This is a genomic window from Methylophaga sp. UBA3192 (genome assembly GCA_002363955.1).
Taxonomy (GTDB): Bacteria; Pseudomonadota; Gammaproteobacteria; order Nitrosococcales; family Methylophagaceae; genus Methylophaga.
This window is the reverse complement of sequence record DEXE01000006.1, coordinates 230,544-288,214: the sequence shown is the minus strand read 5'-3', so window position 1 is coordinate 288,214 and position 57,671 is coordinate 230,544. Positions and strand designations below refer to the sequence as shown.

Genomic DNA, 57,671 nt, shown 5'->3' with positions numbered 1-57,671 from the left:
GGGGTCTGAAACTGCATATCTCAGCTCTGTATTTAGCCAGCAAGGACCCGGCAGTACCTGAAATGGCGAAATGGTTGGGAATTGCTGTAGTAGCGTATGCATTAAGCCCTGTTGATCTTATTCCGGATTTTATTCCTGTCATCGGTTATTTGGATGAACTGCTTATTCTGCCGTTGGGTATTTATCTGACCGTAAAACTGATACCGGAGGAGGTATGGGCTGACTGTCTGACAAAAGCTGCAATGAAGCCAATTCAATTACCGGAAAATCGTTATGCTGCCGTAGCGATAATCTGTTGTTGGTTACTCTTTTCAGCTGTGCTTACGTATGCTGTTTGGTCACTGTTTTATCAATGAATATCCCAAAGCATTTGTGACACCCATTTTATGTATCTTTCAATTCATCCCCAGATGATGAACGCTCAACAGGCCCCAACATCTTTTCTGCCTGGATAAGTTCATCAAACGCTTTTGCACTGATATAACCAGAGCGTATCGCCTCCTCCCGTAATGTGGTTCCATTAGCGTGCGCCTGTTGAACGATAAAACTGGCGTTATCGTAACCGATCACGGGAGATAAGACCGTAACCAGCATCAGCGAATGGTTTAATAAGGCGTCGATGCGTAGTCGATCAGGTTCCAGCCCAATCAGGCAATACTCCGTAAAGCTGTTTACGGTATGCACCAGCAATCGTATCGACTGCAGCAGGTTATGAATGATTACCGGCTTAAACGTATTCAACTCTAATTGTCCCTGAGCCCCGGCGAAGGTTATCGTCATATGGTTGCCCATTACCTGGGCACAGACCATCATCATTGCTTCACATTGAGTGGGATTGACCTTACCCGGCATGATGGATGAACCGGGTTCATTTTCAGGTAACTTTAATTCCCCTATACCGCAACGCGGTCCGGATCCTAATAGACGAATATCGGCAGCGATTTTATTCAGACTGACCGCCAGAGTATTTAATCCCCCCGACACATTGACCAGCCCATCGTGAGCAGCCTGCAAAGAGAGTTTGTTTTGACTGGCGGTGAAAGGTAAACCGGTAAACTCAGTTAAATATTCAGCAAACTTTTCGGCGAAACCGACGGTACTGTTTAGCCCTGTTCCTACAGCCGTTCCGCCTTGAGGGACCGAATATAATTCACCCGTGACTTGTCTCAGCCATCTGATATTAGCGTTAATTTGCGAGGCATAAGCCGAAAACTGCTGGCCCAGAGTCAGGGGCGTGGCATCCTGCAGATGGGTACGGCCAGTTTTGATAATGGCTTGCCATTGGTCTGCATGCTGCTCCAGTAGCTGTTGCATATTTTCCAATGCAGGCAACAGTTGATGATGAATTTGTTCAACCGTCGCAATATGCATTGCAGTCGAAAAGCTGTCATTAGTGGATTGACCGATATTGCAGTGATCATTGGGATGAATTTGACTGGCAGAATCTAATCGCTGTGTGGCAAGGTTGGCAATGACCTCATTCATATTCATATGGGTTTGTGTACCGGAACCGGATTGCCAGATGCTTAATGGAAACTGCTGATCATGTTCGCCGTTTATGACTTCAAGGCTCACCTCAGAAATGGCCCGGCCGAATTGAAAATCTAGTTGGCGAATATCCATATTGGCCTGGGCAGCACAACGTTTTACGATAGCTAATGCACGAATAAATTCCCGGGGAAAGGTTTCTTCACCGATAGAAAAATGTCTGAGGGCAAGCTGTGTTTGCTTACCCCAACGTCTTTCACTGGACATAAAAACGATTCAGGGTTAAACCATCAAACATGTTTCTGTAAAGAAACATTACTGGCGTAATTGAACATTAAGCTGATCAACCACTTCTGCCCAGTCCGAGTCTGAAGCCAGACATTCTTTAATAAACGCTGCCTGGGATGCTGACCAGAAGCTGGCATCTTCCAGTTTTTCATCTTCCTGCAATGTATGATCCGCCATAAAGTCTTCAATGGCCTCCTCATTGCTCTCCAACCCCAGCTGCATAAACAGATTTTCCATATTGTGCTGCGACATATCCATAGCCAATATCCTCGAATTCACAAGCGTTGAAACATCATAACTGAACTTACATTACGCTTAATCGGCTGCTTTTCAAAGAGTAGACTGGAATTTCAAATTTGCAGGAAAATCATTGTTTCTGGCGTGTTAATCTCCACGGTGATTTTCGAACTGATTAAGCAACCGTGACCAGCCAGTCCTGATAACTTGGCTTGGCTTGGGCGTGTAAACCGGCAGAACTAAATGCACTTTCACTATCAATTAATTCACCGTTATGTTCAAACACATTATGGTCTGCGTAATGTCTGACCCAAGTCTCTAGATCCTGCATTTCCGTATTCATTCTCATCATCTCAATCCCAATAGTTATAGAAAAAACTGTTAATTGAAGCTGTTATCACTCAATTAATACGTTTTCATTTTATTAAGATGATGTGTAATTCATGTGAAGAATCAATGCTTTGTCGTCGACATGTGAGCTGATTCACATTTATATCGGCCCGTTATGATTTGCATTATTTTTCGTTTAACGGCGCTAACCACTGCACGCCACCAAGCCTGCGTTGCTGCTGTAAATTCCATTCAGCACGTTTATGCAGATGCTGCGCTGGCCTCGCTGGATTGTAATTTAATGGGCTGGGTAATGAAGACGCGAGTAAAGCCGCCTGCATGGGGGTCAGATTCGCTGCCGGAAGTCTGAAGTGATATTGGCTGGCGGCCTCGATGCCAAATACCCCAGGCCCCCACTCAGCGATATTCAGATAAACCTCAAGAATACGTTGCTTACTCCATGAGAGTTCGATCAGTAAGGTAAACCATACTTCCAAGCCCTTTCTGAACCAGCTGCGTCCAGTCCAGAGATACATATTCTTCGCCACTTGCTGACTGATAGTGCTGGCACCACGCAAGCCTCCCCTACGCTCTCGCTCTTTCAGCGCCTGCTGAATCGCCTTTAGGTCAAACCCACTGTGTAAGGGAAATTTCTGATCCTCAGAAGTGACCACCGCTAACGCCGCGTGTTTAGGAATCGCTTCCCAGCTTAACCAGGATTGTCGTAATTCAAAGTCTTCCGTTGAATGAATCCATCTATCAGCCATCACCATGGTGATCGGTGGATTCACCCAGCGAAATGGCAACACCAGCAATAAACTCAACAGAACAAACGCCAATATCGCTTGCAGTAATCCCCGTAAAATAAACCGATAAACTCGACGCACAGCCATTCCTAAACAAAACAGGCATCTTCAAAGATGCAAACCCGCACATAATGGGGCGTTTATTTTTGCCATGCAACATTCATTAATACAGTCAATGCGGATAACGTTATTCCGGGCATCGTTATTCCAGTCTTCTGAGTAACAACATGGGTGACACGGTCAATACCGGCGTTAATTGCCAGCGTCCTAATAACGCCAGTATAAAAGCACTGATAAACGGCAAGTTGACCACTACCGGCCAATGCCAGCGAAACTCGCCATCAAACATACGGCTTTGCAAAGCCCAAACCGCTATTTCTGCAGCAAATACCCCTAGAATACCGGCTAGAAAGCCAATCAATGCAAACTCGATCATCGTGGCTCTTACCAGTAATTGTTGTTGACCGCCTAAGGTACGTAATAATGCCCCCTCACGTTGTCGTTCAGACATCGTCGCGCTGACAACGGCTACCATCACCGCAATGGCAGCCAGCAGAATCATTAATAATATTGCTTCAACAGCCTGCGTGACCTGGCGGATGATTTGCTGAATACGTTCGATAATATGATCAATTTCCAGTACTGAAATCGTTGGGAACTGTCGCACAAAATCATTCAACAGTGCTTTATCCTGCTCTGCCAGATAAAAGCTGGTAAGCGACGTACTGGGCAATCCATCTATCGCACCATTGGGTGGAAAGATAATAAAGAAATTCGGCCGCATACTGTCCCATTGCACACTGCGAATACTGGTGATTTTAGCCGTCACTTTTTCAGCACCCACTGTAAAACCCAGTTCATCGCCAACCTTTACTCCAAGCGATTCAGCTAATGACTGCTCAATTGATAAGCCCTTGGTATCTCCCGCCTTAAACCATTGTCCGGCCACAATTTCATTATCATCCGGATAACTATCTGAAATCGTCAGGTTTAATTCCCGCCGCAGTTCATCGTCATCTTTGTTTAACGCGACTTCCTGAGCCGGCTGTGCATTTATCTCGGTCAGTCTGCCTCGGATAATCGGGTATAGCGGGCTTCTGTTTAGATCATGCTCAGTAAAAAAAGCTTCAACTTCATTAACAGATTCCGGTGCAATATTAAGCAAAAAGTGATTTGGCGCATCTTCAGGCAACTGTGCCTGCCAGTCAGCTAACAAGGAAGAACGCACCAGAACCAAGGTAGCGGCCAGCATAATCGTCATGGCAAACACTGACATTTGTGACAAGGTGGCGTTGCGATGTCGGTACAAAGCGATGACCGCTAACCGCCAACTACCCTGTCCTGCCGTAAATTTGCGTAACAGCCAGATTAGTCCGGCACCTACGATAGCCAGAGTGACGACTAGAGTGATAATGGCGCCCAGTAAGGCTATTACCAATTTAAGATCGCTGACATAGATCCACAACAGACCCAATATTACCGCAACAGCCAACAACAAATCTTTGGCTAAAGCACCTTTATCATTGGTTGGCAGGCTGCGAAACACACGCATTGCCGGGGTATTCCGTAATCGATCTATTGGCGGATAGGCAAAGGCAAACAACGCGACCAAAGCCGTTAATATAGCTGGCCACAGTTGCCAGAAATCCAATTCAAACTGTAACGGTTGTTCCATCAATTGAGCTGTCATCGAGGCCATTAACCAGGCTGCCGGTATCGCTAACAATAAGCCAATCACTGTCGATATCAGTCCCCAGATGACGAGTCGGGATAAATACAACTTGCGAATACGTTTACCGGTCAGACCCATAGTTTTTAATAAGGCCACCCGATCCCGCTGACTAAGTGCATATTGGCGGCTGGCAACGGCAATGGCCACTACAGCCAGTAACACGGCCAGACTGCCGCCCAGCAATAAAAATCCTTCTGCTTTATCCAGAGATTCCCCCAGGGTTTCTCCCTGACGAACATCTACCCAGCGGTAATTATCGGTTAACTGTGGTTCCAACCAGGTTTCAAAATCCGCCAGATTGGTGGAACCTCCGGCAAACAGACCACGATGACGCACCCGGCTACCCTCTTGTATAACCCCGGTAGACGCTACATCGTCAATATGCATCATAACCCGTGGCGCCAGATTGGAAAGTCGAAAGCCGCCATCTGGCTCACGCATGATCACCCCAGTCACTTCAAGTGATGTAGCCCCGACTTCCAGAGCATCCCCCGGACGTAATTCCAATAAGCGCATTAAACGTGGATTCAACCAGACTTCACCAGGCTTGGGCCCTGATGTAATAATTTGCCGTGCCGCCTCCAGATCGGCCTGCCATTCAAGTTCACCTCGCAACGGGTAAGTATTATCAATCGCCTTAACCGCAACCAGTTGAAATTGGCTTTCATTAGACACCATGGTGCCAAACTCAATCATTCGACCAATTTCTAAACCAAAATTTTCTGCTTCTGCATACCACGCCTCTGGAATCGGTGCATTGGTTCGGCTGTTTAATTGACGATCTGCTGTCAAAAAAGCACTGGCAGACGTCATTAACGTACGTTGCAGATGATCAGCAAAGGCATTAATGGTGGCTACCGTAGCAACCGCAATAATCATAGCCAGCAACATGACTTTAACGTTTCGTTCGCGTAAATCCTGACTAAACGAAATGACTTTACCTGTCACACTCATGCAGATATAACCTCTGCATCAGCGGCGTGATGTTCATGTAATACACCCGCATCAATTACAAAATGTCGCTGACAACGATCGGCAAGTTGCTGATCATGTGTCACCATCACCAGCGTGGTGCCCTGTTCACGATTCAGTGCCATTAATAAATCCGTAATAGCTTCACCGGTACGCGTGTCCAGATTGCCAGTGGGTTCGTCCGCAAATAACACTTTCGGTTCAACGGCAAAGGCTCTGGCAATAGCCACCCGTTGTTGCTCACCTCCCGATAATTGCCGTGGTGTGTGCTGCATACGCTCGCCAAGACCGACACGCTCAAGCAGGTTTTCAGCTTGTGTTTTAGCATTAGACAGTCCTGCTAACTCTATGGGAAGCATGACATTTTCGATTGCAGATAACGTCGGTAATAATTGAAAAGACTGAAATACAAAGCCAACACGCTGCGAACGGAGACTGGCACGTTCATCTTCCGATAATGCACTGATAATATGTCCATCAAGCTTAACCGTTCCACTGGAGGGTAAATCCAGTCCTGCCAGTAACCCCAGTAAGGTGGTTTTACCTGAGCCGGACCGGCCGACGATAGCGGCCGATTCACCTTTACGGATATCCAGATTCACATGCTGCAAAATCGATAACTTATCAGTGCCTAAATCGACAGAGTGCGACAGATTTTGTACCTGTATCATGAAGTCGTTTGAAAGATCCGGTTGTCTATCAGTGGACATGCTTTCCTCACATAATTAATGGGTGGTTATGAAAACCTTATTATCGTCACAAAAATTGTTTATCTGGTTGTTTTTAGTACTGATCAGTTTTCAGTCACAAGCTGCTGAACCACAGCGAAAAAACCTGTTAATTGTTGGTGACAGCCTCAGCGCTGCCTATGGTATCGACAGTGATGCCGCCTGGGTTGAGCTGCTCAAAAATCGTCTGGAAGATAAGACACCTGGCACCTGGCATGTGGCCAATGCCAGTATCAGTGGTGAAACAACCGACGGTGGTCTACGCAGACTACCCGATTTACTGGACAAACATGGGCCCACCATTGTCGTTATAGAATTAGGTGGTAACGACGGCTTAAGAGGTTTTCCACCTGACGTTATTCGAAATAATTTAGCCAAAATGATCCAGTTATCCCAACAGCACGAGGCAAAAGTTTTATTGGTCGGCATCGAAATTCCACCGAACTATGGTCCCCGTTACACAACAGCATTTGCCAATGTTTATTCCAGTCTGGCAAAAGAGTATAACGTGGCTTTTTTACCATTCTTTCTGGCCGATGTTTATGATGGTGAAGCAATGATGCAGGCAGATGGGATTCATCCGACGGCAAAAGCACAACCGCAACTACTTGATAATATCTGGTCTGAGTTACTTGCATTACTCGAACAGTAGATTAACTTAATTAAACCTTGTATCTGACCTGATTAATCGCTGAAATGTTGCCGAATGTTTAAACTAAATATGCTTCATTTGAAGCCAAACTGCCATCATCATGGAAATCGTTATGATTAAAGCCGTTATTTTTGATATGGATGGCGTACTGATTGATTCCGAGCAGATTTGGGATGATGCTGAAAAAACTGTTTTTTCCAGTTACGGAATTTCAATTACTGAAGCCGATCAATTATTGACCCGCAATATGAACATGCAGGAAGTCTCGGAATTCTGGTCGGCAAAAGCACTTACATCCTTTTCGCTTCAAGCTGCCGAGCAACGTGTCATTGAAGAGGTTTGCCTGCAGATTCAAAAAAGCCCCCGTGCTATGCAAGGCGCGCTCAACTTACTTGATACGCTTTTTAAGCCCGGTCAATTACCTATTGGTTTAGCGACGAATGCACCACGTCCAGTTTGCAACACCGTGCTGCAATGCCTGAACATCGAACGCTACTTTGACTCCGTACATACCGCTGATGATGTTGAAAATACCAAACCGCATCCGGAAATATATCTTAAAAGTGCTGAAGTCCTGCAGGTAGATCCCCAACACTGTCTGGTATTCGAGGATTCACCAACCGGCGTCAGGGCAGCGCATGCAGCTGGAATGCAGGTAATTTATGTTAATCCAATCCGGGCTGCAGATTATGTAATCAATACTATGACCAGAACCACTTTTCAATCGCTCATGCAATTTAATATTGATGACATTGAGTCTTTATCATTGTGCCAATAAATACGATTTATCGGTCTGGTGATCTTAGGCCATGGAGACAATGGTTTTGCGAAAACGGCTCAACGATATACCGAACAAAGCCGCCCCAAGCAGTATCAAGGCAAGGAACTGTGGCCAAACGTCACTGAAACCTGCCCCGCGATACAGAATCGATTGGGCCAGCATGACAAAGTGAGTATTAGGCGCTATCAACATGATGTGCTGAATAATCTCCGGCATGCTCTCACGCGGGGTGCTGCCGCCGGATAACACTTGCAGAGGTAACAGAATCAGCACCATCAACAAACCAAATTGAGGCATTGATCTGGCTATCGTGCCCAGAAAAATGCCTAATGAAGTGGTTGCAAATAAATGCAGCAAGGTGCCCAGCAGAAACAACCATACGGATCCATGGATCGGCACTGATAGCCATGTCTGAACCACCAGCCACAATGATAAAGCTGTGGCGACTAATACCACTAATGCCATCGACCAGACTTTGCTGGCCATGATCTCAAACGGTGTGACTGGCATCACCAGTAAATGCTCGACCGTGCCATGCTCACGCTCCCGGATAAGCGCAGCCCCAGTGAGAATAATTGACAGCATCGTAATGTTGTTAATCAACTGCATTACCGCGCCAAACCATTGGCTATTGAGTTCGGCATTAAATTTTGCCCGCAGTACCAGATCTGCTGGCGTCGTGCTGATTTGACGATGCCGTTCAACAAAGGCTGTTATTTCTCCACTGACAATGGACTGTACATAACTATTTCCGGTAAACGCCTGCCCCATTCGGGTAGCATCAATATTTAACTGAATAACGGGTTGATGACCAGCCAGTAAATCACGTTGAAAATTAGACGGAATATGCAAAGCAAAGGTATCAATTCCCATATCCATACGAGCATCTATTTCATGCTGTTCAACCAGTACAGGAGGCATAAAATACGGTGGATAGAAAGCATCTACAATACGCATAGATAAGGGTGAACGATCATCATCAACAATGGCTATCGGTGCATTATTCAAGGAATCAATCATCGCTGTCGCAGCGGTATAAATTGATAAACTGAATGCGTAAACAATGAAAATCATCAATACCGGATCACGCGCCAGACTTCGTAATTCTTTGATGCCTAAATGCAGCAGATTGGCGACACCCATCTCAGCGCTCCTGCTTTTTCAGTAACATCACGCCCATAAATAATAAGGCTGGAGCCGCAATAAACAAAGCGATAAAGGCAGATTGTAAATCGGTGTAAGACAGCCCTTTGGAAAACACACCACGAGAAATGGTGAGAAAATGCGTCGCCGGATAAATCTCACCAATCCATCTGCCGGCACCTTGCATCGAAGACACCGGATCAATCATGCCGGAAAATTGTACCGCGGGTACCAGCGTTAGTAATGCTGTGCCAAATAATGCCGCAATCTGGCTGCGGGTAAAGGCCGATATCAACAACCCTAACGAGGTTGCACAAAATACATAGAATAGTGCTGCAAACGACAAGGTAAGAAAACTGCCGGTAAAGGGCACTTGAAAGATAAAGACAGCAAATAACACCAGTAAAAAATAATTCAGCATGCCCAACGCCATGTAAGGTAGTTGTTTACCCAACAGAAATTCCAGACGACTGACCGGGGTGACATACAGATTTACAATCGACCCCAACTCTTTCTCACGAACCACCGAAAGCGCCGTCAACATGGATGGAATCAACATCAATAGCAAAGGAATCATCGCGGGTACCATTGCCACCAAACTTTTCACATCGGGATTATAACGAAAGCGGGTTTCAATCGTCGCCGGCTGAGCGAATATCGCCGAGCCCAGTATTTCTCTTGATTTAGTGGTGAGCCAATGGGCGTGCATCCCTTGCACGTATCCACGAACATTTTCACCGCGGGTTGGCATTGAACCATCAATCCAGGCAGCAATTTCTACAGATTGACCACGTGCCAGATCCCGGCCGAAACCATAGGGAATCTCGATCGCCAGACTCAATTCACCTGACTGCATGCGCTTTTCTATTTCAGCATGGCTATATAGCGCAGGCTGCTCAATAAAATAACGTGAACCGGATAAATTCAATGTGTAATCACGACTGGTAGCAGATTGATCAGCATCCAGCACAGCAAATTTGAGATCTTCAACATCCAGACTAATGCCATAGCCGACTACAAACATCAGTAATAAAGTCCCCACCATCGCCAGCGTTAAACGCACAGGGTCACGGAGCAATTCGAGTGTTTCACGTCGGCTGTAACTATATAAACGTCGCAGGCTGAATCGGTTATCCGTATTCGTAGCAACAGCTGTTTTAATGAGTGTTGGCAGAGTGTTTTCAGCAGTTTGTTCGGCAACCGCTTGCTTTTTCTCGTGTCGATCGACTTCTTCCTGCAGATAATCGACAAAGGCATCTTCAAGTGATGTGGTTTTCTTGAAGGCTTTTAAGTTATCGGGAGTATCTGTCACTAATACCCGTCCGGCATGCATCAATGAAATCCGGTCACAGCGCTCCGCTTCATTCATAAAATGTGTGGAGATAAAGATAGTCACCCCATCATGCCGCGCCAAATCCGCCATGATTTGCCAGAACGCATCGCGGGCAATCGGATCAACACCTGATGTCGGTTCATCCAGAATCAGCATTTCCGGACCATGAATCATCGCTACCGCCAGCGATAATCGTTGTCTTTGTCCTAACGGTAACGACTCCGGCAAACTATCCATCACCGTTTCAAGTTCAAAACGTTTTGCCATTTCGCTGATTCGACTCGCAATATTCTGCGATGGCAGTTTGAATAAACGTGCATGCAGATCCAGGTTTTGCCTGACTGTGAGTTCGCCATACAAAGAGAAGGATTGCGTCATATAGCCCACGCGTTGTCGGGTTGTCAGATCATGAGGATCAATGGTGTTGCCAAACAACCTGGCCTGGCCTTCAGTGGCGGCCAATAAGCCAGTGAGCATTTTCATCGTGGTGGTTTTGCCACAACCATTGGAGCCGAGAAAGCCGAAAATCTCACCACGCGGTATACGAAAACTCACCCTATCGACCGCTGTAAAATCACCAAAGCGCATAGTGAGATTATCCGCTTCGATCGCAAAACCATCCTGAATAGATTCATTACGCGGCGGAATCACAACTGCTTGGTGGCGACCACGTTGTATCGCCGGTAGTAAGGCAATAAAAGCCGATTCCAGTGAGGTGGTAGAAGTTTGCTCAAGTAGCTGCTGCGGGGTTCCGGTAGCCAATACCTGACCCTGATTGATAGCGACCAACCAATCAAAATCTGCGGCCTCTTCCATATAGGCGGTGGCCACTAAAACACTCATTAGAGGATTGTCTTGCCGGATGCGATTAATCAAGGTCCAGAACTGGCGTCTGGATAACGGATCCACACCCGTTGTTGGTTCATCCAGAATCAATAAGTCCGGATCATGAATCAGCGCACAGCATAATCCTAATTTCTGCTTCATACCGCCGGATAGTTTGCCTGCTGGACGATTAGCAAAAGCACTCAGTCCGGTGGCTTGCAATAATTGTGTGATGCGTTGTTCACGCTCAGCCCGATCCTGGCCAAATAAACGAGCAAAGAAGTCGACATTTTCGAATACAGATAACGTGTGATAGAGGTTTTTACCCAGACCTTGTGGCATATAGGCGATCCGTGGGCAAACCGATTGACGATGCTTTTTTTGCTGCATATCACCGCCAAGCACCTCTACCTCACCATGCTGAATGGCATGTGCACCAGATATCAGCGAAAACAAGCTGGATTTACCGACGCCATCAGGACCGATGACGCCAACCATCACCCCTGCTGGAATATCGAGATTCAGATTTTTCAATGCCTGTGTTTTGCCATAGTCGAGACGAACATTTTTCAGCACTACAACTGGGCGCTTGCTGTTAACCTCCGTCAGTGGCGACCAGGTCATTAAGGAATCCTCACCGCCATATGTTCTGGCCACTCTCCTTGTGCATTTTCAAGAATAAACGCCATGCCTGGCAAACCGGTTTTTACACGAAGAATATTCGCATCCAGCAAATCCTGAGGAATTTGGGCACGCACCCGAAACATCAGTTTTTCCCGTTCACTGGCAGTCTCGACTGACTTAGGTGTGAACTGGGCGACATCGGCGACAAAAGATACTTTGGCTGGAAAAACATAATTCGGTGCTGCATCGATAATAATTCTGACCTCTGTACCTAATGCCAGACGTCCGGCACTGCTGGTCGGTAAAAAGAAGGTCATATATACATCTCGCAGATCCACCAGATTCAATACGCGTCCACCAGCAGCAATGACTTCTCCAGGTTGGGCAATACGATACTGGACTCGACCATCACGGACAGCTTTAAGCTCACTATCAGAAATATCTGCCTGAATACGATCAATACTGGCCTGAGCACCTAATAAAGCCGATTCGGCTCCAGCCATTTGAGCTCTGGCTGTGACAATGGCAGCATCGGAAGCGGCTACTTGTGCCTTTGAAGCACTGACCGCGGCTATGGCACTTTGCTGACGAGCAAAATCATCATCTGCTTCCTGTTGGGATGTTGCGCCACGTCCTGCTAACGACGAAGACCGCTCATAACGCTTACGAGCTACATTTAATTCGGCCTCGCGCTGAGCAACCAAAGCTAATGCCGCTTGTTTTTCTGCTTCGCGCTGTACCAATTGACTATTGGCAATAGCCACGGAGCTCTCGGCTTGATGAAACAACGCCTGGGCCTCACGTAACTGGGCCATCAGGTTTTCAGTATCCATTCTGGCCACTACCTGACCTGCTGTGACAAAGTCACCTTCCCGAACCAGGATATCCTGAATACGCCCAGCCATTTTGGCTGCCACATCAATTTCTGTCGCTTCAATCCGGCCATTTCCATACACCAGACCGGCATTTGGATCAGGGGCCAGATACCAGCGCCACAAGAAAAATATCGACAATGCGATGAAAACTAACAATATGGCTGCGCGAAGTAGTTTGGAATTTCGGTTAGGTGGCATCCATTGCAGTCCTTATTAAAAAATCAAACCTGCCGGCAGCTGAAAAATAACGATTAATACGCCGGATTATTGGTGATCAGAAGCCCCATTGCCATACCGTTTATCGGTGAGGGATGTATTGAAGGTTTGGTCAATAACAAGCCATAAATATACGCATTAATATTTTACACCGTGGTAGTCAGTGTACGACAAAAATGCCTGGTTAAACCGAAAGTATAAGTTTATCTGCTGTGTGTTTGATTCAGATCAAGGGTCACACCACCCGCATCAGTGCTGGTGCTGTTCGCAGCCCTTAAATACTTGCTGTTCAACGGCTTCTTCCGGTAAGTCATCGGGAAAGGTATAAGCCAGGTTAATCGCCAGATCGACCACCCGTAAAAATTCGTCGTTTGCAAACTCAGGACGCATGGTCTGCTCTACGTCCTGTTTCGATTTACCGGATTGCTTGTGGTGATAGTAATCTCCGGTCAGATTGGCGATCAGTTCACACTGTTTATTGTTTTCCATTTCATCTGCAAAAAGCGGGAGACTTAAAAAACCAAGCAAGGGTAAAACCAAAATAGTAGATGTTTTCATCAGTTGCTCTGCGAGTGTTGTGTTAAAAGATAAACTTACGACTCGCCATTAAACAGTAAAAATCCAGCAGCTTATAAATAATTATTCTTTGGTCTGTTTATCTTTTATCGCCGTCTAAGGTGTGACTGAAAACATGCCAATCAATCCACGATGAATAAGATGTTTGTGACAATAAAAAAACGGTCTGTTAAGACCGCTTTTTTATTTGAATTGATTGTTTATCTAACTCTATGGCTGTGGGGTATTGAATATTTTTACTACCAGACCATTTTTTATAACAACATGAGTTTCCTGATTATCTACGATGCGATATAGCCATTTTTCGAAATGGTCGTTTACCTGATCTGAGTCAGCAACCTTCCTTAATACGGGGCGAGTATGTGAACTGATAAACGCTGGCTCCCAAAACTGACCGCATATTGTTTTTATGTCATCAGTGCTCATACCAATGGTGATGCTGTTACTTCCACAGGCCATACTTTCTTCGTGTGAAGAGGCATTCCCTGCAAATGCAGGGCCAGAGAGCAGGAGTGTCGCCATTGACACTGAAATAAGGTTAGATAAAAACATGATTTTTCTCACTATTCAGCCGCGGGCATCTGTAAAAACTCGTGACAATATGCGACTTTAAATAGCCTTTAGTCAACCGGTAAACCTGACTTATATCCAAAAAATATCTACTCTTTCACGAATTGCTCCGTGTATCTGGTTCATAAAGTCCGTGGTGACCCGGAAATTTAGATTTGAATCTTGACTGTGACTGATGTTTATATTGATGCTGAATCACCATTAACCGGATCGTTAATCAAATGTCGCTTAAACCAATATATATTCCTTACGCTGGCCCGACCCTCCTGGCAACATCACTTCTTAATAAAGGTACTGCATTCAGCGAAGCCGAGCGACAGCAGTTCAATCTCAGAGGCTTGATTCCGCAACGTTTTGAAACCATAAAACAACAGGCTGAACGGGCCTATCAGCAATATTCCAGTTTTATTGAACCGATTAACAAGCACATTTATCTGCGGACGATTCAGGATAATAATGAAACGCTGTTTTATTACCTGCTGGAACAGCATCTGCAGGAAATGATGCCGATCATTTACACCCCCACTGTGGGTGATGCGTGTGAGCGTTTTTCGCAAATCTATCGACGGGCAAGAGGCTTGTTTATTTCCTATCCGGATCGTCACAACATAGATGAAATACTGCTCAATGCCACTAAACGCAAAGTCAAAGTCATTGTCGTGACGGATGGCAGTCGTATTCTCGGTCTGGGGGATCAAGGCGTCGGTGGTATGGGTATCCCGATTGGCAAGCTTTCCCTATATACCGTCTGCGGTGGTATCAGCCCGGCGTATACCCTGCCCATCATGCTTGACGTTGGCACGGACAATGCTGAATTACTGAATAATCCCCAATATATTGGTTGGCAACATCCACGTATTGATGCTCAGCAATACGATGAGTTTATGGACTTGTTTATTAGCGCCATCAAAAAACGCTGGCCCAAGGTATTGTTACAGTTTGAGGACTTTGAACAACGCAAAGCCCTGCCGTTACTCAATCGTTATCGCGATGAATTGTGTTGTTTTAATGATGATATTCAGGGAACAGCAGCTGTCACCGTTGGTTCATTACTGGCCGCCTGTCGTGCCAAACAACAAACACTCTCGGAACAGACCATTGTATTTGTCGGTGCAGGCTCTGCTGGATGTGGCATCGCCGAGCAAATCGTGGCACAAATGATGACTGAAGGTACCAGTGAAGTTGATGCCCGCAAACACATTTTTATGATTGACCGACCGGGACTACTGACCCAATCGTTACCCGGGCTACCGGATTTTCAACAAAAACTAGCTCAACTCGATCTGGTTTGTGCTACCTGGAATATGTCGGGTATCAATGCCAACTTGGCCGAAGTGATTGAAAATGTAAAACCAACCGTGTTGATTGGGGTTTCAGGACAGGCAGGAATCTTTACCGAGGCAATAATCAAATCCATGTATTTGCATTGTCCAAAACCAATTATTTTCCCGTTAAGCAATCCATCCAAACAGATTGAAGCTCATCCTCAACAACTTATCGAATGGACAGATGGCAATGCACTTATAGCAACTGGTAGCCCTTTCACGCCGGTCGTTTATGATGGAAATTTTTACCCTATCGCTCAATGCAATAACAGTTACATTTTCCCGGGGCTGGGTCTCGCTGTGGTGGCAGCGGGTATCGAACGAATTACCGATGATATGTTAATAATCGCCAGTGAAGTGCTGGCGGCTGCATCGCCAATGGCGACCAGTGGTCACCAGGAACTTCTCCCCCCACTGACTGAAACGGCAGAACTCAGTAAAAAAATTGCTTTTGCAGTGGCCAAACTGGCTCAGCAAAAACGACTCGCCCCTGAAATGACTGAAAATACTTTATTACAGGCCATTGAAGATAACTTCTGGCTGCCACGTTATCGTGATTATCAACGGGTGAATGTTTAAAAAGCGAACATAAAAAAACGGCTTGCAAAGTTGTATCTGCAAGCCGTTTTTTTAAACTGATATTGCTTAGTTTAGAAGTCCATTGTGGCGCTTACCATTACGGTGCGAGGTGCACCAAGCGCCAAATAGCCTCTTCCCGGGAAACCACCCACCGAAGCCCAGTAGTTACGGTCAAACAAGTTGTGTACACGTGCCCTCAGCGTCACATCCTGATTTCCAACAGCCATAATATAACGGGCGCCAATATCAACCGTGGTCCAGTCATCGACTTTCAGCGTATTGGCGTCATCAGCATAACGTGAACCGGTATAAGTCACCCGGGTATCCAGCGCCAGACCATCCAAGTGCGGGACTTCCCATTCTGCACCGAGATTGCCCTGCCACTCAGCTACACCAATTACTTCATTGCCATCAATTAAGGCATCCCCGGTGTCTTTCTGTTCTGTATCCAGCCAGGTCACGCCACCCAAAACTTTGACATTGTCAGAAGCTTTGCCGTAAACGGTCAGTTCGATACCTTTATGTTCATCTTCTCCTGACTCTTGAAAGATATTATTTTCAATGACCGCTCTGGGTTTTGACGTTGTGAAATAGGCCAAGCCCAGACCTAACTGCCCCGTCTCATATTTGACGCCCACTTCTTTTTGTTCCGAAACATAGGGAGATAATGACTCTCCGACATTAATCACACCGGTGCTCGGTGCCGTCTCGCCTTGCGCTAAACTCTCAATATAGTTGGCATAGAGTGACACTTGATCAGTGACCCTGAACACGGCGCCGACTGCCGGGGTGATCTCACTGTCCTCATAAGAAGTCCGCACCCCTGCTGTCTCAAATTCTGAGTCACTACTATAGTTATCCACCCTGATTGACTGATGCCGGGCGCCCAGCGTCAATAACAAACGCTCATCCATAAAAGAGAGCGTGTCACCAATGGCAAAGCTATTCAGTTTTGTTCTGCCAGTTAACCCAGGCGAGTCGAGGTCATTGCCAAAGAATGTTCCGGTGGCAGCGCCACTACCAAATCCGGGTCTGTTGTAATAAACCGGATTGTATAAATTACTGTCCAGACGGCGCTCACCAAACTCACCAAGGAAGGCATTCTTTGTTTCCAATTGGAAATACGAATATGACACCACCCATTCATGCCCGACGGCGCCGGTATCAAAATTGCCTCTGAAGCCGATTTCCCCGGTATCAACCCGATCTTCGCGGGTATTATCAAATCTGCCCATAACACCCGCTCCGGAACGGGCATCCTGAAGCGTAAAATTAGCCAGCGAATTATCCTCATCAGTCCGACGCAGACCATACGCTGCCCAGGCAGTCACATTGTCATTGAGATCATATTCTGCCCGGAAGGTGCCAAACACATCCTCTTCATTGGAATAGCTCCAGGGCTGTGCCCAATTCTTGCTCGCATCTGGCGCTTTCGGTACGACATCCGTTAAACCGTTAATCGCTACATTGGTTCGGGTTTCATCTAATTGATGATTTTGATACCCCATATCCGCCGATAAACGCAGTCGATCACCCCGATAATCCAAACCGACGCTGAACAGGCTCAGCTCCGCATTTTCATCGTCAATCGAGGTACCACCATTGTGATGGGCAGCATTGACTCGAATACCAAACTCTTGATTTTCACCGAAACGACGTGCCACATCCGCAGCGACATTGCGTTGATCATTGTGAGATGCACCGACAGTGATTCGGTTCAAATCATAGTTTGGAGCTCGTTTAGGGAGTAAATTAATCACACCTCCGATACCGTTCCCACCCGGAGCGGCACCTGTCAGAAATGCTGAGGCACCACGCAATACTTCAACGCGTTCAAATAACTCTGTCGCAATATATTGACGGGGTAACAACGAATACAGACCATTATAGGCAACATCATCTGAATAAAGAAGAAAACCCCGAATGAAGTAGGTTTCCTGAAAGTTACCAAAGCCGCGAGCAACCCTGACACCGGGATCGGCTTGCAGGACGTCTCCGACGCTCTGCGCCTGACGGTCCTGAATAAATTCGTTGGTATAGCTGGTAATACTAAAAGGGGTATCCAGATTATCTTTAGTCCCCAGAATACCTGCACGTCCCCCCTCAGCAACTTGACCACCTGCAAAGGCTGGAGATAGACCTTCAGCAGAAGCATCGGCACTGGCTGTAACAGTAATGGCATCTAACACTGCAGAATCATTATCACTTTCTGCAGCCATTAAAGTCTGTGTTGCCAATAAAGCTAAACCAATGGATATCGCTAAAGGCGATAATTTTGTTTGCATCGGGGGTCTCCGGGGTAGATTTCAAAGGAATATATGCTACGCCCGAGACACGCTAATGTAAACACTAATCATTTTCATTTAGATAGACAAGAACACCTGTGCAGCAGGTTAAACTGATACATTTAGGATTTAAAGAGTCAGGTTTGCTATTATTTGCCGGTCAAATACTGACATGTTGCCGTGTGATAGGACATGGACGACAGTAAAAGCAATTGGTTTGTCGCATGACAACCAGGATCATACTTTTTATATATCAGGATTTTTATGCCAGAGATTATTATTGAAAAAAACCCCAGTGAAGCTCGTTTACAAGAACTGGGTGTGTCAGGTTGGGAAATTTGGGATTGCCCGGTCACTGAATTCCGTTTGGATTTTGATGAAACCGAAAAAGCCTACATTCTGGAAGGTGAAATTGTCGTTACACCAGACGGCGGCGAGCCAGTCACTATCGTTCCTGGTGATTATGCAATTTTCCCAACAGGTTTGAAAAGCATGTGGCAAGTCACTAAACAGCTGAAAAAACATTACAGCTACGATTAGTCAGTAATACATAAAGGCATCCTCGGATGCCTTTTTTACTTTTGCAATATGAACAACTTTTCGACAGGCTACCTGTCACAAAACTGAGTTTCAATTAATGGAGATTTTATGAAAGTCATCGCTTTTGCAGCCAGCAGTAGTAAACAATCCATCAATAAGCAGTTAGTCACTTATGCGGCAAGTCTGGTAGACAAGGCAGAGGTAGAAGTACTTGATCTGAATGATTATGAGCTGCCTTTATTCAGTGTTGATATAGAAAAAGAACTGGGACAACCTGCTTTGGCACAAGCTTTTATTGCTAAATTGGGCAGTGCTGATGCATTGGTTATTTCGTTTGCAGAACACAATGGAAACTATTCAGCGGCATGGAAAAACCTGTTTGACTGGTGTTCTCGCATCGAACAAAAAATCTTTCAGAAAAAACCCACTATTCTTCTCTCAACATCTCCTGGTGAACGCGGTGGTGCAACAGTCATGGATATTGCGCTGAACGCCCTTCCTCGTTTTGCTGCAGAAATAAAAGGCAGTATGTCATTACCCTCTTTTTATGAAAATTTCGATCCAGACAGTGGGCGGGTTATTCATACTGACTATGATAAACAGTTGCACGAAACCATGAATAAACTGGCCTAAGGTCTGTTTGTCACATTTTTGAAATACAGTTGCAGTAATGTCGAAAAATTAAGTGTTTTAGATCATTTATTCATTATTTTGGGGATCCAGCATGAACGACTCAGCAGTTTTATTGGAATTAAAGAAAAAAGCCCAAAAACAACTTCGTAAAATCAGTGAAAAAAACTCCGTAAATAGTGAAAGAGCAAAGGCTTTATTATTACTTTCAGAAGGTGCCACTCAAACTGAGACGGCAGATCAAACTACATTAAGTCTTGGGCAGGTTCGATATTGGCTGGGACGTTACCGCACAAATGGAATTGACTGCTTTCCCGAGCCAGTTAAGACCAAACTGGACACAGACAACAAAGACAAAACTAAAAAAGACAAAAAATCTGCAAAAAAATTAAAAGCCAAAGTCAACAAATCCAAAAAAGCCGATAAGAATAAAAAGAAAGCCAACAAAAAAACAAAGTCCAAATAAACTGGAATGCTAACGACTGCAAGTGAAACGGTTCTATCGTTTCTGAACCTTTAAAGATAAGCTATCAAACCTGCCATAGCGAAAAAATCCTCTCACACAGGCTCTTGTTCCTGTAGAGCTTGGCGACATCTTTTTTTCAGCAAACCCATTTTTCCTCTAAATCAACAATGTGACTTATGTGTCATTAATTCAGGTTTTTTCTAAAGGTTTTCCTTAGATTGTCGACAACATTGCTGTACATAAGTCCTTCTGCAAGGAACTACATGTATAAGCTGGTAATTACACGATTTTGCGGTCTCTAAGGACATTGATATGAACATCCACAGCATTCGAACCAAAAGCTCATTACCGGTATTGGTCATGGGGTTAACCATTATTATCGTCATCTCGATGTTCTGGTGGATGATGTCATTACAAAACAATCTTATTGAAATTCAGTCTCGAAGCTTTATGCCAGCAAGTGAGGTTATTCTGAATGCTGATCGTGATCTTTACCAAGCCAAGCTAGCGCAATTAAATATTCTTTCCGGACAATCTGATGCCGAACAACAGGAAGCAGACCGGCAGGAAAATATCCAGCAAGTTGCAGCACGTTATGCTGATTACAGAGCGTACCTGAAAGACTTTCCGGAAATTGCAGGTGATCCGGCAGTATTTGATCAGGCTTATCAGGAGTGGGTAAGATCATCCAACGCTTTAATTGAAGCTTTTAATAACAAGCTTTCATTAAATCGCCTTGGACAGGTTGAAGATCAGGAGTTTGCCGAATTGAGGGATATTCTTGATAAATCAGGTGAAGCAGTTATTACCGGTTTTGAGGTCATCGAAAAAGAATTGGCTGCTGCTATCCGTACCAAAATGACGTTTACTTTTATTGCTGTTGGTATTGTCTTGCTGATTGCCTTAACGTTCAGTTATCTGATTCCTAAAAAGCTGACAGATGATATTAACTACCTGGTGAAACGTATCAATGAAATCGCTTCAGGTGATGGTGATCTCACCGCAAGAATAGACGTGTCTTCCAAAGATGAATTTGGCAATCTGGCCCAAGCCTTTAACGTATTTGTTTCCAACCTGCAGGATCTGATAAAAAACATCCTGTCACAAGTCGGCAACCTGGGAAGTCTGACTGCCAGTCTCTCAGATGCCTCAGAACATACTAAAAGCATTAACCATAAGTTAAATTTATCAACTGAATCCATTGTAAGCGCCGTTCATGAAATGACTCTGGCCAATAAGGAAATGGCACAGGTTGCTACGAACTCAGCATCAGAAGCCGATAAAACTGCTGGTTTAGCGGATCGGGGTATGGCCGTTGTCAGAACATCGAATGAAAAAATTTCGGCCCTGATCCGTAATATGGATTTGGTCTTGAATTCGTCTCAGGAACTGGAAACCAACTCAAATAATATAGTGACGGTATTGGATGTTATTCGTGGTGTTGCCGAACAAACCAATTTACTGGCGTTGAATGCAGCCATTGAAGCCGCTCGTGCTGGCGAACATGGCCGTGGCTTTGCCGTTGTAGCAGATGAGGTCCGCACCCTGGCGACCCGAACTCAGCAAAGTACTAATGACATAGATAAAATCATTCAGCAATTACAGCTTTCCGTCAGTGCATCTTCCAAGGCTATCTCTGAAGGTAAAGTGAATGCGGATGAAACCGCGAGTACTTTTGTCGAAGCCGATGTGGTCTTCCATGAAATCCAGGAATCTTCTAACCGTGTTAACGACATGGCAACTCAAACTGCTCAGGCAACTGAGGAACAAACCTGTGTTGCCGAAGAGATCAGTAAAAATCTGCATGGCCTGAATGAACAGACAGAATCGGCCAGTGAAGTCGCTGAAACCGGTGAAGAGCTCTCCCAGGAAATCAGACGCTTTTCAGATGCTATGAAACAAATGATGAGTCGCTTTAAGGTTTAGATATTAATCGGGAGTGGGCCGAAGACCACATTGTTCCAGCAAATCCTGCCAGGCTTCAGTGTGCGCTTTAACTTGTTGCTGATACTTCCCCCAAAGCCCTTTATCATTATCCCAACGTAAACTTTGATCGTAATAGGGCCGAAAAGAGTCCGGCATGACATGCTGTTGGATGTCAGCCAGTTCGGCTAATGGTTTGAATAACTGTTCGGCTCCACGATTCACGCTGGACAGATATGGCTGAACGTTAGCGATGTAGACATTGAAGAACACCGACTCTACAGTTTTTGCCTTATTATTGGGTTGACCTTGTGGACATAAGGGTTTTTGATGAATTCGCTGTTTCAGGATTTGTGTTGCATCATCAAGCCTGCTGGCCAGTAATCTCACACTATTGTGCAACTGACCTGCCCTGCTACCATATTGCCAGCGCTGTTGAATATCACCCACGTAATTCAGATCATCTGCATAATCACCAGCTTGGAGCTTTCTGACAACCGAATTTAAATAGTTAATATCATTAGAATATGTCGATATTTCATGCTGGCTCTGTTCGGGCTGATACAGCCCATTGGACAGGCTCATCAATCTGGCTATTTCATCAGTTCCCCAGGTAGCATTCCAGATAATTAGTGGTAAAGACTGCTGTTTTGTTTCAATCGCTTCTGAAACTTTTTGTCGCAAGTTGTCGTTATCAATCTCTGCTAAACATACCCTGGCCGCTTCAATAAAACGTAATTCATAACGCAGATTATTCAACGGCTGCATGACTCGGCCCATAATCGAGTTTTTCTCACCGACAACAAATTGCAATTCACAACCATACAACGCCAAAAAGTCGAGCATATTTATCTCGGTTTCCGGGATTGATAACTTGCGCTCCCGAGGTCTGGGTATTCTTTCAATATAAATTAAATCAGAGTATTTCGGCTCAACATCCAGTACATGGCCTAACCTTTTTACATACTCATCCATCATGGTTTCAGGTTTAGCGAACGGGTCGCAGCCAATCAACCCGAACAGGCAAGTTAACAGGAATGTAATTCGATACGGAACAGACATTAATAATGCGTTTTTAACCAAAAACCGGGAACCTATTTTTCAGACACTTTAAATAGGTTAAAGACTCGTTTTAAATTTATTGTATGCTTTTGATTAGGTGTAAAAACAAAGGATCAACTCCTTGACCAATAAATTGAATATGTCTCATCCGATTGTAAGCGATGATTATTTTCAGCAATGGCAGGATCTGATTGATTTGTTAGCTGAGTTTATGGAAGCACCAGCGGCTTTGTTGACGTGTATTAACAGCTATGATCAACTTGTTGTAAAAGTAAAAAATCGAGCACCTGAAAACCCTTATCAAATCAATAAACAATTTCAATTGACCGGTTCAGGAAGGTACTGCGAATTTGTTATTGATCATCAGCAAACCCTGTTTGTCGCCAATGCCAATGAGGACGATAACTGGAAAGATAAGTATGATTCCAGATTAGGCATGATCAATTATCTGGGCGTCCCCGTCAGCTGGCCTAATGGTGATCCGTTTGGTTCATTGTGTGTTCTGGATACAAAAACGCATTATTACAGTGAATTGCAACGCAAAATGCTGGTGCAGTTACGTAATATTTTTGAAGCCCACCTGGATATTCTGGAAAAGAACTTTGAACTGGAAGAAGTCGCAACAACATTAGAATATCTTGCCAATACGGATGATTTAACTGGGATCTGGAATCGCAGGGCATTTATTGCTCAAGCAGAAACCGAATTGCAACGTACCTCCCGTCATAATCGAACATTATGTTTATTGATGTTTGATATCGATGACTTTAAACGTATAAATGATCTGCATGGCCATAACACCGGCGATGAGGCCATAAAGTTATTCAGCGAATGCATTATGAGTTCAAAGCGTTCGTACGATATTTTTGGTCGTATTGGTGGTGAAGAGTTTGCCATGGTTTTACCGGAAACCGATCTGGCTTCAGCGCTGACGCTAGCAGAACGGATGCGTGAGTGTGTAGAGCAATTAAGTCTGCCGTTAGTCAGTGGCGAAAAAGTAACCTTTACCGTCAGCATTGGTCTGACCGAGTATTGTGAACAGGATGATGGTATTTTTGCCCTGCTCAGCCGAGCAGATCGCAATCTTTATGCTGCGAAGCATCAAGGAAAAAACTGTGTTGTGTCGTGATTTTTTTAGTAATTCTGCTATTCTCAAATAGCATTAATTCCTGTTTATATAGCCTATGTTAAGTCTGCGTTAATTCTCGAACGTTATACTCATCAGCATTTTCTACAGCAGGAGCGATGTATGGCGAAGGCCAAAAACCGACTGCAGGCACTTGATGCATTGCGAGGAATTGCAGCGTTAGGCGTAGTTCTTTTTCATTATTTTCCTTATTACAACGAATTGTACGGTCATGCATTCACTCCGCCCGATGTGCTGGAATTTGGTCGTTATGGCGTTCATTTATTTTTCATGCTTAGTGGTTTTGTCATTTTCATGACTCTGGAGAGAACACAACATGCAGGCAAATTTGGTTTAGCCCGCGCTTTTCGATTATTACCCGCTTTATGGGTTGGCATTATTCTGACTTTCATGGCTGTTCATCTACTTGGCCCTCCTGATCGAACTGTTCCGTTGAGTTCAGCCCTGATGAACTTCACGCTGCTTCACAGTTATTTTAATCATGCCCATGTAGATGGAGCCTACTGGAGCCTGGTGATTGAGGTCACATTTTATGTCTGGATGGCGTTACTGTTTTATACCTTGAAAAGCTGGCAATTGTTACGCATCGTTTTATTCGGTTGGATCATAATCAGTTATCTCGCTGTGATGAATATGGAAAATTTATCTCACACAATGCTGTTCATTACTCACGAATTACTGTTTGTCTTGTATGCACCTTTGTTTATCAGTGGGATTTTATTGTACAACTGGCATAAATCAGGCAGTTTGCCTGCAATAGACGTTTTTTTTCTTGCGCTGGCAATGAGTCATGCTCTGATTGCCTATCCTGCACCGTTCAATATTTTTGTATTAGCGTGCTATGGCGTGTTTGTTATGGCCATAAGCGGTTATTTGAATTTTATTGTTAACACCATCACCCTCTGGTTAGGTAGCCTGTCATATTCGCTGTATTTGATACACCAGAACATTGGTTATGGAATCATCGATCAGAGCTACGCAATGGGTTTATCAGGGTTAACAGGCGTAACAATGGCTGTTGTTGTATCGTTTCTTCTGGCAACACTTATCCATTATTACGTCGAGAAACCGTGCCTGACATGGTTTCGTCAAAGGCGACAAAAGCGCACACCTGTACCAGTAATGAATTAGCATTGTGACTTGAAGCCGAGAACAGTGTTTACTCAAGCCCCATACTATTTCGTTTTTTACAAAAATATGTTTTGACCTTTACAAATAATCTCTATATAGTCAATTGTGCTTGCAAGTACGACAGATATTTGTTTTCAAGTTCGATGTTTCCGCTTTAATGTTAGATCCAAAGAGTACTCGTCCTGTTTTCAAAATACCCGCTCCACTTACAGCAAACCCGCCCGCATGGGCATTTTTAGATTTACAAAAAATAGGATGATTTATGTCTTCAACTGGAACAGTTAAATGGTTTAACGAAGCTAAAGGCTTTGGTTTTATCGAACAAGAAAACGGCCCTGACGTTTTCGCACATTTCCGTCAAATCCAAGGTGACGGTTTCAAAACATTGACTGAAGGCCAACGTGTAACATTTGATGTTACTCAAGGTCAAAAAGGTCCACAAGCTGAAAACATCGTTCCTGCTTAATTGCACACGATATAACAGTTTGTCTTTCACCTCTGGGTGAAACGAAAAGCCCCTTAACCGGGGCTTTTTTGTATCTGGGTGTTATTCAACACTGTCAGCTTCCACAACATTACGGGCAAAACTCTGATATTGCATCCACATGTCCTGTGCCATAGTATCTGGAAACACATGAAATTGCCCCGCTTTAAGGCCATCAATAATTGCTTTTGCAACGGTATCAGCAGTTTCTGCAATATCATTAAACCCGGCCTCTTTTGCCATATCGGTTGCTATTGGCCCGGGATGCACACTCATTACTCTGGTACCTTGTTCAGCAAGCTGCTCCTGTAAGGCCTGAGTTAATGGATAAGCTGCGGCTTTAGAGGCTGCATAGCTTGAAAAGGCCGGGAAAGATCTTAATGAAGCAATTGAATTAAGCTGAACAAAGGCCCCCCCACCATTTGATTTCAATACAGGCGCAAAGGCCTGAGCCATATAGAGCAAACCGTTTACATTAACTGCCATCTGCGTTTGTAAGGCTTCAACCACACGATCATCTAACGGCATTGCCATTAGCAAAATACCTGCATTATTTACGACCAGATCAACATCATTGGCTTTTTTGGCAGCAGCAAATATGGTTTCTGGCTTTGCTAAATCTACCGCAATGGCAACAAGCTGTTCGGGATATTGCGCTAATAATGCATCAGCTGATGCGACATCACGAACGGCCAAATAAATTTTGCTGACACCTGCGTGGATAAAAGCCTCGACAATCGCTTTACCAATACCCCGGTTAGCCCCTGTCACTAAGGCTGTTTTACCTGTTATGTCATAGGTTACATTCATCTAACTCCCTCCCGCTTTTCACTATAAATCAGCTATTGTATTTAAAAGTCCTATTCAGACCCGCTTGATTCGACGCTTGTGCTCACCTACATTAGCAGTCTTTTAGCACAACATACGGAATGGTCATGGATATCCAGCAAATTGAAACCCTCTTTTTTCAATCACTGAGCATTGCCATGGACTGGGCAAGTAGTCCGAAATTTTATTCCCAAATCGGGTTGATTGTTTTAGCCAGCCTGCTGGCATATTCCATTGCCAGTTTTTTAAAAAACCGCTCACCGCTATTAAGACAACTTCCAGCGTCAGGTCCTTTACTCAAATTTCGTAACAGCATTTATCGCAGCCGCGATTTGATCCTGCCGTTAATGTTGATCATGGCGTTTTCAGTTGCTGCTGATATCAGCCATTTATGGATCGGCCAAAGCTGGTTAATTCAGGTTTGTATGAGCTGGGCAGTCATTTTTATGCTCTATAAGCTGATCGATCGACTCGTACATAAAGCCCTATTCAAGAAACTGGCGCTTTGGGTTATTTTACCTATTGCAATTCTGCATCTGTTTGGCTGGCTTGACACGGTCATTGCTTATCTCGAATCCATGTCGTTTCAGGTTGGCAATATCAACATTTCCGCTTATGGGATTGTCCGGGTATTGATATTCGGCTCGATTTTGTTCTGGTTAGGCCGTATTTCAAGCAATGCCGGACAACAAATTATCCGCAGTCAGGAAGATTTGGATATTGGTACCCGTGAGGTATTTGCCAAACTGTTTCAAATTGCCCTGTTTTTCATCGTATTTATTCTGCTATTACAGATTATGGGTATTAACCTCACCGCTCTCGCAGTATTCGGTGGTGCGTTAGGTGTGGGGTTGGGGTTTGGTTTACAGTCTATTGCTTCCAATTTTATCTCCGGCATTATTCTGCTACTTGAACGTTCTTTAAGTGTTGGCGATTACATCGAAATGGAAGACGGACGTAAAGGTATTATCCGCGAACTCAATATGCGTTCAACCACACTGGAAACCTTTGATGGCAAAGATATTATGGTGCCTAATGAACAGTTTATAACGACCAGTTTTACCAACTGGACGCACAAAAATATCAAGCAACGTTACGATATTGAATTCCAGGTCTCTTACAAAACTGATTTGCACTTTCTATTTGAATTATTACGTGAAGTCGTGGCCAGTCATCCAAGGGTTATTAGTGGTGATGATATTCCAATTGAAGAACGCCCTGATGCTGAAATTGCAGGCTTTGGTGACTCAGGGGTCGATATCCTGATCGAGTTCTGGATGGAAGGCATAGATGATGGGGAAAATCGAGTCGGTGCGGATCTGTTACTGATGATTTGGGATGCTTTAAAGGAACACAATATCGAAATTCCTTATCCACAGCGTGAAGTTAAAATTCTTAATGCAGATGAAAGACGGTTTAAGGATTCAGGAAAATCCTGAGTATCATTGAGCTAATTACTGATAAAAATAGTTTTCCTCAAGCGTATCATTTAATTCGTAACAAGAAATCATTTCTTAAAAATTTGGAGAAATCGACATGTGGACTAAACCAGAATACTCAGATATGCGTTTTGGCTTTGAAGTTACTATGTACATCTGCAACCGTTAATCTGCAGACAAGCTAAACATCAAAAAGCCCCGACATTGTTCGGGGCTTTTTTTTTGCCTGCCATTTTTACGTTATGCTAGGGTCTGTTGATCTTTCATAGCCGCCTCTGTTGTGACTGAAAATGCACCAATCAAGGCGCGGGAATGTCGTTTGTGAGATACATCCGTGTATCTCACCCCTTCGGGGCTGACGCTCAAAAACGTTTATCTCCATGGATGGAGTGTATGCAAAAGCAATGTCTGGAACATTGCTTGTCCCGACGTTTTTGTAGTCGTTCTAAATAAATGACGAGTAACGCAGAGTGGTGGATTTTCAGCCACAACCCGAAGGGCTGGGACTATTTTTCCGCCCCACGGTGTTGGACGAAAAAATAGCCTCCAGCAGTGGTGGCTATGAAAGATCAACAGACCCTAGTCCTGACCAGTTATTGGAGAGGCATCATGACTCAACATACTGATTTACAGCAGGAGATTGTTGATAGCGCAGTCAAACTGGCTTCTGCCACATCATGGGAATCCCTTCGTTTAGTCGAAATTGCAGCTGATTTGAATATTTCACTGGCTGATATGTATGGTTGTTTCGCTGAAAAAGAACAAATCAGCGATGCCTGGTTTGATCGGGCCGACCTGAATATGCTCAACTCAATCCAGTCATCCATATTTCCAACACTAAACAATCAGCAGAAATTTCATCATTTGTTAATGGCCTGGCTGGAACCCCTGGCATTAAATCAGCGTGTTACCCGACAAATGATCGTGAATAAACTGGAACCCGGGCATCTGCATATCCAGGTACCCGCTTTGCTGCGGATCAGCCGAACAGTTCAGTGGTTACGGGAAGCTTCAGCACAACATTCCACATTGCCATGGCGGGCCGTTGATGAAACGGTGCTGACCGGTATCTATCTGCTTACATTCTGCAGTTGGCTTACCGATAATAGTCCACAATTTAATCGAACCAGACGCATTCTTGATAAACAATTGATGATGGCGAAAACATTACGATTCCTTAAATAACTAAGGTTACGTTCGGGTAAGTTTCGTTATCAATCGCCAGGCAACAAACAAAAAGCCAATCGGCAAAATCAGCATAATTAATACAAACTCAGCTAATAAATAAATGGCAGCATTAATGCCCTGCTCGGCTTTTTGTTGAATATCCTGCAATCTGGCTTTTACATCCAGGTTATCTTTAAATCCTTGATACCATGTGCGTGACGGTTCCTCGGGATCAGGATGCAGTGCAGCCACTTGCTGCCGGGTGGTTTGTAAAACGGCTATCGCGTCTTGTCTATCGTGTTCCAGCCAAACCTGCACCTGATTGGATGCCATGATCGTCAATGGAATAGCCAACCTCAGTAAGGTAATTACCAGCACCAGATTGAACAATCTTGCAGACCAGCGTTCAGGTAATTTTTGCCAAAGTACCAGCACCAAGACAATGGCTGCAAAGCCAGCTAGTAGCCAACGGAATATGGCAATATCTCCCATGGATAACAGGATCTTCTGGATACCCAATGATGCGGAGGCCATTAAGAGCACCGTAGAAAACTGTTCAATCAAATCATTCAGCGGGTCCAGTATTTGTCCCGGGGTAAGCGTCAGGCCAACCCCCATTGGTTCGATGGACAATTCCGTACCCTGAGCAACTGAAATGACGGCATTCAGTCCACGTGCAATGGCATACACCGTCAGAGTGACTTTAAGCATCTCACTTAGTTGGTTTCCCGCATTTGACTCAAATGGAATGAATGCCAATAGCACGCAACTGAACATAGTCAGTGCAGCAATACTCTGGCTGCGATGTAATGCTGTTTTCAACAATAACTCCCGTTTGTATATTGGTATTTGTTCATACCCGGACCGACGTGGCAAAACCTATTCCAGTAGATTGTTACATTTGATTGTTATTGTTAAAAGAAATTAAACATGCTTGATGCGCGATACATCTTCACTAAAGTTATCCGGTAAGTCATATTAATCATAGGGCTCATAATTTTTATCAGGTTTATCATCGCGAATCGAGGGTTGTTTTGAATCATGAATCCCCAGAAAATAGAAAACCAACAATAACAGATAAAAAAACAGTAACCCATCATCAGACACAATACTCAGAATGGCCCAGGCTGGAACAATATAAAACACCAGATTCAACATCACCGTTAACACTTTTCCCAGTCGGCGTTTTCCCAAATCGTATAAATATCCGGCAAACAACCCAGTCATATATCCGCCAACTACTGCAAGAATCAGCAACAGAATCACGCCTATGGTTGAAAACTTATCCATTGATACCCTTATTTAAGATGGCTCCATACAGATAATGACCTGATAAAAACAATTTGTCATTGCCTGTTGATCAGCAATTAATATGACCATCAAAGGTTGGTGTTTGAGCTCAAAAGCAGGCAATATTGTTCCAACGAATATTGCCGTGGAGTTTGCCAATGCGACATCAGCTTTTCATCCTCAGCCTGGTCGGCTGTTTGCTGGGTTGTAATGAACAAACAGACAAGGTTGAGCAGGATAAAATTGATCCTGTTCTGCAATTAACTCACTGGTGTTTTGAGCACTGGAAAGATCAGCAATGGACTATGGGTGAGTCGGATTTGCTGGCCGTGGATAACCTCGCGTTCAGTGAAGGTATTCGTAAAGTTTGCCGGGCAAGGGCAGAACTTTATGCAGAGGGTTATGAAATTTATCCCTTCATAACCGATACCATGCAACGAGAAATTTATGCTTTGGTATTTTCAGCTGATATTGAAGACATCAAATCACATTTAAAACAGCATCTGCCAAAACTCAAACGCATTTGAGCTACAGGTTTAATTGCTGATGCAGGCCTTGTCGATAGGCACTGATTGCCGGAATCAGCGCCACCAGAAAACTCGCGATAAGTACTATTGGCAACATAAACAGAAACTCATTAATGATGGATAATCGCGTCAGCAAAATCCCATACTCCTGCAACAACCAGTCTTTCAGTACATACATACTTAATTGCAAACTGATAAAGGCTGAGATTGCCGCGGCCAGACTGATTAATAACGCCTCAATCTGAAGTAAGGCAAACAAAAAGCCAGGCCGATAACCTAAAGCCCGAAGCACTGACAACTCATGTCTACGCTCACGCATTGAAACCAGAAGCATATTGGCCATGCCAATCAAAGCACCTAACAACACAAGTGAGGCAATCAGTAATAATATCTGCTCTACGCTGCTCAGCATCGACCATAAGGACATCAGTGTCGCACCTGGCAGAATTGCCTGTAATGGTTCTTGCCGATATTCATTGATTTGGCGTTGCAGATTAAAGGTCTGTATCCGCGAATTAAGTCCCAGCATAAATGCCGTAATGGTTTCTGGCTGTAAATCTTCTAACTCGGGCGTGGCTGTGTCCGGCATTCGCACCCCGCCCTGCCAGTTGAAATGAATGGCTTCAATGCCTTGTAAACTCACATACACAGATTGATCGACCGGTGTGCCAGTCGGGGCCAGAATACCGGTAATTTTAAACGGATGATCGTCATGTTTACTAAAGCTGGTACTGGCAATACCATGTGCCAGCACAATGGCATCATCTACTTGATAACCCAGTTGTTTGGCGACTTCTGAGCCAATCACCGCATCAAAATGTTCATTAAACGCTTTGCCATGCTGAAAGGTGAGCGTTTGTTTATTCCCAAAGCGGAAAAATTCAAAAAAGTCAGTACTGGTTCCCACCACCCGATAACCTCGATGTGAATCCCCGAGAGAAATTGGAATACTCCATGCTACAGATGGATTAGTCGCAAATTCCTGATAACTCTGCCAGGAAACATTATTGGTCGGCACACCAATGTGGAATACCGAATACAACAGGAGATTCACCTGACCGGTACGAGCGCCGACAATCAAATCGACACCCGAAACCGTTTTAGTAAAACTGTCCTTGGCCTGATAACGAATCGTTTCCACGCTCAATAAAACAAAAATACTCACAGTCATCATCAAAATAGTAAGTAACACGCTGACTCGCCGGGCCAACAAACTTTTCCAGGCCAGTTTAAACAGCATGATTTTCTCCTGCGTCTACAAATGACTGAATATCCAACTGTCTGGAAAAATGCCGTGCCAGACTGCGATCGTGACTGACAAAGAGTAGTGTTGCCTGTGCCGCTTTGATCTGATCCAGTAACAAATCAACAAAACTGTCACGTGCATCACTGTCCAGAGCTGATGTGGGCTCGTCGACAATTAGTAATTCAGGTTCATTGATAAGGGCACGGACAATGGCCACTCGTTGCTGCTGGCCTACACTCAGTTGAGATGCAGGCCGCATCAGTATTTCAGGATCAAGTTGCAACGCATTCAACAACCCGTCTCTGCGTTGTTGCAGATACTGTTTATCCCTCAAGGAAAAATGACTGGCCAGTTTGATATTGTCTGCAACGGTTAAATACGGGATCAGGTTAAACCGCTGAAACACCATGCCAATATGCCGGGCACGAAACGCATCACGTTTTCGATGACTGAGCCGGTTGACGATCACATTATCAAGACTGATATTGCCCTGCTGGGGTAACAAGATGCCTGCCAACAGATTCAATAAGGTCGATTTACCTGACCCGGATGGCCCATAAACAAACACCGTTTCACCTTTTTCCACCCGCAAGTGAGCAATTTGCAATAAGGCCTTGTCTGAGTCAGGGTGATAACGAAATTGACAATTTTCTATTTGGATAGCGGGACACTGGGTCATACGTTTACCGAATTGAATGATGGATAATTTATGTCAGTCACTTTATTGTTATAACATACCATTTTCGTTCGAATTTTAACTTCCCGGATACATCATGACCGCACTGAAATATGCAAAGTTCTGGCTTGTTTTTTCCGTCATAGCTGGCCTGACAATAGCTCAACCTCTGTTCGCAAACGACAAATACCAGGCCATCGATTGGGTCGACCTGATGCCAGAAGACGACCTTGAAGCATTAATGAATCCACCGGAATATCTCAGTGAAATCGAAGATGGTTCATTTGAAGATCAAATCAGCAGTCAATTGGTCGGTGCCCTCGAAAGTTCTGCCGATGATCGCTATCAACAGGCCTTAACGTCTGCCAAGGTCAAACCTGAATATGATCAGCGGCAGATTCGTCTACCCGGTTTTATGGTCCCAGTCGAAATGAACGAAAAGCAACTGGTGACCGAATTTTTTCTGGTGCCGTTTTTCGGTGCCTGCATCCATTATCCCCCGCCCCCGCCCAATCAGATTATTTATGTCACATCCAAAGAAGGTGTCGCTCAACAGAATCTGTACGATCCTTATTGGGTTGAGGGCACTCTGACAACCACCATCACCGAAAATGAAGTGGCCGTATCAGCCTATTCGATGACAGCCGACAATATTGAGTTATACGAGGAATAATCCGCTAACACTTTATTGCAGCAAACCGCTGAGGTTGATCCGCAAGCAGATCCTCCTGCACCCCATAATTAGATAATTTCATCGAATAAAAACGATCGAAGTAGTCTTTCACTGTCGATTCAATCTGCCGATCAAAATGTGGTTTAACGGTCATGGTTTGCCCAAACTGGCGATGTACAAACTCACCTTTTTCGATAATCAACTGACCGTTTTTGAAGACCCATTGGGCTTTTCTGAACATCGCCGCTTTATCATCCTGCTCCCGATAAACCGCAATATCAGCCAATGCGCCAGGTTGCAGATGTCCACGGTCATTCAACCCAAGTAATTTTGCCGGGGCCGCCCGCGTCATAATGGCAATATCATATAAGCTGAATTCCTGTTTCAGATCTTTGAGCAAGGTCAGCTCCATGATCTCAGGGTCAAGTTCGGCCAGACAGGCCATGCGAAAATCATAATCCATCAATAGATGCAATAAATCCGGGTAACGGGTAAACGGTGCACCATTGGGGTGATCGGTGGTGAAAAACAAACGCCAGGGATCGCCGGATAACAGGAAAATCTCCAGACCAATAGCCCACTGCAAACCATTTACAAAACTGGCTTTTTTGTATTGATAAGGCACGATGCCACCACTGCCCTCATCTTCGGCATGCCACATTACCCATTTATGCGGACTGGCATCACCACGACGGGAAAATTGAGCGATGATATCGCCAGACATAGTCACGGTCTGACCAAATAACACCTGCCCGACATCCATAGTGATATTGGGATGGCGATTAAACGCTTCCATTAGCTGTGCCGCGGCTGAAGAAAAACCACGAGTGCCTTCGGCTCCATAGCCATAAAATTGCACATGTGCCAGATGCATCGGCAAGCCTTGAGCGGCTTCCATGGTATCAATGGCGGTTTGTACATTGCCGGGCACACCAAGGTTATTACAATGCACATGTACCGGATGCGGAATACCCAGCTGATGCACAGCGGTCTGTAATGAAGTCAGTAAGCGCCGGGAACTGATGCCATAATCCGGTACTTCATCATCCAGACCAAACTGTTCAACACCGGCTTTAAACGCCTGTGAACCACCGGCATTAATCACTTTCAATCCTAATGCCTGGGTGGTATTAATCGTCCAGCTGACATAGTCATTAATCTGATCCTGCGAAGCACCACTTCGCAACATGGATACCAGCAAATCATCACTACCCAGAATCGCCAGCGCAGCCGTATCGATGATCGGAATATCCGCCATTTCACGGTGAACCTGCGGCGCATTGACCGGCAACATCGCCGGTTCAACCACCATGCTGTAGCCCATTTCTGTATAGCGATAACCGGTTTCAAAACTAGACCAGCGGGCATTATAGAATGGCAGATTTTCCTGTCGTTGCAGATGATTACGATGTTGATCCGGCAGTAATAAACGGGCTGTATTCACATTACCCCCTGCAATATGGCTGTGAATATCCACACCGCCCGCCATGGTAATAGCCCCATTTAAATCATAGGTAATAGCCGAATCCTTATCACTTATATTTTTCGGATCAACGATTCGATCATCACGGATCCACAGATCCATGAGTTCACCATTTAACTTTTGTACCGGGTCGTATACGCGAGCGTTTTTAAGACGGGTTAACATGCTTTATCCCACATATCTGTAATAGTTGGTTTTCCATTTTTTTTGCATCAAGTGGCATATCGGTAATGAACTCAATACGGCTTTCTGCTGCCTGAGCGGGCAGTTTTCCAATGGTTAAATTGTCATCAGCTTGATTGATTGCAACAAAACCCTCTCTGGTTCGAAAAACAGCTTTAAAACGCACCTGTTTAAATTGCTCCAGCCATGACATCAGCGGTTGGTAATCAAAACTGAATGTTGATTTGAACCGCCAGCCATAGCTATACCAGCCACTTAACTTTTGTGTGACCACCAGGTAGCCGCAATCTGGAATAAGTTGTTCTTCATTATCAACATTAAACTCCGCTGGCTGTTCCTTCCAGACAGCCTGATTAAATTTAGCTTTTGGTTTTAGCCATTCAGGATTAATTTTGGCTTCTTGCGTGATCTGTAAAGGCAATTCCTGAAGATGCAGCTCATTGATGTATCGTTTTAAAGCATCAACTTCGCTCTGGTCATACATATCGGCCTTATTCGCTACCAACAGATCAGCAATCTGCAATTGCTGCTGAAACGTCTCATGTTCACGATATTTCGCTTCAGCCATATGACGAGCATCCACCAAGGTCAGCGTGGAACGTAAATCAATAATTGATTGATAAAATTCACCTGACAGCACGGCGATCACTTCTTCCGGGTGCCCCAGACCACTGGGTTCAATCAATAACCTGTCGGGTTTGGCTTTTCCAATAAGCTGATTGAGTGCCACCTTCATTGGTAAACCGGCAGCACAGCACATACAGCCACCGGGCACTTCACGAATGGTGATTTCGCCTTCAGCAGAATCATCAGTCTTTAACAACTGACTATCTATGCCCACTTTGCCAAATTCATTAATTAATACCGCCCAGCGCTCACCTGCCGGTTTGGTCTGTAAAAGGTGCTGGATCGCTGTGGTTTTACCAACCCCAAGAAAACCGGTAATCACATTGGTCGGTATCGCCTTTTGAAAAAGCTTAAATTGGACGGTTGGTTCAGCCACGATTACGCCGAGTTTGTAGCATAATCAAGCCGACAAAAAACAGGCCGATCAAAACTAAATTAATTAAGCTTTTTAACGTATAGCTTTGCATTACCGGCTGATATTCAAATACAGGAATATTAGCGAAATCGGCTTCCGTAAACGACTTGTCAAAAAAATAGAAATCAAAGAAGTAATCGCGCAATTGCTGGTGATAATCACCAATCTGATCCAGAAATGTCTGACTTGCCAACATATCGGTATCGGCGAAACGATTCATACTGTATTGCAAACGCATCACCGGTGATAACCAGGCAACTTGATTGCCAATCTGGTGGGAATGCACACGACTCTCACGAAACTGCGCGACCGCCTCTGCCACAATCACATCGCTCATATGCTGCATAGCATAATACCAGCGCCAGTCGAAAGGCTTTTGCAACGTCGGTTCAGTAGTTTGCCACTGAGGATAATCCTGCAAATAAACATCGAAATCCGCTTGCTGATCCCTGTCCCAGCTGTCATGCATAAACTCTCGTTGATCAAAGATCATGGAAACATGTTCAGCGGGTTGCTGTTGTTGTGTTTGATACAGATATGCTAATCCGGGCAGCACAAAAGCAAACACAATCCACAGGCTGATAAATAACAAACTGTTAAAAATAGCTGTGCGTTGCAAGCTGATAATCCAGCCAGTGATTAAAAACCAGCAGAGTTGATAAGCCAATAAAACCGCAGCAACCTGCAACCATATTGAATCAAAATCAATATCTGTCATGACCACTGCTGCAAGCAGAATCAGTAAATTCACCACTGCCAGCAATCCTGCTGCAATCAACATCTTTTTAGTCAGTAACATGCCACTATTTGCTACCTGCGATGCCAGTAATGACCAGCGGCCACTGGCTTTTTCCTCGGCCAGCAAATTTAAACTGAGTGCCGCAATTAATAACGGCATCAGGTAAATCCAGATAAAACTCAAGTCCAGCTTACCAATAGGCATGGCAGCAATATTACCGGTCGCGGTATTGCTTAACTGGCCTTGCAAGCCTAATAAACGCACACGTGTATGCGTGGCTGCTTCACTGCGTTCACCGTGAATCAACGCTGACCAGGCAGAAGGTGTCTGCCAGACTGGATGAAACTGGTAATATCCCAGATAACCCGCTGCATAAGGATCCAAGGGAGCATCATCACGATATTCTGCCAGTTCTGTCTGGTAATTCGCTTCACTGATAGTCCGCTGTTGATATTCACGTTGCAGACTCATCTGACCCCAGATAATGGCCAATAAAACTGCCAGAACATACCCCAGCATCAGCCATTTAAACAAACGGTTTTGCCATAACAGACGTAATTCAAATTGAATAAATCTCACCTTAATCGACCTCATTACGGCTGCGTGCGAGTAACACTAATCCGATAATTAACCACAATAGCAACATCAACAATGACGGATAAATTCGATCGTTCGCGTCTTGCAACATGGGACCGTGATAATCGAATTGACCCAATTTTGACCAGTGGTCATGTGAGACTTTCTGTTCACGATCATTTTCCAAATCAATTTCTTCGGCATGTAACTGATTCAGTTGTGTAATAAAATTAAACCGATATTGCTCAGCTGCGTTTTCGTAATGCAAAAAACTGTCTGCATTAGTCGCTGCAACAATAGATGACAAATTGTTTGCTAATAAATAAGGCGAGAACAACGCGACCTGTCTGACCAGTTCATTCTGTTGCTCAGCGATTTGCATCAAGTTTTCATATTGCTGGGTAAATACTTCGCTGGTAATGCGCTCGCCTTCCTGCATCACGACACCGCGCCAGTTCACCGGAAGATCTTCAACACGTGAGACGCCATATTCTGCTAACACTTTTTCACGAAACTCGGTGAAATGGGGGTCGTCAGGGTTATGTGAGTCACCTACTTTGGCAATTTCCTGCGCCGTCTGAATATCAAACACCGCACGATCCGGCATCGGATATTGCATCTCTGCCACACTGTTAGCCATTTTAGGCATCACAATAACCGTCAATAACCAGAATAGTAACAATGCGGAAAGGCTTTGCTGATTGGTGCGACACCAGTTAGAAAACAGCACCACCGTGATGGTCCATAACAGGCAATAAAACAGATATAAAACAAACATCAAGCCCATGCGTAACACATCGCTGCCATGCACATGCGATAACAGCATAAAGCCAATAGCAATACTGAAAATCACTAACAGAAAAATCAGTGAGATCAGACTGTAAGCCAGCGTTTTGCCGAATAAAAGCTGCCTGACACTGATGCCTTGCGAGACCAGTTGACGTAATGTGCCATGACCACGTTCACCACTCACACTATTAAAGGCCAGAGCGATCAATACCAGCGGCCAGATCACCAGAATAATCGTCGCCCCTGACAGATAGCCCAGTCCCATATAGGCCGTGCTGCTGACATATTGTTTAAAGCTGCTGCTGTTTTGCCGATGCGCTTCCAGAAACAAGGCATTACCGACAAACGGATTCACCCCGCTATCAATAAAACTCAGTGGTGAGATGATGCGAAACACCATCGTGCCGTAATGTGCTGCACGATGCGGATGTCGATCTGGCTGTGCTTCCCATTCAGCATCATTCTGCTGCTGCCAGATGGTTTGCGCTTCAATAAAATCCTCCTGCTGTTGCCAATGGGAAAACGCAATTAATGCCGTTAACACCAATAACAATGGCAACAGGATTTTCAGGGTCTGGCTGCGCCATTGGGTGATCAGCTCATGACGAGCGATTTCGACTATCGGATGTTTCATAATCAGAATTTATAAGCTACTGAGACACTGGCATTGACGCCATCACCCGGTGAATAAATCACCCCATCAACGCCACCATTGTCGTAGACATACTCATCGTATTCGTTGAACAGATTATTGACCTGGAAGTTAATATTGCCCCAACTGGTTGCATAATCCATGCTCGCATTAACCAGATTGTATTTACCAAACTTGCCACCACTATTGGCTTCGTTGATATAAGACGAGCCCTGAGCATCGTAATGCAGACGCCCGGTCAGTGCCGGGGTAAACAAGTAACTCACACCTGTTGAAGCTGTGTAGGATGGAATACTGCGTAAATCATTGCCGCGATCAGCACCAGGACTTTGAATTTCTGAATCCACGGCGCTGAAGTTACCCCATAGAGTCAGTTTCTCAGTTGCCATCCAGCTCATACCAAAGTCAGCTCCCTGACGCAGGGTTTTACCTACGTTTTGAGCCAGGCCATCAACCAATATAAACTCATCCTTAGCCTTTTGTTCCCAATAGGATAATCGTAACTCGAGGCTATAGGTTGGCATCCACTTCACCCCCAGTTCCCAGCCATCATTGACCGAGACATCACGTGCAGAACGATCGCCATCGGTATAGGCACTACTGCTGACCGGGTGTTGAAAACTGCGTCCAGCATTGGCAAATAACGTCAGTTGATCAGTTGGGTAGAGGAACAGATTAAATTTGGGTTGCACAATGGTGCCATAGTCATAACTATCTTGATTACTGATCACCTCCCCCGCTGCATTACGCTGTTTAAAATCCCCATCAATTCGATCAGCCCGAACAGCTGCATTCCAGGCTATAAACTCATTCGGTGCGTGAGATACCTGCAGATAAGTGCCTTTGCTGACAAAATCATAATCAAAGTTACGCGATACATTACTGGTATCACGTTCGCGGACATTGCCGATGGTGCCGAAGCGCTGCTCCAATACATCCTGGCGCTCGATATCCAGCCCCCAGTTTAATGCCCACTGCTCATTGATATCCCATGATAAGGTTGAGATAAAACCATAATGATCCTGCTCATCATAACGATTGGCCAATGAACCAGCCTCACTGAACCTCACCCAACGCTCACGCTCGTAATAGTTGTAATAGGCTTTGGCTGACCAGGTCAGATCATTACGTAAGGCGGTATCAAAATGCAGACTGTAGGATTGGGTTTCCTTATCACCGCCATCCTGTCTTGCATAGGCAGCTGATCGGGTCGGATGTTTACGGGCTTCTTCTTGGGTCAGATAACCCGGCGCATCGGCATCATACTCGGCGACTCGGGCAATAAAACCGAGCGAGGTATCGTCAGATAAATCATAAAACCAGCGGCCACCCACACTGTATTTATCAATATCGTAATTATCCCGGTAACCTTCCGATTCACGATAACCGGCAAAATAGCTGTGTTGCAGGTTACCGGTTTGTTCTCCCCAATAGCCTTGTATCTCACGTGCGTTATAACTGCCAAGGGTGACTTCAACTTCACGCGCTATATCTGAGCGAGTGGCAATATTGTAATTACCGGCTACGTTAAATGTGCCATAACGCGGATCACTATTGCCTTTATAAACCTGAATGGTGTCAATATTACCCGGAAACAGTTGATCCATCTCGCTGTAGCCGTTATGCAGATTGGATGGAATACCATCGATTAACAGCTTGGCGTGCGGAGTACTTCCCTCAGCGGCAAAGCCACGAATGCCGATATCGGTGTTGATAATGCCCTGATTGTATCGGGCAAAATAAACACCGGGAATTTTGGTAAACAGCTCCATGGTGTTGTTCACATGACTGATGGATAACTCTTCTCGCGAGATAATATCCTGTGAACCGGCCAGATTTTCATCGGCATAATCCGGACGTGTACCTAATACCACTAAAGGATCAATACGGGCGGCGGGTTCATTATCAGTCTCGGCAAAGACCACAGATAACGGTAGAGCAGACACAATCAGGCTGCTAATAAAAGTTTTTTTCATCATAAATTCCTTAGGCAGCAAACTGATCAAAGTAACGTTGCGTTAGCTGATCCAGTGTTAACGATTGCGTGGTAATGAGATCGGTTAAATGACCTTGTTTCATAATGCCAATCCGGTCAGCCAGTTGATGGGCGCATAAAAGATCATGTGTGACGATCAACACTGCCGCACCGCGAGATTTAATCGTATTCACTACTTGAATAAAATCCTGAGTGGCAACCGGATCCAGACCGGATGTCGGTTCATCCATCAATATCAAACGAGCGTGTTTTAACAACGCAAAGGCAATGGCTACTTTCTGCCGCATGCCTTTGGAATATTCTGCGAGATGCTTGGTAAAGTCAGCCGGTTTGAGTCCGGCACTGAGCAACGCTTCGTGAATTTGCTGGTCAGTTAATTTCATTTTGGCCAGCACAGCCAGATAGTGAATATTTTCAATGGCATTAAAACGCGGATAAAGATTGACGTTTTCCGGCACATACATGATTTTCTGTCGGCATAAGGAGGCCTGCTGATAGAGGTCATCACCCTCCAGCGTGGCGCTGCCACTGCTTGGTGCAGTAAAGCCAAGCAACATATTCAACGTTGTTGTCTTACCCGCGCCATTGGCACCCAATAAACATAAAACCTCACCGGAAGCGATTTTGAAGTTGAGATGATCAACGGCAATTCGATTGCCAAATGATTTGGTTAACTGGTTTACTTCCAGCATGGTTTCTCCTGAAGCGTTTTATCAAATGGGTATCGGGCAAAACGATCACCATAATAAATACGATATATCACATCAATTTAATGCAAAATACGTAAATCTGCGAATGAAAAAATTTCTATTTAACGTTGTTGTTGGCAGGCTTCACACAAGCCATGCAGTTCAAGCTGTGGGCTATTAAGCTGGAAATGATTGTGCTCAATACTCTCTTCCAATGCATGAATCAATTGTTTATCTACACCGATTTCCCGTACCTGCTGACAATTGTCACAAATCAGAAATTGAGGCGTCTGGTGTGAATGTGAACAGGCAATATGGGCACAGGCAATAAATTTATTATTGGAGGCCAGCTTATGAACCAAGCTGTTCTGCATCAGAAAGTCCAGCATCCGATACACTGACATCACCGGAATATTTTCATTGGTTTGCTGACGATAAAGTTCAGCAATCTCATACGCTGAACGCGCTGCCTCAGCTTTCAGTAATACTTCAAGAATGTACTTACGTTTACTGGTTAATCGGGCGCCATGCTCAACGCAACTACGTTCGGCCTGCTGCAGAACATTCTCTATATCGACTGTCGTCATTAGTTGATCCGGATAGTGGTTCGTTGTGGATTTAATTCCAGTTGCTGCTGACCGGTAGGTAACACCATTTGAACCTGCAACGTTTCCAGACGGTTATACACATCGAATAAATTGATTTTCAAACCGGTTATGTTATCTGGCTGTTCGCAACGCACAAAATAACTGACATCGAGATCCGCATGCCCTGCTTGACCTTGACTGTCAAAAGGCTCATCGATTTCGATTGACTCGGCTTTACAAGTTGAACCTTCAACGGTCAGCAATACATCCAACATTTCCAGTTGTTGCAACATATCGTGGTAAATGGCCTTTTGCTGCTCTGTTTCGGGTTGGTGCTCAAAACCTAAAAAATTCATCAACGGCGATTGTAAATGCAACATCAATTCCTGACCATCCATCACTAAATCCAGTGTTGCCATGCCATGAACATGCGCTCCATGATGGCGATGTCCCTCATGTTGGTGTTGTTCATGATGCTCGTGATGTTTATGCCCATGAGACTCTTCATGGGCGTTTGTGATGGGCATAACAGCGAAGCCACAAACCGCAGAAAATAAATATGGTGCTATCCGCATTTTTATCTGTCTCCCAATCACTCTGCAAAATCCAAGGTTAACAATAATCGTTTCTCAGATTTATGAATATGTGGTGAGCGATGCACAATGCCGCTCACCTGACTATCCATCCAACCATCACCTTTCAATAATGCGACATCACCCTGATTCAATTGTTGGATATCCACTTTATCCTGGTATATCCCCGATAAATGATCCGCTAAACCTTGTGCACCGGGCCCCAGTTTTGAACGATCTACAGCTTCCTCTGTTAACCATTCACTCCCCTGCCCATGATAAGTGGTTACCAGTCTGCACGCCAGATGATCAGTATGAAATCTGGGACACATAGTCTCGTGTATCAGACTCAGGCGCAAGCCAACCGAGTTTAACTCAAACAAATCCGCATACATTTCCACTAATTGCCTGACATCATCAACAAACAAATTTCGCTGTGGTTTATCAGGTAATAAACCGGTTAACCAGTCACTGACTTCGTCTGGGGTAATAACCGTACGTAATTGTAGCGCATTGAGTCCTTGAGTTACTTCCGCAATATAATGGTCAAGCGCATTACTTAACTGGCGTTGCCAGACCACCAGATTAATGTGCGGCTCATAAATTGCTGTCATCACTAATGGCGAATCTGCCTTGAGTACATGCTCAAACAATGGGTTTACGGCTAATGCACTCTGATTCATTTTAAGCCGCATCCCATGCTGGAAATGGATCAGGTAACGACTCCCATAATGGTTTACCTGCCAGTAACTCGATATCGCTTAACAGACAATCATCCAGCTGGGCTGTCACGGCTTGGGGATTTAAGTTCTGGCCGATAAACACCAGTTCCTGACGCATATCACCAAACGGTTCCTGCCAATTCTCTTTGATGGTTTGCAGACTTTCGGCATCCTGCGGCCAGCGATTCTCCGGGATGGCTTTCCAGAACATGCCGGCAAATCCATAACGGGCAATGCCACCAGCCTGATTCCATTGGCCAGCAAACTGTGGACGGCTGGCCAACCAGAAATAACCTTTGGAACGAATTAACTTGCCACAAGGCCAGTCCTGATGCAGAAACTCAAAGAATTTCTGTGGATGAAACGGTCGCCTGGCAACATAGGTGAAACTGCTAATGCCATATTCTTCAGTCTCAGGAATATGTTCACCGCGCATTTCTTTAAGCCAACCCGCCGCTTGCTCGGCTTTTTCAAAGCTAAATTTATGTGTTCCCAATACTTTATCCAGTGGGATCTGACCATTTTCGATAGCAATCAACTCTGCTTCGGTATTAAGGCTTTTTAAAATACCTGTTAATTCCGTTAATTGTTCAGTGGTGCATAAATCGGTTTTGCTGATTAATATCACATCGCAGAACTCAACCTGCTCTACCAGCAAATCGGCCACACTACGCATGTCCTCTTCACCCAGACTTTCCACCGTTTCCTGCAGATTTCTGGCCTCATTAAAATCACGCAGAAAATTTATCGCATCGACCACTGTAACCATGGTATCCAGCCGGGCAATCTGTGACAGGCTTTCGCCATCTTCATCGGCAAAAGTAAAGGTTTCAGCAATGGGTAAAGGTTCAGAAATGCCCGTTGATTCGATGACAAGATAGTCAAAACGTTTTTCTTCAGCCAGTCGACGTACTTCAATTAACAGGTCTTCCCGTAAGGTACAGCAGATACAACCGTTGCTCATTTCCACCAGCTTTTCTTCAGCACGGTTAAGTTGCACATCCTGCTGAATTTGCTGAGCATCGATATTGATTTCACTCATATCATTCACTATAACCGCCACCTTCAGACCATTACGGTTATTCAGAATATGATTCAGTACCGTCGTTTTTCCAGCGCCCAGAAAGCCGGACAACACCGTTACCGGCAAACGTTTATCGGGTTTTGTGCTCATAAAGCCCTTCTTTTTGTTCATTAATGGTTTTCACATCAGTGCAATATTCTGCGGTTGGACGAATCAATAATCGTTCAATGCCGATTGGTTCACCGGTTTGCAAACAATAACCATACTCCCCTGAGCGGATTCGCTGACGTGCTGCATCAATTTTAGGAATCAGCTGACGTTTCCGATCAGCGATCCGTAAAGCAATTTGTGACTCTTCTTCCTGTTGTGCCCTGTCCAGTACATCACTGACCTGACTATTACCCAGTATTTGGGTCTTTATTGCTGTAATTTCGTCTAATGTTTCGGTTCTGAGTTGCTGAAGTCGATTGTCAAAAAAGATCAGTTGCTCAGCATTCATGTAATCCGCTTCCTTAGCCGCTAATAAAGCTTTTTCATCCATTTGCATGCTCTCTTTGAGGTAGCAATAATCTTAAAGATAACTTGCGATTCCACAGATGCGCCGTAATCAGCAACAGACCACCGCTTATCGTTATCCAGGCTTCCAGGGATTCCGGCCCTAATAACGCCGACACCATGGTTAAAACCCCCATTACACCAAGCAATAAGGGCCATTGATTTTTATGTACTCTGTAGGAGCCAGGCAAGCTCAATAAAGCCAGTAAAACAACAGGCACCAACATCAGTCGGTGAACCCATTCCGAGCTTAACCATTCTCCCACCAGTCCTGCAGCACCAAAGCCGATTATCATCGGTGTTAACAAGCAATGAACCATGCAGGCTCCGGAACAGGCTATCGCCAAATCATCTTTCATTAAACGCTCCAAATTATGATATATCATATCATTTCAACTTCCCGGCCTGATGTCAAGACTTGTTTATGGCGGGCTTATTCAGACATTCGTCTGATTAGTGAATGCAATTCTGCAAGGGTTGTCTTGAAAGTGGTTTCAAGAGCGTTATAGCCTGCTCGGCTGGCATGAATATCACCCGCCAGGTAACTGGCCAGCAAATCATTCCCCGAGTGAAAAATGTATTGATGATAATGACTGATTTGGTCTAGCGTTGTGTTATCCAGGTAATGATGATAACGGGCTTTCTCCAGCCAGATCCCGCAATGAGAATCCGCTAATTGTGTTATCGGCCACTCCGTTTTGATCTCCGGTTCAGCGAACAGTCGTTCCTGAAGCTGATGTATCCAGTGTTTTAAATAAAAATAAAATAAACTCAACCGGGCTTGTTTATGATTCTTCAACAGACCTGATTGAGCACACCATTGGCTGAAAGGCTGATAAGCACTTAAAAATGTCATCAGCTGCTCAATCGGCATCGGTCTGGCTAACGCGTAGCCTTGAGCCTGGTTACAGCCCATCGCCAATAGCACTTCACCGTGAGCAATAGATTCAACCCCCTCAGCAATCACCTGAATATTAAATGATTGGGCAAGCGCTATGACGCCTTCCACAATTTTGCAGTCTTCGGGTTCTGTCAGCATCCGCCGGACAAAACTTTGATCCACTTTCACCACATCGACCGGCAATACCCGAATATGAGTGAGAGAGGAATAACCTGTACCAAAATCATCCAGCGCGGTGGTAATACCAAACTCCGATTTACAGAACTCGACCACATTGTTGATAAGACTCAGATCACTAAGACGATTACTTTCCAGGATCTCAATCTGAAAACGACTGGTATCCAGTTCGGGGTATTGTTTAATCTGAAACTGCAACCAATCGAAGAAGTCGCTGGTAGACAAGTGATAAGCCGTCAGATTAATACTTAACTGATACTTATGACCAGCTTGCTGCCATTGGGAAAGTTGTTTTATGGCTTTCTGGATAACCCATTGACCAAGGCTGACTTCCAGTTCCGTATCATAAACCTGGTCAATAAATCTATCCGGCGTCAGTAAACCTTTTTCAGGATGTTGCCAGCGAATCAAAGCCTCAAAACCGAAAATATGCCCTGTACTGAGGGTAACTTTAGGTTGAAAAAATAAAACAAACTGATCTTCCTGGATTGCTGTGGCAATTTCACGAAGTTGCTGATTGCGTTCGGTAATCTGCTCTTCTTCACCCGGATCATAGGCGAACAAGGTTGATTTTCCGTCAAGCTTGGCCTTATACATACACTGATCAGCATGACGGATTAAGGTATCCAGACTGCCCTTGTCATCTGGATAAAGTGTATAACCGATGGATGCCGTGATCATCATTGGCACTTCGTTCACAATAAACGGACTGGCAATTGTCGATAATACCCTCTGGATTGTTTGTGATGCGATAGCATCATTTTTGATACCACCAATTATCAAAACAAACTCATCACCGCCATAACGCACAATACAGTCTGTTTCCGCTAATACGGTTTTCACACGATTTGGTACCTGGTCCAGCAGATTATCTGCAACCGCTTTGCCATGAATATCATTGATTGTTTTGAACTCATCCAGATCCATAAAGGCAACTACCAGTTTTTCATTATTCTGATCAGCCATTGAGCTCATCTGACCAAAATCATTTTCCAGCTGGTTTTTGTTGAGGATTTGATGCGAATTACGGTTGAGAATCAGATCAGAAAGGATAGCGCGATATTTTCGGTCAGCAGTCACATCACTGAGATGCACCAGATAAAACAGTTTGTTGAAAGCATGAATACGTTTCACACTCAAACGGGCAATATAGTGCGAACCGTCTTTCCGTTTATTTGACACTTCACCCTGCCAGAAACCGTTGCGATGCAATGATTGCAGGATGGTCTGATTTAAAATTTTATTTTGGCTTTCAGCACTAAGGAATTTGGGATTGCTGCCGATAAGTTCTGATCGTGAATACCCGGTAATGTGTTGAGTCGCTTCATTGATATCAACAATTTTCTGATGTTCATCCGTGATGACAATGCCTTCATGTGCAAACCTGAAAGCATTTTCTAATAATGTGTTTCTCACACTACCTGCCTTGTCCTTAACGTGGATTTTCAGTCATAAGTTTCGTCAGCTGTTTACCCTTTATTCACGGGGATTTCACAGTAATAAGGACTAAACTTTATTTAACTTTATACCACGGTGATAGATACCAGTGGTAATGAAACTACAGATGGTAACTAACTATGTCAATAACAACTGTTTACACTCTTTAATTAATGAGCGCGAGAAAAGGACCTTTTGGCCTCCGACTGCCTGCTGAGCTTATGTCTTGGCTACGTTATGAGGCGACACAACACAACCGGAGCACGACCAGCGAGGCTTTGTTTTTATTACAGAAAAGTCTGGCCCATCGCTTCGATAAAACGGCTGTGCGAGAATTTCTGAAAAAGTGCCCTACAAGCACTAATACCGAAGCCTTTGGTTTACGCATCCCTGATGATCTCAAGATACTATTGCGCGATTTCAGTCAGCAGCATGAGATTAGTCTGAATCTGGAAATCGTTATGCGACTATCCCACAGTTATGATAAGTACCGTCGACATTCAGCCGCCGCAAAAATCAGTCACAACGATTACCGCTCAACATCAGCTAAAGAATTTACGATTACAGATTCTGAACAACGATTGCTGGATTTATTCCGTGGTCTTAATGAAGCGAATAAAAAGGTTATCCTTACCCTTATCAATAACCTTGCTGATAACGATTAACAGCAAATTCTGCAGCGTTTAGCTAAACATCTTTGACCCACCATAAATTCCGATTATGATCGCGGCCTTGATTTACTTTTGGCCGCTATATATATGCAAACCTCAGCACCCTCTCCAATATCTTTTCAGACCAAGCTGGAGAACCTGCGACACAACCGTTTATTTGAAGTTGTCGTTGTCAGTGTCATTTTGTTTTCTGCAATGGTGACAGGTGTAAAAACCTATGAAATCCCTTTTCAGATCCTACGGTTAGTCGACTGGCTGGACTACGCAATCACCTTGTTTTTTGTCATGGAAATCAGCGTACGATTTCTGGCCGAACCCAACAAAAGGGATTTTTTCAAAAGCGGCTGGAATGTGTTTGACACGCTTATCGTCGCTGTCAGCCTGATACCGGTTAATGACAGTGAACTGGCCTACGTTGCCCGATTGATTCGTATTTTCCGTGTATTACGGATGGTATCAGTGATTCCGGAATTACGACATTTGCTTAACTCATTACTCAAAGCCTTACCCCAACTGGGTTATGTTGCATTGATGATGTTTATCATCGTTTATATTTTTGCGGCCATCGGTACCACGCTGTTCGCAGACGTCAATGATTTTTTATGGGGCGATATCGCGGTATCCATGCTGACGTTATTCAGGGTTATGACATTTGAAGACTGGACTGATGTCATGTATGAAACCATGGAGGTATACCCTTTCAGCTGGATTTTCTATCTGATATTTATCTTCCTGAATACCTTTGCTTTTCTAAATATGCTGATAGGTATTGTTGTGAATGTAATGGAACAGGAACGTGCTGAAGAGCATGAAGAAGCACATAAAAACGATATGACAATTGAAGACTTATCTATGCAAATTGAAGAGTTGAAACTGTTGATCAAAGCCAAAACCTGATAGCAGCCGACTCATCTTAAACAAACCAGAACTTTCACATCCAGTTCACACCTGCCGATTGATCATATGTACTCCAATCAGGAGTGATGCCGATGTCTGGTCGTAAATTATCTCTGTTGCTGTTTATCACGCTATTAGCAGGATGTCAGTCAATGTCACAACCCATTCGCACGGAAAACTATGTTGATATTAATCGCTTTATGGGCGATTGGTATGTCATCGCCAATATTCCAACCTTTATTGAGAAAGGTGCGCACAACGCTGTTGAAACTTATGAACTAAATGAAGATGGCACTATCGCCACCACCTTTACCTTTAATAAAGACAGTTTCGATGGCGAACAGAAACAGTACCATCCCAAAGGTTTCATTCTGGATGACGAATCAAATGCTGTCTGGGGTATGCAGTTTATCTGGCCAGTCAAAGCCGATTATCGAATCGTTTATCTGAATGAAGATTACACGCAGACGATTGTCGGTCGTGAAAAACGTGATTACGTCTGGATAATGGCCAGAACACCGCAGATTCCCGAACAGGATTACCTGCAGATGCTGCAGTTGCTCGCTGAGCAGGGTTATGACATTTCAGAGATTCAGAAAGTACCCCAGCAATGGCCAGATTAAAAAGCCATTGCCGTGTCATTATTGCGTAATCGCCACGACCATGGCTTCTTCCGGCAAATCCGGTACACAAAGCTGAATAAAATCATAGGCAAACTGGCGCATGTAGTGCCCTTTTCTGACGGCAATCTTGGTGATGTTTTGTTCAAATAAATGACTGGAATCCAACAACGTTAATTTGATATCACGTTCGGCATCGTAGGCCATAGCCGCGACAATGCCGACACCCAATCCCAATTCAACATACGATTTAATCACATCCGCATCCAGTGCGGACATCGCAATATCAGCATCAATATGTTGTTTGAGAAAGGCCTTGTCGATAGTGGCGCGTCCGGTAAACCCCTCGTGATAGGTGACGATGGGATACTCTGCAATATCCGCCAAAGTCAGCTTCTGTTGTTTTATCAAAGGATGCTCTTTGGGCACAATCACCGCATGTTGCCAATGGTAATAAGCAAAACTGACTAATTCGGGAATATTCCCCAACGCCTCTGTGGCAATACCAATATCAGCCTCCCCTTCAATCATCATTTTGACGATCTCATCCGGGCTGCCCTGATGCAGTTTTAAATGTACTTTAGGATAGCGTTGCTTAAACTGGGTAATCACTTCCGGCAACACATATCTCGCCTGCGTATGGGTTGTCGCAATGGTTAATTTGCCGGTATCCTGCTGACTGTAATGCTCCGCCAGGCGTTTGATATTATTCGCATCGAGTAACATGCGTTCAACAATCTTCAACATTTCTTTGCCTGGTTCGGTCAGGCCGGTCAATCGTTTCCCTTTTCTGATGTATAGCTCAACGCCAAGCTCGTCTTCCAAATCTTTAATGTGTTTGGACACACCTGACTGCGAGGTAAACAAATGATTAGCTACCTCTGTCAGGTTGAAATTGCGTCGGACTGTTTCGCGGATAATTCTTAATTGTTGAAAGTTCAAGCGTGATAATCCTTCTGTACGCTATCTCGTTGAAACAGCTTTAATTTTGATGGCACTAATTTAACAATCTGACCTTGTATTAATGATAATTCATGCACCCGTTGAGGACTTAATTCCACCTCAAAATGCTGGCCGTGAGCACTATTGATACCATCCAACTCCACCCGTGAATTAAGACCAAACGACAAAACGCGATTCACCTTGGCAGATAATCCACTGACTTGTTGTGTATCGACGACTATATCCAATTCATGCGGTCGTGCGAAAGCGTAAACTTCTGAACCGGGGCCGTAATTTTCACCTTGGTCATGCAGCACATCATCACCGACATGCAGATGTCCATCGTCTACCCGGCCATGAAACAGGTTTACCGATCCTAAAAAACCATAAACAAACGGCGTTTGCGGATGGTTATACACTTCATCAGGCGTGCCTACCTGCTCAACTTTTCCATGATCCATTAACACCACTCGGTCAGCTACTTCCAGTGCCTCTTCCTGATCGTGGGTCACAAAAATTGAGGTGATGTGTAACTCATCATGTAATTTACGTAACCAACGCCGTAGCTCTTTACGTACTTTGGCATCCAAGGCACCAAATGGCTCATCCAATAATAGAACTCGAGGTTCTACCGCCAATGCTCTAGCCAAAGCAATACGTTGTCGTTGACCTCCAGACAGTTGTGAAGGAAAACGGTCCGCCAGCCAATCCAGTTGCACCAACTCCAGCAAACGATGGACTTTTTCGGCAATCACTTTTTCACTAGGTCTGGATTTACGCGGTTTCATCCGCAAACCAAACGCGACGTTATCAAATACGGTCATGTGTTTGAACAATGCGTAATGCTGAAACACAAAACCCACTTGCCGCTCACGGACATGGGTATCTGAAGCATTTTCACCATCCAGAATAACTGAACCTGAATCTGCCTGTTCAAGACCGGCAATAATTCTCAGTAATGTCGTTTTACCGCAACCTGATGGCCCCAAAAGCGCAACCAGTTCACCTGACGGAAAATTCAACGAAATATCATCAAGTGCTGTAAAACTGCCAAATTGTTTGTGTAAATTTTTAACTTCTATACTCATCTTCGTATCTCTTTTAATTAGTGTGCCGAAGCATTGGTTTCAGCGCGGTGTTCCACCCAGGTCTTTAATACCAACGTGACTAAAGCCAGTAATGCCAGTAATGAAGCCACTGCAAAGGCCGCCGCGAAGTTATATTCGTTATAAAGAATTTCAACGTGTAACGGCATCGTATTGGTCTGGCCTCTAATGTGTCCGGATACCACGGATACCGCACCAAATTCGCCCATCGCTCTGGCATTACACAGAATCACGCCGTATAACAAACCCCATTTGATATTCGGTAACGTCACATACCAGAACGTCTTCCAGCCACTCGCGCCCAATACCACAGCCGCTTCCTCTTCTTCTTTGCCTTGCGCCTGCATCAACGGAATCAACTCACGCGCGATAAACGGAAAGGTTACAAAAATGGTGGCCAGCACAATGCCCGGCACAGCAAAAATAATTTTGATGTCGTTGGCCACCAGCCATTCACCAAACCAGCCATTCACACCAAAAACCAGCACATACACTAAACCCACAATGACAGGTGAAACGGAAAAAGGCAGATCGATAAAAGTAATCAGCAACTGCTTGCCTTTGAATTCAAACTTGGCAATTGCCCATGCGGCCGCCACACCAAATACCAGATTTAATGGCACAGCAATCAGTGCAGTCAATAAGGTCAATCTAACCGCAGATAAGGCATCTGAATCGCTTAACGCCAACCAGTAAACTTCAAATCCCTTGCGTAAGGCCTCGGTAAACACAGCCACCAAAGGCATGACTAAAAATAAGGCGAAAAAAGTCAGAGCAATACTGATCACACTGATTTTTATCCACTTGGATTCTTGTGTAGCGACATTTCTTTCATATTTTGTTGGTGATACCCAAGCAAAATTGCTCAACGGTCTATTCACCACAGCAGCATTATTCATCTATCGATCCCTCCCGGTTCGTTTGCCAGCCCACGCCTGCAACGCATTAATAATCAGCAACATCACGAAGGACACCACCAACATCACTGCCGCAATGGCCGTGGCTCCGGCGTAGTCGTACTGCTCTAATTTGGTAATGATCATCAGTGGGGTGATTTCTGACACCATCGGAATATTGCCGGCAATAAAAATAACTGAACCGTATTCACCTACCGCACGTGCAAAAGCCAATGCAAAACCCGTCATTAACGCCGGCAGCAGGATGGGTATCAGCACATAACGAAAAGTCTGCCAGCGATTAGCCCCCAGACTGGATGCCGCTTCTTCCAATTCGGTTTCCAGATCCTGAAGCACTGGTTGCACTGTTCGGACTACAAACGGCAAACCGATAAACACCAATGCCACCAGCACACCTAACGGTGCAAAGGCCACTTTTATGCCTAAAGTTCCTTGAATAAACTGGCCTATCCAGCCATTTGGAGCATACAAAGCTGTTAACGCAATACCTGCTACCGCTGTGGGCAAGGCAAAGGGTAAATCGACTAACGCATCGACAATTTTCTTACCCGGAAACGAGTAACGTACTAACACCCACGCCAGCATCAAACCGAAAACGGCATTAATGGCTGCAGCGGCTAATGAAGCGCCGAATGAAAGTTTATAAGAGGCCACAACTCGTGGCGCGCTGACAATTGCCCAGAACTCTGCCCAAGTTAATTGGCTGGTAAAAATGAACACGGCACTTAATGGAATCAGAACAATAAGCGACAGGTACACCAAGGTGAACCCCATTGATAAACCGAAGCCGGGTAAAACGGAAAATGATTTTATTGAGGTCATCAGTCATTCCCCTCATCACGGTTCAATGAACCGCTAGCGATGACCTGCCTAGCCTTTTTCAGGTGGTTGCGTAACATGTTTATTCCTTGTTAAAACAATGTTCGCAAAGTGTAGAGAGGCAGTTTTAGGCTGAGAAATAACAAAATATGCAAAGCTTATGCATAACACTGGATTAGAGTTTTTAGTATTAATTTACAGTCACTTAGTTAAGCCAACCGCTTTTTTAGCATTTAAAAAAGTTAATGTTTTGTCTTTAAATATCGCTTTTAGCAACTAAAACAATTTGTGCTGCGCCTTGGCTATTGGTTTTAGATAATAAAAAGCCAGTAGTCCGATAAGAACTACTGGCTGATATCACAAATGGAATAGCTATTTATAGCTAGATTAGATCACTTTAACTTTGTAAAACGCAAGTAAGGTCGCACGGCTTCATAGCCTTGAGGGAAACGACTGGCAAGTTCTGCTTCATCTTGCAGAGATGGCACAATCACCACCCGGTCACCCGGCAGCCAATTACCTGGCGTCGCTACTTTTTCATTATCGGTTAATTGCAGCGAATCAATTACTCGCAACACTTCATTAAAATTCCGTCCGGTACTGGCCGGATAGGTAATGATTAATCTGACCTTTTTCTGCGGATCGATAATAAATAATGATCGTACTGTTAGTGTCGCGCTGGCATTGGGATGAATCATGTCGTAAAGCTCAGACACTTTACGATCGGCATCGGCCAATATTGGAAAATTCACCGTGGTATTTTGTGTATCGTTGATATCGTCAATCCATTGGTGATGCTTATCCACGGGGTCAACGGATAATGCCAATGCCTTGACATTTCTAGAGTCAAACTCGGCTTTTAACTTGGCGGTCAAACCAAGCTCTGTTGTACACACTGGGGTAAAATCCGCTGGATGCGAAAATAAAACACCCCAACTGTTTCCCAGCCACTGATGAAAACGAATATGCCCTTCTGTTGAATCTTGTTCAAAGTCAGGGGCTTCATCACCCAATCGAATTGACATGTTAATTCTCCATTATCCAAGCCTGCATATCAGGCGTATTGTAAAAATGCACTTTGCTGCGTTGTTAAACCAATTGTTGAATATGTTTTAGGTATAAGACGTTTACGAGCGCTGTTCCAGCTACTTAATTGAAAGACCTCATCACCAGGTAAGGGTTCAATAGCTTCCAGCATGGCTGAAACAAAGTCTTTAATTAATGGCCATGCGCCATAACCTGACTCACTATTTATATGTCCGGCGTTTCCTGCATTGTAAAATGCCAATCCCCAATCACGACTCAGTTGATCAGCTTGAACAACTGACATCCATGGGTCATTTTTACTGGCTACCAATACCCCTAACATATTTAAATGTTGGTCAGGCAATGTGCCCGCGATGGTTTGTAAATTCTTTTGACTCTCTTTAATCGCCCCATAAAGCGAAAAACGCTGTGGAGCGGCTGGTGCCACTAAAATAACGCCTGCCACCTTTTCAGGACGCCAGGAAGCTATCAATGCACTCACCAAGCAACCAAAACTGTGAGCGACTAAAATCGCTTGTCCCGGCATCGTATCAAGCTGCTTCTCCAGCGCTTCTGCCCATGGATAAATTCGCGGCGATTCCCAATTAACGCCGGTTAAGCGTTCGCTGTCTGGAAATTGTTGCTCCAGCCATGTCTGCCAGTGATTTTCATCACTGCCATGGTACCCTGGCACAGTTAAGATTTTGGTTTTCATTGATCTTCTCCTCGGCTTTGTTTTTATATTTTGCTAAAACTGGCCAGAGCAACTTCAGTGGATTTAAACAAAGCAATGACTTCAAACCCTGGCTTTAGACCCAGGTCATCAATAGAACTCGTTGTCACCACCGAGGTAATCACACCCGCACCGGTATCCACTTCAACTTCACTGACCACATCACCGCGTTTTATTCGCTTGATAATGCCTTTAAATTGATTTCGACTGTTTATCGCTTTAATTGTCATGATAATTTCCTTTACTTTTTAAGGTCCGGCCTGAACCATTTCAGGCCGGATTTACTGATTTTATTATTGAACAGAATAGATACTGTCAAACACACCGCCATCGTTAAAATGAGTCTTTTGGGCGTTTTGCCAACCCCCAAATGCTTCATCAATTGTGAAGATTTTCACTTGTGGAAAGCGAGCAATATCCTGCGGATCAGCATGCTCTGGAGACAAGGGGCGGTAATAATGTTTGGCTGCCAAAGCCTGGCCCACCGGTGAATACAAATACTCCAGATAGCCCTTAGCCACTTGTTGTGTTCCGTTTTTTTCAGCATTACCATCGACAACTGTCACTGGTGGCTCTGCCAAAATTGAAACCGAGGGAACAATGATTTCAAACTGATCTTTGCCCAATTCGTTTATCGCTAGAAATGCTTCGTTCTCCCAGGAAATAAACACATCACCAATTCCACGCTGCACAAAGGTGTTAGTTGAACCACGTGCTCCAGAGTCCAAAACTGGGACGTTTTTATAGATTTTGCTGACAAACTCTTCGGCTTTTTCTGCACTGCCATACTTTTGTTCAGCAAAGCCCCATGCCGCCAGATAGTTCCAACGTGCGCCACCTGATGTTTTCGGGTTAGGTGTGATAACTTCCACGCCCTCTTTGACCAAGTCATCCCAATCTTTGATGTTTTTCGGGTTGCCAGAACGCACCAGAAAAACGATGGTAGAAGTATACGGCGCACTATTATTTTCGAGACGTGACTGCCAATCCGCTGGAATTTTGCCGGTTCTTTCGGCAATGGCATCAATGTCATAGGCTAATGCCAAGGTAACAACATCGGCTTCCAGGCCATCAATAACGGCCCGCGCCTGTTTTCCTGCACCACCATGAGATTGTTGTATCTTAACGTTGTCACCGGTTTTTTCTTTCCAATACTTAGCAAAAATTGGGTTGTACTCTTGATACAGCTCACGAGTCGGATCATAAGAAACATTGAGGATTTCAATATCCTTTGCCAGTGTGTTTGCCGAAAATATTGCCAGGCTCAATGCCAAAGGCAGGGTTTTCAATACTGTTTTAAATTTCATTTTTTTCTCCAAAAAGTTACGTGATTAAGATTTAAGTTTTAAAAGTCGACCTGGGCCCGTACGGCAAAAATATCGCCATCGAGATCATCATTGGCATTGCCTGGGCGATCTACGTCCAGTACCTTGACGTAGTTGGCGGCAAACCGAATATTGTCAGTTGCATACCAGTTGACACCTAAAGTGGCATTGTCCAGTTCTCCACCTGTTACCGTGTCATCATTTAAATCCAGCGTACTGTAGCGAGCAGCGACCTCCCAGGCTCCATAGCCGCCTTTACCCACTGGCGATTTAGGTTTGGTACGATCAAAGATGCCGTTTTTGTAAGCACGTGATTCTCCGGTCAGGAAATAACTGGCGTAGGCGTACCAGCCATCAAAATCCAGGTCAGACGCACCATCTCGTTTCAGCTTGGTTTGGATGTATTCACTTTGTACGGAAAAAGGTCCATAAACAGTGGCAAACTCAAGCCCGTAAGACTGAGAATCATCTACGCCGGCAATACTGCCGGTATCGACTAAACGGGCACCATCCACGCGTACTTCAGGCCGTTCGCGAAAACGAACCGTGCCATCAGTATCCTGTGCCCAGTTCTGACGTGCCGCCAGACCAAGGTGAATAAAGCCGTTGTCGGTTTTAACCGGCGTCGCGGTCAGACGACCAATCAGGTTCCAGCCCTCATCTGAATCATTACTGGAATTGTCTTCACTTTCTTCTGCCGGACTGCCAAAACCACCCACGGCAAACGTCCAGTTATCGTTTGCGGTATCAAAACCGACACCGATACGCCTGTCAGGGGTAAACACATGGTTGAGGCCGCGTTCGAGGAAAGTACTATTGAGGCTGCTGGTCAGATGCTCAAGGCCAAATGGCGCCTTGAACTGACCAACGGTGATGTTACCAATATTGAGCCCGGTA

At 44.6% G+C, this 57,671-nt stretch carries 59 protein-coding genes (2 of these 59 cut by a window edge); 19 read left to right on the top strand and 40 right to left on the bottom strand.

Annotated elements, in window-relative coordinates:
- Window positions 1–356: the 3' portion of a YkvA family protein gene (locus B2337_RS08500; RefSeq protein ID WP_292413246.1), read on the top strand. It extends 31 nt beyond the left edge of the window; the window shows 356 of its 387 coding nt (coding positions 32–387); its start codon lies beyond the left edge, outside the window; its stop codon occupies window positions 354–356.
- A 28-nt stretch (window positions 357–384) separates the two neighbouring features.
- Here B2337_RS08500 and B2337_RS08495 read toward each other — a convergent pair whose 3' ends face one another.
- From B2337_RS08495 to B2337_RS08470, 6 genes are all read right to left on the bottom strand, one after another.
- Window positions 385–1,755 carry a class II fumarate hydratase gene (locus B2337_RS08495; protein ID WP_292413245.1) on the bottom strand — a complete coding sequence of 457 codons (1,371 nt, stop codon included), beginning with the start codon at window positions 1,753–1,755 and terminating at the stop codon, window positions 385–387.
- A gap of 48 nt (window positions 1,756–1,803) precedes the next feature.
- Window positions 1,804–2,034 carry a DUF2789 domain-containing protein gene (locus B2337_RS08490; RefSeq protein WP_292359728.1) on the bottom strand — a complete coding sequence of 77 codons (231 nt, stop codon included), beginning with the start codon at window positions 2,032–2,034 and terminating at the stop codon, window positions 1,804–1,806.
- A 154-nt stretch (window positions 2,035–2,188) separates the two neighbouring features.
- Window positions 2,189–2,365 carry a hypothetical protein gene (locus B2337_RS08485; RefSeq protein WP_292413244.1) on the bottom strand — a complete coding sequence of 59 codons (177 nt, stop codon included), beginning with the start codon at window positions 2,363–2,365 and terminating at the stop codon, window positions 2,189–2,191.
- Window positions 2,366–2,528: 163 nt separating this feature from the next.
- Window positions 2,529–3,236: a monofunctional biosynthetic peptidoglycan transglycosylase gene (mtgA, locus tag B2337_RS08480; RefSeq protein WP_292359730.1), complete on the bottom strand. Its 708-nt coding sequence runs from the start codon at window positions 3,234–3,236 to the stop codon at window positions 2,529–2,531.
- A gap of 115 nt (window positions 3,237–3,351) precedes the next feature.
- The gene (locus tag B2337_RS08475) at window positions 3,352–5,835 is read right to left on the bottom strand and encodes an ABC transporter permease (protein ID WP_292413242.1); all 2,484 of its coding nucleotides are present in this window, start codon (window positions 5,833–5,835) and stop codon (window positions 3,352–3,354) included.
- Window positions 5,832–6,563: an ABC transporter ATP-binding protein gene (locus B2337_RS08470; RefSeq protein WP_292413241.1), complete on the bottom strand. Its 732-nt coding sequence runs from the start codon at window positions 6,561–6,563 to the stop codon at window positions 5,832–5,834. Before B2337_RS08470 ends, B2337_RS08475 begins: the two co-directional genes overlap by 4 nt.
- Before the next feature lie 28 nt (window positions 6,564–6,591).
- Here B2337_RS08470 and B2337_RS08465 point away from each other — a divergent pair, with 28 nt between their 5' ends.
- Together B2337_RS08465 and B2337_RS08460 are read left to right on the top strand one after the other, a co-directional pair.
- Window positions 6,592–7,233, top strand: a complete 642-nt coding sequence (locus B2337_RS08465; RefSeq protein WP_292413239.1) for an arylesterase — start codon at window positions 6,592–6,594, stop codon at window positions 7,231–7,233.
- Window positions 7,234–7,345: 112 nt separating this feature from the next.
- Window positions 7,346–8,011 carry an HAD family hydrolase gene (locus tag B2337_RS08460; protein ID WP_292359736.1) on the top strand — a complete coding sequence of 222 codons (666 nt, stop codon included), beginning with the start codon at window positions 7,346–7,348 and terminating at the stop codon, window positions 8,009–8,011.
- Between the two features lie 24 nt (window positions 8,012–8,035).
- On the opposite strand, the gene B2337_RS08455 is transcribed toward B2337_RS08460, so the two are convergent.
- The 5 genes from B2337_RS08455 to B2337_RS08435 form a co-directional block, all read right to left on the bottom strand.
- Window positions 8,036–9,157, bottom strand: coding sequence for an ABC transporter permease (locus B2337_RS08455; protein ID WP_292359738.1), 1,122 nt, complete (start codon window positions 9,155–9,157; stop codon window positions 8,036–8,038).
- Between the two features lies 1 nt (window position 9,158).
- Window positions 9,159–11,939: a ribosome-associated ATPase/putative transporter RbbA gene (rbbA, locus tag B2337_RS08450; protein ID WP_292413237.1), complete on the bottom strand. Its 2,781-nt coding sequence runs from the start codon at window positions 11,937–11,939 to the stop codon at window positions 9,159–9,161.
- A complete protein-coding gene (locus B2337_RS08445) occupies window positions 11,939–13,012 on the bottom strand; it encodes an HlyD family secretion protein (protein ID WP_292359742.1) in 1,074 nt (357 codons plus the stop codon). The genes rbbA and B2337_RS08445 overlap by 1 nt, the downstream gene beginning before the upstream one ends.
- A gap of 267 nt (window positions 13,013–13,279) precedes the next feature.
- Window positions 13,280–13,588, bottom strand: a complete 309-nt coding sequence (locus B2337_RS08440) for a hypothetical protein (protein WP_292359744.1) — start codon at window positions 13,586–13,588, stop codon at window positions 13,280–13,282.
- Window positions 13,589–13,816: 228 nt separating this feature from the next.
- Entirely contained in the window at window positions 13,817–14,158 is a 342-nt protein-coding gene (locus B2337_RS08435; protein ID WP_292359746.1) for a DUF2845 domain-containing protein, read from the bottom strand.
- Window positions 14,159–14,397: 239 nt separating this feature from the next.
- On the opposite strand from B2337_RS08435, the gene B2337_RS08430 reads away from it, so the two are divergent.
- A complete protein-coding gene (locus tag B2337_RS08430) occupies window positions 14,398–16,080 on the top strand; it encodes an NAD-dependent malic enzyme (protein ID WP_292413236.1) in 1,683 nt (560 codons plus the stop codon).
- Between the two features lie 71 nt (window positions 16,081–16,151).
- Here B2337_RS08430 and B2337_RS08425 read toward each other — a convergent pair whose 3' ends face one another.
- Entirely contained in the window at window positions 16,152–18,365 is a 2,214-nt protein-coding gene (locus B2337_RS08425) for a TonB-dependent receptor (protein WP_292742497.1), read from the bottom strand.
- 264 nt (window positions 18,366–18,629) lie between these two features.
- On the opposite strand from B2337_RS08425, the gene B2337_RS08420 reads away from it, so the two are divergent.
- The 4 genes from B2337_RS08420 (at window position 18,630) to B2337_RS08405 (ending at window position 21,927) form a co-directional block, all read left to right on the top strand.
- The gene (locus B2337_RS08420) at window positions 18,630–18,905 is read left to right on the top strand and encodes a cupin domain-containing protein (protein ID WP_292359752.1); all 276 of its coding nucleotides are present in this window, start codon (window positions 18,630–18,632) and stop codon (window positions 18,903–18,905) included.
- A 108-nt stretch (window positions 18,906–19,013) separates the two neighbouring features.
- Window positions 19,014–19,538 carry an NADPH-dependent FMN reductase gene (locus B2337_RS08415; protein ID WP_292413232.1) on the top strand — a complete coding sequence of 175 codons (525 nt, stop codon included), beginning with the start codon at window positions 19,014–19,016 and terminating at the stop codon, window positions 19,536–19,538.
- A gap of 91 nt (window positions 19,539–19,629) precedes the next feature.
- On the top strand, window positions 19,630–20,001 hold the full coding sequence (locus B2337_RS08410) for a helix-turn-helix domain-containing protein (RefSeq protein ID WP_292359756.1): 372 nt from the start codon (window positions 19,630–19,632) through the stop codon (window positions 19,999–20,001).
- Between the two features lie 312 nt (window positions 20,002–20,313).
- Window positions 20,314–21,927 carry a methyl-accepting chemotaxis protein gene (locus B2337_RS08405; protein ID WP_292413230.1) on the top strand — a complete coding sequence of 538 codons (1,614 nt, stop codon included), beginning with the start codon at window positions 20,314–20,316 and terminating at the stop codon, window positions 21,925–21,927.
- Between the two features lie 3 nt (window positions 21,928–21,930).
- Here the strand turns inward: B2337_RS08405 and B2337_RS08400 are convergent, their stop codons facing one another.
- A complete protein-coding gene (locus tag B2337_RS08400) occupies window positions 21,931–23,007 on the bottom strand; it encodes a DUF3080 family protein (protein ID WP_292413229.1) in 1,077 nt (358 codons plus the stop codon).
- A 100-nt stretch (window positions 23,008–23,107) separates the two neighbouring features.
- On the opposite strand from B2337_RS08400, the gene B2337_RS08395 reads away from it, so the two are divergent.
- The 3 genes from B2337_RS08395 (at window position 23,108) to B2337_RS08385 (ending at window position 25,730) form a co-directional block, all read left to right on the top strand.
- Entirely contained in the window at window positions 23,108–24,115 is a 1,008-nt protein-coding gene (locus B2337_RS08395) for a sensor domain-containing diguanylate cyclase (protein ID WP_292413227.1), read from the top strand.
- Between the two features lie 120 nt (window positions 24,116–24,235).
- Complete coding sequence (locus tag B2337_RS08390) at window positions 24,236–25,264, top strand: acyltransferase family protein (RefSeq protein ID WP_292359763.1); 1,029 nt, start codon at window positions 24,236–24,238, stop codon at window positions 25,262–25,264.
- 262 nt (window positions 25,265–25,526) lie between these two features.
- Window positions 25,527–25,730, top strand: a complete 204-nt coding sequence (locus B2337_RS08385; protein WP_014706925.1) for a cold-shock protein — start codon at window positions 25,527–25,529, stop codon at window positions 25,728–25,730.
- Between the two features lie 81 nt (window positions 25,731–25,811).
- Here the strand turns inward: B2337_RS08385 and B2337_RS08380 are convergent, their stop codons facing one another.
- On the bottom strand, window positions 25,812–26,558 hold the full coding sequence (locus tag B2337_RS08380) for an SDR family oxidoreductase (protein WP_292413224.1): 747 nt from the start codon (window positions 26,556–26,558) through the stop codon (window positions 25,812–25,814).
- 125 nt (window positions 26,559–26,683) lie between these two features.
- Here B2337_RS08380 and B2337_RS08375 point away from each other — a divergent pair, with 125 nt between their 5' ends.
- The 3 genes from B2337_RS08375 (at window position 26,684) to B2337_RS08365 (ending at window position 29,200) form a co-directional block, all read left to right on the top strand.
- On the top strand, window positions 26,684–28,015 hold the full coding sequence (locus B2337_RS08375) for a mechanosensitive ion channel family protein (RefSeq protein WP_292359766.1): 1,332 nt from the start codon (window positions 26,684–26,686) through the stop codon (window positions 28,013–28,015).
- Window positions 28,016–28,112: 97 nt separating this feature from the next.
- The gene (gene pqqA / locus B2337_RS08370) at window positions 28,113–28,184 is read left to right on the top strand and encodes a pyrroloquinoline quinone precursor peptide PqqA (RefSeq protein ID WP_081443609.1); all 72 of its coding nucleotides are present in this window, start codon (window positions 28,113–28,115) and stop codon (window positions 28,182–28,184) included.
- A gap of 440 nt (window positions 28,185–28,624) precedes the next feature.
- Entirely contained in the window at window positions 28,625–29,200 is a 576-nt protein-coding gene (locus B2337_RS08365) for a TetR/AcrR family transcriptional regulator (RefSeq protein WP_292359768.1), read from the top strand.
- A gap of 6 nt (window positions 29,201–29,206) precedes the next feature.
- Here the strand turns inward: B2337_RS08365 and B2337_RS08360 are convergent, their stop codons facing one another.
- Together B2337_RS08360 and B2337_RS08355 are read right to left on the bottom strand one after the other, a co-directional pair.
- Window positions 29,207–30,004, bottom strand: coding sequence for a hypothetical protein (locus B2337_RS08360; RefSeq protein WP_292413223.1), 798 nt, complete (start codon window positions 30,002–30,004; stop codon window positions 29,207–29,209).
- A 156-nt stretch (window positions 30,005–30,160) separates the two neighbouring features.
- Complete coding sequence (locus B2337_RS08355) at window positions 30,161–30,472, bottom strand: hypothetical protein (protein WP_292359772.1); 312 nt, start codon at window positions 30,470–30,472, stop codon at window positions 30,161–30,163.
- Window positions 30,473–30,630: 158 nt separating this feature from the next.
- Here B2337_RS08355 and B2337_RS08350 point away from each other — a divergent pair, with 158 nt between their 5' ends.
- Window positions 30,631–30,999: a hypothetical protein gene (locus B2337_RS08350; protein ID WP_292359774.1), complete on the top strand. Its 369-nt coding sequence runs from the start codon at window positions 30,631–30,633 to the stop codon at window positions 30,997–30,999.
- 1 nt (window position 31,000) lies between these two features.
- Here the strand turns inward: B2337_RS08350 and B2337_RS08345 are convergent, their stop codons facing one another.
- Window positions 31,001–32,239: an ABC transporter permease gene (locus B2337_RS08345; protein ID WP_292413222.1), complete on the bottom strand. Its 1,239-nt coding sequence runs from the start codon at window positions 32,237–32,239 to the stop codon at window positions 31,001–31,003.
- Window positions 32,229–32,924, bottom strand: a complete 696-nt coding sequence (locus B2337_RS08340) for an ATP-binding cassette domain-containing protein (protein ID WP_292413220.1) — start codon at window positions 32,922–32,924, stop codon at window positions 32,229–32,231. Before B2337_RS08340 ends, B2337_RS08345 begins: the two co-directional genes overlap by 11 nt.
- Before the next feature lie 94 nt (window positions 32,925–33,018).
- On the opposite strand from B2337_RS08340, the gene B2337_RS08335 reads away from it, so the two are divergent.
- Window positions 33,019–33,594: a DUF3299 domain-containing protein gene (locus tag B2337_RS08335; protein ID WP_292359780.1), complete on the top strand. Its 576-nt coding sequence runs from the start codon at window positions 33,019–33,021 to the stop codon at window positions 33,592–33,594.
- A gap of 4 nt (window positions 33,595–33,598) precedes the next feature.
- On the opposite strand, the gene B2337_RS08330 is transcribed toward B2337_RS08335, so the two are convergent.
- The 13 genes from B2337_RS08330 to B2337_RS08270 all read right to left on the bottom strand — a co-directional run bounded on the left by B2337_RS08330 (window position 33,599) and on the right by B2337_RS08270 (window position 47,697).
- A complete protein-coding gene (locus B2337_RS08330; protein ID WP_292413219.1) occupies window positions 33,599–35,242 on the bottom strand; it encodes a formylmethanofuran dehydrogenase subunit A in 1,644 nt (547 codons plus the stop codon).
- Window positions 35,226–36,263, bottom strand: coding sequence for a CobW family GTP-binding protein (locus B2337_RS08325; protein ID WP_292413218.1), 1,038 nt, complete (start codon window positions 36,261–36,263; stop codon window positions 35,226–35,228). The genes B2337_RS08330 and B2337_RS08325 overlap by 17 nt, the downstream gene beginning before the upstream one ends.
- Window positions 36,256–37,620 carry a DUF3526 domain-containing protein gene (locus B2337_RS08320; RefSeq protein ID WP_292413217.1) on the bottom strand — a complete coding sequence of 455 codons (1,365 nt, stop codon included), beginning with the start codon at window positions 37,618–37,620 and terminating at the stop codon, window positions 36,256–36,258. Before B2337_RS08320 ends, B2337_RS08325 begins: the two co-directional genes overlap by 8 nt.
- Before the next feature lies 1 nt (window position 37,621).
- Window positions 37,622–39,040: an ABC transporter permease gene (locus B2337_RS08315; RefSeq protein ID WP_292413215.1), complete on the bottom strand. Its 1,419-nt coding sequence runs from the start codon at window positions 39,038–39,040 to the stop codon at window positions 37,622–37,624.
- A 2-nt stretch (window positions 39,041–39,042) separates the two neighbouring features.
- The gene (locus B2337_RS08310; RefSeq protein ID WP_292413213.1) at window positions 39,043–41,037 is read right to left on the bottom strand and encodes a TonB-dependent receptor; all 1,995 of its coding nucleotides are present in this window, start codon (window positions 41,035–41,037) and stop codon (window positions 39,043–39,045) included.
- Window positions 41,038–41,044: 7 nt separating this feature from the next.
- Window positions 41,045–41,746 carry an ABC transporter ATP-binding protein gene (locus B2337_RS08305; RefSeq protein WP_292359791.1) on the bottom strand — a complete coding sequence of 234 codons (702 nt, stop codon included), beginning with the start codon at window positions 41,744–41,746 and terminating at the stop codon, window positions 41,045–41,047.
- Window positions 41,747–41,865: 119 nt separating this feature from the next.
- A complete protein-coding gene (locus tag B2337_RS08300) occupies window positions 41,866–42,330 on the bottom strand; it encodes a Fur family transcriptional regulator (RefSeq protein ID WP_292359792.1) in 465 nt (154 codons plus the stop codon).
- Window positions 42,330–42,857 carry a DUF2796 domain-containing protein gene (locus tag B2337_RS08295; RefSeq protein WP_292413211.1) on the bottom strand — a complete coding sequence of 176 codons (528 nt, stop codon included), beginning with the start codon at window positions 42,855–42,857 and terminating at the stop codon, window positions 42,330–42,332. Before B2337_RS08295 ends, B2337_RS08300 begins: the two co-directional genes overlap by 1 nt.
- Before the next feature lie 65 nt (window positions 42,858–42,922).
- On the bottom strand, window positions 42,923–43,585 hold the full coding sequence (locus B2337_RS08290; RefSeq protein WP_292359796.1) for a DUF1826 domain-containing protein: 663 nt from the start codon (window positions 43,583–43,585) through the stop codon (window positions 42,923–42,925).
- Between the two features lies 1 nt (window position 43,586).
- Window positions 43,587–44,798 carry a zinc metallochaperone GTPase ZigA gene (zigA, locus tag B2337_RS08285; protein ID WP_292413209.1) on the bottom strand — a complete coding sequence of 404 codons (1,212 nt, stop codon included), beginning with the start codon at window positions 44,796–44,798 and terminating at the stop codon, window positions 43,587–43,589.
- Window positions 44,779–45,189 carry a TraR/DksA family transcriptional regulator gene (locus B2337_RS08280; RefSeq protein ID WP_292413207.1) on the bottom strand — a complete coding sequence of 137 codons (411 nt, stop codon included), beginning with the start codon at window positions 45,187–45,189 and terminating at the stop codon, window positions 44,779–44,781. The genes zigA and B2337_RS08280 overlap by 20 nt, the downstream gene beginning before the upstream one ends.
- Window positions 45,182–45,562: a MerC domain-containing protein gene (locus B2337_RS08275; protein ID WP_292359800.1), complete on the bottom strand. Its 381-nt coding sequence runs from the start codon at window positions 45,560–45,562 to the stop codon at window positions 45,182–45,184. Before B2337_RS08275 ends, B2337_RS08280 begins: the two co-directional genes overlap by 8 nt.
- 74 nt (window positions 45,563–45,636) lie before the next feature.
- Window positions 45,637–47,697 (bottom strand): sensor domain-containing protein, encoded by a 2,061-nt coding sequence (locus tag B2337_RS08270; protein ID WP_292359802.1) that lies wholly within the window; start codon window positions 47,695–47,697, stop codon window positions 45,637–45,639.
- A 194-nt stretch (window positions 47,698–47,891) separates the two neighbouring features.
- Here B2337_RS08270 and B2337_RS08265 point away from each other — a divergent pair, with 194 nt between their 5' ends.
- The 3 genes from B2337_RS08265 to B2337_RS08255 all read left to right on the top strand — a co-directional run bounded on the left by B2337_RS08265 (window position 47,892) and on the right by B2337_RS08255 (window position 49,909).
- On the top strand, window positions 47,892–48,383 hold the full coding sequence (locus B2337_RS08265) for an Arc family DNA-binding protein (RefSeq protein ID WP_292359804.1): 492 nt from the start codon (window positions 47,892–47,894) through the stop codon (window positions 48,381–48,383).
- A gap of 93 nt (window positions 48,384–48,476) precedes the next feature.
- On the top strand, window positions 48,477–49,286 hold the full coding sequence (locus B2337_RS08260; RefSeq protein WP_292413205.1) for an ion transporter: 810 nt from the start codon (window positions 48,477–48,479) through the stop codon (window positions 49,284–49,286).
- A 92-nt stretch (window positions 49,287–49,378) separates the two neighbouring features.
- On the top strand, window positions 49,379–49,909 hold the full coding sequence (locus B2337_RS08255; RefSeq protein ID WP_292359808.1) for a lipocalin family protein: 531 nt from the start codon (window positions 49,379–49,381) through the stop codon (window positions 49,907–49,909).
- An 18-nt stretch (window positions 49,910–49,927) separates the two neighbouring features.
- Here the strand turns inward: B2337_RS08255 and B2337_RS08250 are convergent, their stop codons facing one another.
- The 9 genes from B2337_RS08250 to B2337_RS08210 form a co-directional block, all read right to left on the bottom strand.
- Window positions 49,928–50,848 (bottom strand): CysB family HTH-type transcriptional regulator, encoded by a 921-nt coding sequence (locus tag B2337_RS08250; protein WP_292413203.1) that lies wholly within the window; start codon window positions 50,846–50,848, stop codon window positions 49,928–49,930.
- Window positions 50,845–51,936, bottom strand: a complete 1,092-nt coding sequence (locus B2337_RS08245; protein ID WP_292359812.1) for a sulfate/molybdate ABC transporter ATP-binding protein — start codon at window positions 51,934–51,936, stop codon at window positions 50,845–50,847. The genes B2337_RS08250 and B2337_RS08245 overlap by 4 nt, the downstream gene beginning before the upstream one ends.
- A gap of 17 nt (window positions 51,937–51,953) precedes the next feature.
- Window positions 51,954–52,853, bottom strand: a complete 900-nt coding sequence (cysW, locus tag B2337_RS08240) for a sulfate ABC transporter permease subunit CysW (protein ID WP_292413201.1) — start codon at window positions 52,851–52,853, stop codon at window positions 51,954–51,956.
- On the bottom strand, window positions 52,854–53,693 hold the full coding sequence (gene cysT, locus B2337_RS08235) for a sulfate ABC transporter permease subunit CysT (RefSeq protein WP_292413200.1): 840 nt from the start codon (window positions 53,691–53,693) through the stop codon (window positions 52,854–52,856). It abuts the gene before it with no gap.
- Window positions 53,694–54,082: 389 nt separating this feature from the next.
- Entirely contained in the window at window positions 54,083–54,715 is a 633-nt protein-coding gene (locus B2337_RS08230) for a peroxiredoxin (RefSeq protein WP_292413197.1), read from the bottom strand.
- Between the two features lie 29 nt (window positions 54,716–54,744).
- Complete coding sequence (locus B2337_RS08225) at window positions 54,745–55,431, bottom strand: RBBP9/YdeN family alpha/beta hydrolase (RefSeq protein WP_292413196.1); 687 nt, start codon at window positions 55,429–55,431, stop codon at window positions 54,745–54,747.
- 23 nt (window positions 55,432–55,454) lie between these two features.
- Window positions 55,455–55,679 carry a TOBE domain-containing protein gene (locus tag B2337_RS08220; RefSeq protein ID WP_292359822.1) on the bottom strand — a complete coding sequence of 75 codons (225 nt, stop codon included), beginning with the start codon at window positions 55,677–55,679 and terminating at the stop codon, window positions 55,455–55,457.
- Between the two features lie 63 nt (window positions 55,680–55,742).
- A complete protein-coding gene (locus B2337_RS08215) occupies window positions 55,743–56,756 on the bottom strand; it encodes a sulfate ABC transporter substrate-binding protein (protein WP_292413195.1) in 1,014 nt (337 codons plus the stop codon).
- Between the two features lie 38 nt (window positions 56,757–56,794).
- Window positions 56,795–57,671, bottom strand: partial view of an OprO/OprP family phosphate-selective porin gene (locus B2337_RS08210; RefSeq protein ID WP_292413194.1) — the 3' portion only. 485 nt of this gene lie beyond the right edge of the window; only the last 877 of its 1,362 coding nucleotides appear in the window; its start codon lies off the right edge, out of view — the gene reads right to left on this strand; it ends in the stop codon at window positions 56,795–56,797.

Excerpts from the sequence above, each read along its gene's own strand:
- B2337_RS08410 (WP_292359756.1), top strand. The coding sequence starts at position 19,630 with ATGAACGACTCAGCAGTTTTATTGGAATTAAAGAAAAAAGCCCAAAAA.
- B2337_RS08445 (WP_292359742.1), bottom strand. The coding sequence starts at position 13,012 with ATGCCACCTAACCGAAATTCCAAACTACTTCGCGCAGCCATATTGTTA.
- B2337_RS08295 (WP_292413211.1), bottom strand. The coding sequence starts at position 42,857 with ATGCCCATCACAAACGCCCATGAAGAGTCTCATGGGCATAAACATCAC.
- B2337_RS08365 (WP_292359768.1), top strand. The coding sequence starts at position 28,625 with ATGACTCAACATACTGATTTACAGCAGGAGATTGTTGATAGCGCAGTC.
- B2337_RS08220 (WP_292359822.1), bottom strand. The coding sequence starts at position 55,679 with ATGACAATTAAAGCGATAAACAGTCGAAATCAATTTAAAGGCATTATC.
- B2337_RS08260 (WP_292413205.1), top strand. The coding sequence starts at position 48,477 with ATGCAAACCTCAGCACCCTCTCCAATATCTTTTCAGACCAAGCTGGAG.
- B2337_RS08435 (WP_292359746.1), bottom strand. The coding sequence starts at position 14,158 with ATGTTTTTATCTAACCTTATTTCAGTGTCAATGGCGACACTCCTGCTC.
- B2337_RS08305 (WP_292359791.1), bottom strand. The coding sequence starts at position 41,746 with ATGCTGGAAGTAAACCAGTTAACCAAATCATTTGGCAATCGAATTGCC.
- B2337_RS08430 (WP_292413236.1), top strand. The coding sequence starts at position 14,398 with ATGTCGCTTAAACCAATATATATTCCTTACGCTGGCCCGACCCTCCTG.
- B2337_RS08225 (WP_292413196.1), bottom strand. The coding sequence starts at position 55,431 with ATGAAAACCAAAATCTTAACTGTGCCAGGGTACCATGGCAGTGATGAA.
- zigA (WP_292413209.1), bottom strand. The coding sequence starts at position 44,798 with ATGAGCACAAAACCCGATAAACGTTTGCCGGTAACGGTGTTGTCCGGC.
- B2337_RS08290 (WP_292359796.1), bottom strand. The coding sequence starts at position 43,585 with ATGAATCAGAGTGCATTAGCCGTAAACCCATTGTTTGAGCATGTACTC.
- B2337_RS08455 (WP_292359738.1), bottom strand. The coding sequence starts at position 9,157 with ATGGGTGTCGCCAATCTGCTGCATTTAGGCATCAAAGAATTACGAAGT.
- B2337_RS08420 (WP_292359752.1), top strand. The coding sequence starts at position 18,630 with ATGCCAGAGATTATTATTGAAAAAAACCCCAGTGAAGCTCGTTTACAA.
- B2337_RS08460 (WP_292359736.1), top strand. The coding sequence starts at position 7,346 with ATGATTAAAGCCGTTATTTTTGATATGGATGGCGTACTGATTGATTCC.
- B2337_RS08375 (WP_292359766.1), top strand. The coding sequence starts at position 26,684 with ATGGATATCCAGCAAATTGAAACCCTCTTTTTTCAATCACTGAGCATT.
- B2337_RS08440 (WP_292359744.1), bottom strand. The coding sequence starts at position 13,588 with ATGAAAACATCTACTATTTTGGTTTTACCCTTGCTTGGTTTTTTAAGT.
- B2337_RS08245 (WP_292359812.1), bottom strand. The coding sequence starts at position 51,936 with ATGAGTATAGAAGTTAAAAATTTACACAAACAATTTGGCAGTTTTACA.
- B2337_RS08475 (WP_292413242.1), bottom strand. The coding sequence starts at position 5,835 with ATGAGTGTGACAGGTAAAGTCATTTCGTTTAGTCAGGATTTACGCGAA.
- B2337_RS08230 (WP_292413197.1), bottom strand. The coding sequence starts at position 54,715 with ATGTCAATTCGATTGGGTGATGAAGCCCCTGACTTTGAACAAGATTCA.
- cysW (WP_292413201.1), bottom strand. The coding sequence starts at position 52,853 with ATGAATAATGCTGCTGTGGTGAATAGACCGTTGAGCAATTTTGCTTGG.
- B2337_RS08310 (WP_292413213.1), bottom strand. The coding sequence starts at position 41,037 with ATGATGAAAAAAACTTTTATTAGCAGCCTGATTGTGTCTGCTCTACCG.
- B2337_RS08490 (WP_292359728.1), bottom strand. The coding sequence starts at position 2,034 with ATGGATATGTCGCAGCACAATATGGAAAATCTGTTTATGCAGCTGGGG.
- B2337_RS08405 (WP_292413230.1), top strand. The coding sequence starts at position 20,314 with ATGAACATCCACAGCATTCGAACCAAAAGCTCATTACCGGTATTGGTC.
- B2337_RS08335 (WP_292359780.1), top strand. The coding sequence starts at position 33,019 with ATGACCGCACTGAAATATGCAAAGTTCTGGCTTGTTTTTTCCGTCATA.
- B2337_RS08330 (WP_292413219.1), bottom strand. The coding sequence starts at position 35,242 with ATGTTAACCCGTCTTAAAAACGCTCGCGTATACGACCCGGTACAAAAG.
- B2337_RS08415 (WP_292413232.1), top strand. The coding sequence starts at position 19,014 with ATGAAAGTCATCGCTTTTGCAGCCAGCAGTAGTAAACAATCCATCAAT.
- B2337_RS08390 (WP_292359763.1), top strand. The coding sequence starts at position 24,236 with ATGGCGAAGGCCAAAAACCGACTGCAGGCACTTGATGCATTGCGAGGA.
- B2337_RS08380 (WP_292413224.1), bottom strand. The coding sequence starts at position 26,558 with ATGAATGTAACCTATGACATAACAGGTAAAACAGCCTTAGTGACAGGG.
- B2337_RS08485 (WP_292413244.1), bottom strand. The coding sequence starts at position 2,365 with ATGATGAGAATGAATACGGAAATGCAGGATCTAGAGACTTGGGTCAGA.
- B2337_RS08350 (WP_292359774.1), top strand. The coding sequence starts at position 30,631 with ATGCGACATCAGCTTTTCATCCTCAGCCTGGTCGGCTGTTTGCTGGGT.
- B2337_RS08470 (WP_292413241.1), bottom strand. The coding sequence starts at position 6,563 with ATGTCCACTGATAGACAACCGGATCTTTCAAACGACTTCATGATACAG.
- B2337_RS08355 (WP_292359772.1), bottom strand. The coding sequence starts at position 30,472 with ATGGATAAGTTTTCAACCATAGGCGTGATTCTGTTGCTGATTCTTGCA.
- B2337_RS08345 (WP_292413222.1), bottom strand. The coding sequence starts at position 32,239 with ATGCTGTTTAAACTGGCCTGGAAAAGTTTGTTGGCCCGGCGAGTCAGC.
- B2337_RS08315 (WP_292413215.1), bottom strand. The coding sequence starts at position 39,040 with ATGAAACATCCGATAGTCGAAATCGCTCGTCATGAGCTGATCACCCAA.
- rbbA (WP_292413237.1), bottom strand. The coding sequence starts at position 11,939 with ATGACCTGGTCGCCACTGACGGAGGTTAACAGCAAGCGCCCAGTTGTA.
- B2337_RS08300 (WP_292359792.1), bottom strand. The coding sequence starts at position 42,330 with ATGACGACAGTCGATATAGAGAATGTTCTGCAGCAGGCCGAACGTAGT.
- B2337_RS08215 (WP_292413195.1), bottom strand. The coding sequence starts at position 56,756 with ATGAAATTTAAAACAGTATTGAAAACCCTGCCTTTGGCATTGAGCCTG.
- B2337_RS08340 (WP_292413220.1), bottom strand. The coding sequence starts at position 32,924 with ATGACCCAGTGTCCCGCTATCCAAATAGAAAATTGTCAATTTCGTTAT.
- B2337_RS08275 (WP_292359800.1), bottom strand. The coding sequence starts at position 45,562 with ATGAAAGATGATTTGGCGATAGCCTGTTCCGGAGCCTGCATGGTTCAT.
- B2337_RS08425 (WP_292742497.1), bottom strand. The coding sequence starts at position 18,365 with ATGCAAACAAAATTATCGCCTTTAGCGATATCCATTGGTTTAGCTTTA.
- B2337_RS08255 (WP_292359808.1), top strand. The coding sequence starts at position 49,379 with ATGTCTGGTCGTAAATTATCTCTGTTGCTGTTTATCACGCTATTAGCA.
- B2337_RS08465 (WP_292413239.1), top strand. The coding sequence starts at position 6,592 with ATGAAAACCTTATTATCGTCACAAAAATTGTTTATCTGGTTGTTTTTA.
- B2337_RS08385 (WP_014706925.1), top strand. The coding sequence starts at position 25,527 with ATGTCTTCAACTGGAACAGTTAAATGGTTTAACGAAGCTAAAGGCTTT.
- B2337_RS08280 (WP_292413207.1), bottom strand. The coding sequence starts at position 45,189 with ATGGATGAAAAAGCTTTATTAGCGGCTAAGGAAGCGGATTACATGAAT.
- cysT (WP_292413200.1), bottom strand. The coding sequence starts at position 53,693 with ATGACCTCAATAAAATCATTTTCCGTTTTACCCGGCTTCGGTTTATCA.
- B2337_RS08265 (WP_292359804.1), top strand. The coding sequence starts at position 47,892 with ATGAGCGCGAGAAAAGGACCTTTTGGCCTCCGACTGCCTGCTGAGCTT.
- mtgA (WP_292359730.1), bottom strand. The coding sequence starts at position 3,236 with ATGGCTGTGCGTCGAGTTTATCGGTTTATTTTACGGGGATTACTGCAA.
- B2337_RS08495 (WP_292413245.1), bottom strand. The coding sequence starts at position 1,755 with ATGTCCAGTGAAAGACGTTGGGGTAAGCAAACACAGCTTGCCCTCAGA.